Source organism: Janthinobacterium sp. TND4EL3 (assembly GCF_900156175.1).
Classification (GTDB): Bacteria; Pseudomonadota; Gammaproteobacteria; order Burkholderiales; family Burkholderiaceae_D; genus Janthinobacterium.
In genome coordinates this window covers 225,319-282,989 of sequence record NZ_FTMV01000002.1, presented here as the reverse complement: position 1 = coordinate 282,989, position 57,671 = coordinate 225,319, and the positions used below count along the sequence as shown (strand labels likewise).

At 63.5% G+C, this 57,671-nt stretch carries 50 protein-coding genes and 1 tRNA gene (1 of these 51 running past the window's edge); 15 read left to right on the top strand and 36 right to left on the bottom strand.

Features of this window, described 5'->3' with window-relative positions:
- Positions 1-27: 27 nt before the first annotated feature.
- The 8 genes from hutI to BXA07_RS04910 form a co-directional block, all read right to left on the bottom strand.
- Positions 28-1,254: an imidazolonepropionase gene (hutI, locus tag BXA07_RS04945; RefSeq protein WP_076566176.1), complete on the bottom strand. Its 1,227-nt coding sequence runs from the start codon at positions 1,252-1,254 to the stop codon at positions 28-30.
- A gap of 12 nt (positions 1,255-1,266) precedes the next feature.
- Positions 1,267-1,842 (bottom strand): HutD/Ves family protein, encoded by a 576-nt coding sequence (locus BXA07_RS04940; protein WP_076566175.1) that lies wholly within the window; start codon positions 1,840-1,842, stop codon positions 1,267-1,269.
- On the bottom strand, positions 1,842-3,230 hold the full coding sequence (locus BXA07_RS04935; RefSeq protein WP_076566173.1) for a formimidoylglutamate deiminase: 1,389 nt from the start codon (positions 3,228-3,230) through the stop codon (positions 1,842-1,844). Before BXA07_RS04935 ends, BXA07_RS04940 begins: the two co-directional genes overlap by 1 nt.
- Positions 3,215-4,018: an N-formylglutamate deformylase gene (hutG, locus tag BXA07_RS04930; protein ID WP_076566171.1), complete on the bottom strand. Its 804-nt coding sequence runs from the start codon at positions 4,016-4,018 to the stop codon at positions 3,215-3,217. Before hutG ends, BXA07_RS04935 begins: the two co-directional genes overlap by 16 nt.
- Before the next feature lie 20 nt (positions 4,019-4,038).
- Positions 4,039-5,598 (bottom strand): histidine ammonia-lyase, encoded by a 1,560-nt coding sequence (gene hutH / locus BXA07_RS04925; RefSeq protein WP_076566169.1) that lies wholly within the window; start codon positions 5,596-5,598, stop codon positions 4,039-4,041.
- A 19-nt stretch (positions 5,599-5,617) separates the two neighbouring features.
- On the bottom strand, positions 5,618-7,321 hold the full coding sequence (gene hutU, locus BXA07_RS04920; RefSeq protein WP_076566167.1) for a urocanate hydratase: 1,704 nt from the start codon (positions 7,319-7,321) through the stop codon (positions 5,618-5,620).
- Between the two features lie 106 nt (positions 7,322-7,427).
- The gene (locus BXA07_RS04915; RefSeq protein WP_083708061.1) at positions 7,428-9,101 is read right to left on the bottom strand and encodes an amidohydrolase; all 1,674 of its coding nucleotides are present in this window, start codon (positions 9,099-9,101) and stop codon (positions 7,428-7,430) included.
- A 67-nt stretch (positions 9,102-9,168) separates the two neighbouring features.
- Positions 9,169-9,783: a GNAT family N-acetyltransferase gene (locus BXA07_RS04910; RefSeq protein WP_076566164.1), complete on the bottom strand. Its 615-nt coding sequence runs from the start codon at positions 9,781-9,783 to the stop codon at positions 9,169-9,171.
- A gap of 119 nt (positions 9,784-9,902) precedes the next feature.
- On the opposite strand from BXA07_RS04910, the gene BXA07_RS29970 reads away from it, so the two are divergent.
- From BXA07_RS29970 to BXA07_RS29960, 3 genes are read left to right on the top strand one after another with little or no spacing between them, the layout of a single operon-like run.
- Entirely contained in the window at positions 9,903-10,970 is a 1,068-nt protein-coding gene (locus tag BXA07_RS29970) for a hypothetical protein (protein ID WP_139335434.1), read from the top strand.
- Positions 10,858-11,424: a hypothetical protein gene (locus BXA07_RS29965; RefSeq protein ID WP_139335433.1), complete on the top strand. Its 567-nt coding sequence runs from the start codon at positions 10,858-10,860 to the stop codon at positions 11,422-11,424. Before BXA07_RS29970 ends, BXA07_RS29965 begins: the two co-directional genes overlap by 113 nt.
- Positions 11,425-11,437: 13 nt before the next feature.
- Positions 11,438-11,941, top strand: coding sequence for a hypothetical protein (locus BXA07_RS29960; protein ID WP_139335432.1), 504 nt, complete (start codon positions 11,438-11,440; stop codon positions 11,939-11,941).
- A 42-nt stretch (positions 11,942-11,983) separates the two neighbouring features.
- Here the strand turns inward: BXA07_RS29960 and BXA07_RS04895 are convergent, their stop codons facing one another.
- From BXA07_RS04895 to ada, 3 genes are all read right to left on the bottom strand, one after another.
- Positions 11,984-13,660, bottom strand: a complete 1,677-nt coding sequence (locus BXA07_RS04895) for a mechanosensitive ion channel family protein (protein WP_076566161.1) — start codon at positions 13,658-13,660, stop codon at positions 11,984-11,986.
- Between the two features lie 75 nt (positions 13,661-13,735).
- A complete protein-coding gene (locus tag BXA07_RS04890; protein WP_076566160.1) occupies positions 13,736-14,425 on the bottom strand; it encodes a 2OG-Fe(II) oxygenase in 690 nt (229 codons plus the stop codon).
- Positions 14,422-15,477 carry a bifunctional DNA-binding transcriptional regulator/O6-methylguanine-DNA methyltransferase Ada gene (gene ada, locus BXA07_RS04885; RefSeq protein WP_076566501.1) on the bottom strand — a complete coding sequence of 352 codons (1,056 nt, stop codon included), beginning with the start codon at positions 15,475-15,477 and terminating at the stop codon, positions 14,422-14,424. Before ada ends, BXA07_RS04890 begins: the two co-directional genes overlap by 4 nt.
- Before the next feature lie 180 nt (positions 15,478-15,657).
- On the opposite strand from ada, the gene hutC reads away from it, so the two are divergent.
- From hutC to BXA07_RS04845, 8 genes are all read left to right on the top strand, one after another.
- Entirely contained in the window at positions 15,658-16,377 is a 720-nt protein-coding gene (gene hutC, locus BXA07_RS04880) for a histidine utilization transcriptional repressor HutC (protein ID WP_076566158.1), read from the top strand.
- 323 nt (positions 16,378-16,700) lie between these two features.
- Entirely contained in the window at positions 16,701-20,045 is a 3,345-nt protein-coding gene (locus BXA07_RS04875) for a PAS domain-containing hybrid sensor histidine kinase/response regulator (RefSeq protein WP_244556186.1), read from the top strand.
- Positions 20,046-20,123: 78 nt separating this feature from the next.
- Positions 20,124-20,591 (top strand): response regulator, encoded by a 468-nt coding sequence (locus BXA07_RS04870; protein WP_076566497.1) that lies wholly within the window; start codon positions 20,124-20,126, stop codon positions 20,589-20,591.
- Between the two features lie 285 nt (positions 20,592-20,876).
- Complete coding sequence (trxA, locus tag BXA07_RS04865; RefSeq protein ID WP_071075390.1) at positions 20,877-21,203, top strand: thioredoxin TrxA; 327 nt, start codon at positions 20,877-20,879, stop codon at positions 21,201-21,203.
- Between the two features lie 156 nt (positions 21,204-21,359).
- Entirely contained in the window at positions 21,360-22,622 is a 1,263-nt protein-coding gene (gene rho, locus BXA07_RS04860; RefSeq protein ID WP_010401543.1) for a transcription termination factor Rho, read from the top strand.
- A 276-nt stretch (positions 22,623-22,898) separates the two neighbouring features.
- A complete protein-coding gene (locus BXA07_RS04855) occupies positions 22,899-23,168 on the top strand; it encodes a type B 50S ribosomal protein L31 (RefSeq protein ID WP_076566155.1) in 270 nt (89 codons plus the stop codon).
- A 152-nt stretch (positions 23,169-23,320) separates the two neighbouring features.
- Positions 23,321-25,045, top strand: a complete 1,725-nt coding sequence (locus tag BXA07_RS04850; RefSeq protein WP_076566153.1) for an ArnT family glycosyltransferase — start codon at positions 23,321-23,323, stop codon at positions 25,043-25,045.
- Positions 25,046-25,240: 195 nt separating this feature from the next.
- Complete coding sequence (locus BXA07_RS04845; RefSeq protein WP_076566151.1) at positions 25,241-26,221, top strand: choice-of-anchor A family protein; 981 nt, start codon at positions 25,241-25,243, stop codon at positions 26,219-26,221.
- 80 nt (positions 26,222-26,301) lie between these two features.
- Here BXA07_RS04845 and BXA07_RS04840 read toward each other — a convergent pair whose 3' ends face one another.
- A complete protein-coding gene (locus tag BXA07_RS04840; protein ID WP_076566149.1) occupies positions 26,302-27,981 on the bottom strand; it encodes an AMP-binding protein in 1,680 nt (559 codons plus the stop codon).
- A gap of 243 nt (positions 27,982-28,224) precedes the next feature.
- Between BXA07_RS04840 and BXA07_RS04835 the strand changes: the two genes are divergently transcribed.
- On the top strand, positions 28,225-29,829 hold the full coding sequence (locus BXA07_RS04835; protein ID WP_076566147.1) for a response regulator: 1,605 nt from the start codon (positions 28,225-28,227) through the stop codon (positions 29,827-29,829).
- Between the two features lie 106 nt (positions 29,830-29,935).
- Here BXA07_RS04835 and BXA07_RS04830 read toward each other — a convergent pair whose 3' ends face one another.
- Together BXA07_RS04830 and BXA07_RS04825 are read right to left on the bottom strand one after the other, a co-directional pair.
- Positions 29,936-30,391, bottom strand: a complete 456-nt coding sequence (locus BXA07_RS04830) for a response regulator (RefSeq protein WP_076566144.1) — start codon at positions 30,389-30,391, stop codon at positions 29,936-29,938.
- Positions 30,392-30,400: 9 nt separating this feature from the next.
- A complete protein-coding gene (locus tag BXA07_RS04825) occupies positions 30,401-32,650 on the bottom strand; it encodes an ATP-binding protein (RefSeq protein ID WP_076566142.1) in 2,250 nt (749 codons plus the stop codon).
- Between the two features lie 167 nt (positions 32,651-32,817).
- On the opposite strand from BXA07_RS04825, the gene BXA07_RS04820 reads away from it, so the two are divergent.
- Together BXA07_RS04820 and BXA07_RS04815 are read left to right on the top strand one after the other, a co-directional pair.
- Positions 32,818-35,166, top strand: a complete 2,349-nt coding sequence (locus BXA07_RS04820; RefSeq protein WP_076566495.1) for a DNA polymerase II — start codon at positions 32,818-32,820, stop codon at positions 35,164-35,166.
- A gap of 264 nt (positions 35,167-35,430) precedes the next feature.
- Positions 35,431-36,747 (top strand): enoyl ACP reductase FabMG family protein, encoded by a 1,317-nt coding sequence (locus tag BXA07_RS04815; RefSeq protein ID WP_076566140.1) that lies wholly within the window; start codon positions 35,431-35,433, stop codon positions 36,745-36,747.
- Between the two features lie 67 nt (positions 36,748-36,814).
- Here the strand turns inward: BXA07_RS04815 and BXA07_RS04810 are convergent, their stop codons facing one another.
- Positions 36,815-37,579 (bottom strand): SDR family oxidoreductase, encoded by a 765-nt coding sequence (locus BXA07_RS04810; RefSeq protein ID WP_076566138.1) that lies wholly within the window; start codon positions 37,577-37,579, stop codon positions 36,815-36,817.
- Positions 37,580-37,666: 87 nt separating this feature from the next.
- Positions 37,667-39,637, bottom strand: coding sequence for an APC family permease (locus BXA07_RS04805; protein ID WP_076566136.1), 1,971 nt, complete (start codon positions 39,635-39,637; stop codon positions 37,667-37,669).
- A gap of 147 nt (positions 39,638-39,784) precedes the next feature.
- Here BXA07_RS04805 and BXA07_RS04800 point away from each other — a divergent pair.
- Positions 39,785-39,871: transfer RNA gene (locus tag BXA07_RS04800), tRNA-Leu, on the top strand.
- A gap of 83 nt (positions 39,872-39,954) precedes the next feature.
- On the opposite strand, the gene BXA07_RS04795 is transcribed toward BXA07_RS04800, so the two are convergent.
- From BXA07_RS04795 to BXA07_RS04700, 20 genes are all read right to left on the bottom strand, one after another.
- Complete coding sequence (locus tag BXA07_RS04795; RefSeq protein WP_076566134.1) at positions 39,955-40,239, bottom strand: hypothetical protein; 285 nt, start codon at positions 40,237-40,239, stop codon at positions 39,955-39,957.
- Positions 40,236-40,631, bottom strand: coding sequence for a hypothetical protein (locus BXA07_RS04790; RefSeq protein ID WP_076566132.1), 396 nt, complete (start codon positions 40,629-40,631; stop codon positions 40,236-40,238). The genes BXA07_RS04795 and BXA07_RS04790 overlap by 4 nt, the downstream gene beginning before the upstream one ends.
- Positions 40,628-41,152 (bottom strand): glycoside hydrolase family 19 protein, encoded by a 525-nt coding sequence (locus tag BXA07_RS04785; protein WP_076566130.1) that lies wholly within the window; start codon positions 41,150-41,152, stop codon positions 40,628-40,630. Before BXA07_RS04785 ends, BXA07_RS04790 begins: the two co-directional genes overlap by 4 nt.
- Entirely contained in the window at positions 41,149-41,577 is a 429-nt protein-coding gene (locus BXA07_RS04780; RefSeq protein ID WP_076566128.1) for a hypothetical protein, read from the bottom strand. Before BXA07_RS04780 ends, BXA07_RS04785 begins: the two co-directional genes overlap by 4 nt.
- Before the next feature lie 55 nt (positions 41,578-41,632).
- Positions 41,633-43,939, bottom strand: a complete 2,307-nt coding sequence (locus BXA07_RS04775) for a hypothetical protein (RefSeq protein WP_139335431.1) — start codon at positions 43,937-43,939, stop codon at positions 41,633-41,635.
- 57 nt (positions 43,940-43,996) lie between these two features.
- Positions 43,997-46,189 carry a hypothetical protein gene (locus tag BXA07_RS04770; RefSeq protein ID WP_139335430.1) on the bottom strand — a complete coding sequence of 731 codons (2,193 nt, stop codon included), beginning with the start codon at positions 46,187-46,189 and terminating at the stop codon, positions 43,997-43,999.
- Positions 46,186-47,571, bottom strand: a complete 1,386-nt coding sequence (locus BXA07_RS04765) for a hypothetical protein (protein WP_076566122.1) — start codon at positions 47,569-47,571, stop codon at positions 46,186-46,188. The genes BXA07_RS04770 and BXA07_RS04765 overlap by 4 nt, the downstream gene beginning before the upstream one ends.
- A gap of 17 nt (positions 47,572-47,588) precedes the next feature.
- On the bottom strand, positions 47,589-48,281 hold the full coding sequence (locus BXA07_RS04760) for a hypothetical protein (RefSeq protein WP_076566120.1): 693 nt from the start codon (positions 48,279-48,281) through the stop codon (positions 47,589-47,591).
- The gene (locus BXA07_RS04755; RefSeq protein ID WP_076566118.1) at positions 48,272-48,832 is read right to left on the bottom strand and encodes a hypothetical protein; all 561 of its coding nucleotides are present in this window, start codon (positions 48,830-48,832) and stop codon (positions 48,272-48,274) included. The genes BXA07_RS04760 and BXA07_RS04755 overlap by 10 nt, the downstream gene beginning before the upstream one ends.
- The gene (locus tag BXA07_RS04750; protein ID WP_076566116.1) at positions 48,832-49,170 is read right to left on the bottom strand and encodes a hypothetical protein; all 339 of its coding nucleotides are present in this window, start codon (positions 49,168-49,170) and stop codon (positions 48,832-48,834) included. Before BXA07_RS04750 ends, BXA07_RS04755 begins: the two co-directional genes overlap by 1 nt.
- Positions 49,167-49,538 carry a hypothetical protein gene (locus tag BXA07_RS04745; RefSeq protein ID WP_076566114.1) on the bottom strand — a complete coding sequence of 124 codons (372 nt, stop codon included), beginning with the start codon at positions 49,536-49,538 and terminating at the stop codon, positions 49,167-49,169. The genes BXA07_RS04750 and BXA07_RS04745 overlap by 4 nt, the downstream gene beginning before the upstream one ends.
- On the bottom strand, positions 49,535-49,975 hold the full coding sequence (locus BXA07_RS04740) for a hypothetical protein (RefSeq protein WP_139335429.1): 441 nt from the start codon (positions 49,973-49,975) through the stop codon (positions 49,535-49,537). The genes BXA07_RS04745 and BXA07_RS04740 overlap by 4 nt, the downstream gene beginning before the upstream one ends.
- Entirely contained in the window at positions 49,972-51,387 is a 1,416-nt protein-coding gene (locus BXA07_RS04735) for a packaged DNA stabilization protein (RefSeq protein WP_076566110.1), read from the bottom strand. Before BXA07_RS04735 ends, BXA07_RS04740 begins: the two co-directional genes overlap by 4 nt.
- Positions 51,387-52,043: a hypothetical protein gene (locus BXA07_RS04730; protein ID WP_076566108.1), complete on the bottom strand. Its 657-nt coding sequence runs from the start codon at positions 52,041-52,043 to the stop codon at positions 51,387-51,389. Before BXA07_RS04730 ends, BXA07_RS04735 begins: the two co-directional genes overlap by 1 nt.
- Entirely contained in the window at positions 52,043-52,315 is a 273-nt protein-coding gene (locus BXA07_RS04725) for a hypothetical protein (RefSeq protein WP_076566106.1), read from the bottom strand. Before BXA07_RS04725 ends, BXA07_RS04730 begins: the two co-directional genes overlap by 1 nt.
- Positions 52,316-52,397: 82 nt before the next feature.
- Complete coding sequence (locus BXA07_RS04720) at positions 52,398-53,387, bottom strand: N4-gp56 family major capsid protein (RefSeq protein ID WP_076566104.1); 990 nt, start codon at positions 53,385-53,387, stop codon at positions 52,398-52,400.
- 20 nt (positions 53,388-53,407) lie between these two features.
- Entirely contained in the window at positions 53,408-54,187 is a 780-nt protein-coding gene (locus BXA07_RS04715; RefSeq protein ID WP_076566102.1) for a hypothetical protein, read from the bottom strand.
- A gap of 44 nt (positions 54,188-54,231) precedes the next feature.
- A complete protein-coding gene (locus BXA07_RS04710) occupies positions 54,232-54,477 on the bottom strand; it encodes a hypothetical protein (protein ID WP_212592271.1) in 246 nt (81 codons plus the stop codon).
- 8 nt (positions 54,478-54,485) lie between these two features.
- Complete coding sequence (locus BXA07_RS04705; RefSeq protein WP_076566098.1) at positions 54,486-56,711, bottom strand: portal protein; 2,226 nt, start codon at positions 56,709-56,711, stop codon at positions 54,486-54,488.
- A gap of 11 nt (positions 56,712-56,722) precedes the next feature.
- Positions 56,723-57,671 carry the 3' portion of a terminase large subunit domain-containing protein gene (locus tag BXA07_RS04700; protein WP_083708037.1) on the bottom strand. The gene runs 518 nt beyond the window's last position, so the window shows 949 of its 1,467 coding nt (coding positions 519-1,467); the start codon falls outside the window, past its right edge; it ends in the stop codon at positions 56,723-56,725.

Here is a 57,671-nt window from a genome sequence, read left to right as displayed (position 1 = left end):
ACGCACGCGGCGCTCCAGGGCGGATGATCAATCCGGCAAGCTTACCACCGGCGCGCGCCAGACACCGCCATGCACCACGCCCGCGCACGGGTTCAGGCCCAGCGCATACGCCAGGTCGGCCGGGCGCGCGATGCGCCACAGGGCGAAATCGGCGCGTTTCCCCACCGCCAGGCTGCCCGTTTCATGCTGCAAACCCAGCGCGCGCGCCGCGTGGCACGTAACACCGGCCAGCGCTTCCTGCGGCGTCAGGCGCCACAGCGTGCACGCCATGTTCATCGCCAGCAGCAAGGACGTCATGGGCGACGTGCCCGGATTGCAATCGGTGGACACGGCCATCGGCACGCCCGCCGCGCGCAAATCTGAGATGGGAGGTTGCTGTACTTCGCGCAAAAAATAATACGCGCCCGGCAGCAGCACGGCCACCGTGCCGTGTTTTGCCATGGCCGCGATGCCCTCGTCCGACAAGAATTCCAGGTGGTCGGCCGACAGACCAGCATACCGCGCCACCAGCGCCGCGCCGCCCAGGTCCGACAGCTGCTCCGCATGCAGTTTGACGGGCAAACCCAAGCCTTGCGCCGCGTCAAACATGCGCTGCGTTTGCGCCGGCGTAAAGCCGATGCGCTCGCAAAAGGCGTCGACGGCGTCAACCAGGCCATCGCCGGCCAGCTTGGGCAGCATCTGCGCGCACAGCAGGTCGATATACGCATCGGCCTGTCCTGCGTATTCGGGCGGCAGCGCGTGCGCGCCGAGGAAGGTGGTGCGCACGGATACGGGTAGCTGTTCGCCTATCCTGCGCGCCACGCGCAGCATCTTCGCCTCGCTGTCCGCATCGAGGCCGTAGCCGGACTTGATCTCCAGCGTCGTCACGCCCTCGGCCAGCAGCGCCAGCACGCGGGGCAGGCTTTGCCGCAGCAGTTCGTCGTCGCTGGCCGCGCGCGTGGCGCGCACGGTGGACATGATGCCGCCGCCGGCGCGGCTGATGTCTTCATAGCTGGCGCCATTGAGGCGCGCCTCGAATTCGTCGCTGCGGTTACCCGCGTGGACGATATGCGTATGGCAGTCGATCAGGCCCGGCGTCAGCCAGCAGCCCTGGCCGTCGTGCAGCACCGCGCCGCTGGCCGGCAGCTCGTCGCCGGGGCCGATCCAGGCGATGCGGCCATCCTTGACGGCGATGGCCGCGTCCAGCAGTTCGCCATAGCCGTGCTCCATGGTGGCCAGGTGGACGTTGTGGATGACCAGGTCCCAGTCTTGCATTGTCTTTCCTTCCTAGATGAACAGGTCGACGCGCAGCACGGCCGTGCGCTGCAAGGCGTCGAGCCGCCATTCCTGCGCATCGTCGGCGTCCAGCAGCAGCGCGTCATGGCGGGCCAGTGCGAACTGCTGGTCGCTTGAGCGCGCCAGCACGGCACCCTCGCCGGCGACAAACAGCAGGGTCGTCGTGCTGCGCCGCAGCAGCCTGCCCGGCGCCGTGATTTTTTCCAGTTGGTGGCGGCAGCGCTCGCGCCGCGTCATCACGTTGAAATCCGTCGTCGGCCCCTTGACCTGCGCCACGACGGCCGCTTCGCCGGGAAACCACAGCATCGGCTGCGCCGCGCTCAACACCACCTTGCGCGCGCCCTCAAACGTCAGCTGCACGCTGTCGCCATCGACCAGCATCAGGCTGCGGTCGATGCCGGGAAAGCTGGAAAACGGCCCGCTGGCCGTGATCGTCGCCAGGCTGATGCGCCAGTCAAAATCGTCGAAACCGGCGTCCGGGGGAGAAATGGCGATTTCCGTCGTGCTGCCGCCGCCATTTTTCCACGGCGCGGCGCGCAGGTATTCCTGTGGAATGAAGGTCGCCATCAGAGCGCCCTCAGTTGCGCCAGGGTGCGCCGGTAGGCGGTGGCGATGGCCTCCTGCGCCACGTGGCGCCCATCGCGCACCTGCCACCGGCCGCCGCACAGCACGTCGCGCACCAGATTGTCGTTGCCGCAAAAGAGAAAACTGCCCAGCACATCGGCGATGGCCGCGCCGCACAGGTTCACGTGCGCGTCGTCGAGCACCAGCAAGTCGGCGCGGCTGCCTGGCGCCAAAGCACCGAGCTTGCGCCCGGACGCCTGTGCCCCGCCCCGCATGGCCGCCTGCCACAGATAGTCGCCCACATGGCGCTGCTGCGGCGTGGTGGCCACATTGCGCTGCTGGCGCTGCAGGCGCTGGCCGTATTCGAGCCAGCGCAACTCTTCCACGGGCGACTGCGACACGTGGCTGTCGCTGCCGACGCCGAAACGCCCGCCGGCGGCGATGAATTCGGCCAGCGGGAACAGGCCGTCGCCCAGGTTCGCCTCCGTCGTCGGGCACAGGCCCGCCACGGCGCCGCTGGCCGCCATCCGCGCCACTTCGTCAGGCTCCACGTGCGTGGCGTGCACGAGGCACCAGCGCGCATCGACGTCGACCTGATCGTACAGATACTGCACCGGGCGCCGGCCGCTGTAGTCGAGGCACTGGCGCACCTCGCCCTGCTGCTCGGCGATGTGGATGTGGATGGGGCGATCCGCGGGCAGCGCTTGCGCCACTTCGCGGATCTGCGCCACGCCGGCGGCGCGCAGCGAATGGGGCGCAAAGCCCACTTCCACCTGCCCGCCGCGCTGCGGCGCCAGCGCCTCGACGATGCGCAAGACATCGTCCGCCCCCGTGCGGAAACGCGCCTGCTCGGGCTTGAGGGGCTGCTCGCCGAAGCCCGCATGGCTGTACAGCACGGGCAGCATGGTCATGCCGATGCCGCTGATGCGCGCCGCCGTCAGTACCCGTTCAGCCGTTTCGGCGGGACGCGCATACAGGTCGCCAGCCGCATCGCGCTGCAGGTAGTGGAATTCGCAGACGGACGTGTAGCCATGGCGCAGGCATTCGGCAAACAGCTGCGCGGCGATGGCCTCCATCTGCTCCGGCGTGATGTGGCGCGCGAAACGGTACATCAGCTCACGCCAGGTCCAGAAGCTGTCCGGCGCATCGCCAGCGCCATCGCCGGCGACTTCCGTCATGCCGCCCAGCGCCCGCTGGAAGGCATGCGAATGCAGGTTAACCATGCCGGGCAAGACATATTCGGCCACTTCCGCGCCTGACGGCGGCGTGGCGCCCTCCTTGACGTGCGTCAAGTCGCCGGCCGCATCCCATTCCAGCAGCACGTCGCGGCGCCAGCCTTGCGGCAGCAGCGCGTGGCGCGCGAACAGACAGGTACTCAACGCGCCACCCATGCGACGGCCGCTTCCATCATCCGGCGCAGCAGCGGCTGCACCCGGGCCGCCAGGTCGGGCCGGTAGCCGAATGGCGCCGATTCGTCCATGCCAGGTTCATTCATGTACAGGCACTGGCACATCTCGAGCTGGATCGCATGCACGCGCTTGTCCGGCTGGCCGTAATGGCGCGTGATATGCCCGCCCTTGAAGCGGCCGTTGAGCGCCACGGTAAACTGTTCCTGCGCGCGCGCGATGTCCACCACGGCGGACGTCAGGCCCGCATCGCAGCTGGCGCCATCGGCCGTGCCGAAGTTCAGGTCGGGCAGCTTGCCGTCAAAGAAGCGCGGCACATGCGAGGCGATGGAATGGGCATCCCACAGCACCACGGCGCCATGCACGCGCAGCAGCCGGTCCAGTTCCGCGCGCAGCTGCGCATGATACGGCGCCCAGTAGCGCTGCAAGCGGCGCTGCACGTCGGCCGCATCCGGTTCCTTGCCGGCCAGGTACAGCGGTTCGCGGTGGAAGGTATCGTTGGGCAGCAAGCCCGTCGTATCCTGGCCCGGGTACAGATTCGTGTCTTCCTGCGGGCGGTTCAGGTCGACGGTGTAGCGCGACCAGCGCGCCGACAGCACCGACGCGTCCATCTCCTGCAAAAAGCCATACAGCTCGCGCAAATGCCAGTCCGTGTCGGCCTTGATCAAGGCCCGCGGCGTCATGCGCGCGGCGATATCGTCCGGTATGTCGGTGCCCACATGGGGCATCGACACGAGCAGCGGGATGCTGCCTTCGTTGAAGCGGAAATCCATGCCTGTCTCCTTGCTCCCGCTTAAGCGTACAGCGGGGCGAACAAATTCTTGCAGGTGCTGCTCAATTCGCCCTGCAGCACCATCTGCTTGGCCGCTTCGATGTCGGGCGCAAAGAAGCGGTCGGCGTCGAAGAACGGCACCTTCTGGCGCAGCTGGTGATGCACGTGCTCCAGGTGCGGCGAGGTTTTCAGCGGACGGTGGAAATCGATGCCCTGCGCGGCGGCCAGCAGCTCGATGCCGACGATGACGGCCGTGTTGTGCGCCATGTCGTCCAGGCGGCGCCCGGCGAACGTGGCCATGCTCACGTGGTCTTCCTGGTTGGCGGACGTGGGCAGGCTGTCGACGCTGGCCGGGTGCGCCAGCGACTTGTTTTCCGACGCCAGCGCGGCGGCCGTCACGTGGGCGATCATGAAGCCGGAATTGACGCCCGGGTCGCGCACGAGGAAGGGCGGCAGGCCCGAGAGCGTGGCGTCGATCAGCAGGGCGATGCGGCGCTCGGCCAGCGCGCCGATTTCGGCAATCGCCAGCGCCAGCGTGTCAGCGGCAAACGCCACCGGCTCGGCATGGAAGTTCCCGCCCGAGACGATCTCCGCCTGCCCGTTGGGACCATCCTGGAAGATCAGCGGATTGTCCGTGACGGCATTGGCTTCGATCAGCAGGGTACGGCCCGCATTGCCGATCAGATCGAGGCAGGCGCCCATGACTTGCGGCTGGCAGCGCAGGCTGTACGGGTCCTGCACGCGCTCGTCGCCTTCCAGATGCGAGGCGCGGATGGCGCTGTTGGCCACCAGCTGGCGGTACATCTGCGCGGCCAGGATCTGCCCCGGCTGCCCGCGCACGGCGTGCACGCGCGCGTCGAACGGCGCGTCGCTGCCCTTGGCCGCGTCGAGCGACAGCGCGCCCGTGACCATGGCCGCTTCCAGCAGGCGTTCGGCCATGAACAGGCCATGCAGCGCCAGTGCGTTCGACACTTGCGTGCCGTTGATCAGGGCCAGGCCCTCTTTCGCCGCCAGCACGACGGGCGCGATGCCTGCCTGCGCCAGCGCCTCGGGCGCCGGCATCAATTCGCCGTTGACGCGCACGTCGCCCACGCCCAGCATGGCCAGGGTCATGTGCGACAGGGGCGCCAGGTCGCCCGAGGCGCCGACGGAGCCCTTGGCGGGAATGGCCGGCATGATGCCCGCGTTGTACAGGGCGATCAGGGTATCGACGATCAGCGGGCGCACGCCGGAAAAGCCGCGCGCCAGGCTGCCGATCTTCATCAGCATGATCAGGCGCACGACGGCGTCCGACAGCAGTTCTCCCGTGCCGACGGAGTGCGACAGGATCAGGTTGCGCTGCAACTGCTCGAGTTTTTCATCGGGGATGCGCGTCTTGGCGAGCAGGCCGAAGCCCGTGTTGATGCCGTAGGCCGCATCGCCCTTGGCGACGATGGCCTGCACGGCGGCGGCCGACGCCTCGATGACGGGATAGGCCTCGGCGGCGAGGATCAGTTTCGCGGGTGCGGCCCAGACGGCGCGCAGGTCGCCCAGGGTCATCGCGCCCGGCTTCAGGGTCCAACTTTTGGCATGCTGTGTCATAGTCATTCGCATCAAGGTCTCAAGGAAGCATGGGAAGAATCAGGCCGTTGCGCTTGGCGCAGGCGGCCGCCGTTTCATAGCCGGCATCGGCATGGCGCATGACGCCCGAGCCGCTGTCGTTGACCAGCACCCGGGCCAGGCGTTTCGCCGCGCTGTCCGTGCCGTCGGCCACGATGACCATGCCCGCATGCTGAGAATACCCCATTCCCACGCCGCCGCCATGGTGCAGCGAGACCCAGGTGGCGCCGCCGGCCGTGTTCAGCATGGCGTTGAGCAGCGGCCAGTCGGAGACGGCGTCCGTGCCGTCCTTCATGCTTTCCGTCTCGCGGTTCGGGCTGGCGACGGAACCCGTGTCCAGGTGGTCGCGGCCGATGACGATGGGCGCCTTCAGTTCGCCCGTGCGCACCATCTCGTTGAAGGCCAGGCCGGCGATGTGGCGCTCGCCCAGCCCCAGCCAGCAGATGCGCGCCGGCAGGCCCTGGAAGGCGATGCGCTCGCGCGCCATGTCCAGCCAGTGGTGCACCTGCTTGTGGTGCGGGAACAGCTCCTTGATCTTCGCATCCGTTTTATAGATGTCTTCCGGGTCGCCCGACAGGGCCACCCAGCGGAACGGCCCCCGCCCTTCGCAAAATTGCGGGCGGATGTAGGCGGGCACGAAACCGGGGAAGTCGAAGGCATTTTGCACGCCCTGGTCGAACGCCACCTGGCGGATGTTGTTGCCGTAATCGACGGTATGCACGCCCATGGCGTGGAAATCGAGCATGGCCTGCACGTGGGCGGCGCAGGAATCGGCGGCGGCCACCGTCAGGCGCGCGTGGCGCTGCGGGTCCTGCTGCGCCGCCTTCCAGTCCGACACGCTCCAGCCGCGCGGCAAATAGCCGTTGACCAGGTCGTGCGCGGACGTCTGGTCCGTCACCAGGTCCGGCACCAGGCCGCCCGCCTTGGCGCGGCGCACCAGTTCCGGCAGCACTTCGGCCGCGTTGCCCAGCAGGCCAATCGAAATGGCTTCCTTGCGCTCCGTATGGTATTTGACCAGCGTCAAAGCTTCGTCCAGGCTGGCGGCCTGCTTGTCCAGATAGCGCGTGCGCAGGCGGAAATCGATGCTGCTTTGCTGGCATTCGATGTTGAGCGAGACGGCGCCGGCCATGGTGGCGGCCAGCGGCTGCGCGCCGCCCATGCCGCCCAGGCCCGCCGTCAGGATCCAGCGCCCGGCCCAGTCGCCGCCGAAATGCTGGCGGCCCGCCTCGGCGAAGGTTTCATACGTGCCCTGCACGATGCCCTGCGTACCGATGTAGATCCAGCTGCCGGCCGTCATCTGGCCGTACATGAACAGGCCCTGGCGATCGAGTTCGTTGAAGTGTTCCCAGTTCGCCCATTTCGGCACCAGGTTGGAGTTCGCGATCAGCACGCGCGGCGCATCCGCGTGGGTCCGGAACACGCCCACCGGCTTGCCGGACTGGATCAGGAGAGTCTGGTCGTCTTCCAGTTCGCGCAGCGAGGCGAGGATCTGGTCGAAGCAGGCCCAGTTGCGGGCGGCGCGGCCGATGCCGCCGTAGACGACCAGGTGCTGCGGATTTTCCGCCACTTCCGGGTCCAGGTTGTTTTGCAACATGCGGTAGGCCGCCTCGGCCTGCCAACTCTTGCAAGCCATGACCGTGCCGCGCGGGGCGCGGATGGTACGGCTGGCATCAAAGCGTGGATCGGTGTCCATTGTGCTGTTCATGCTGTCTCCTCGTAGGGTGCGAGCGGACATGCGTGGTCCGCTCTGGTACTCCCAGCATAGGTTGTCTATACAACCAAGTCAACAGGTTTTTGCAGCTGTCAAATCCTTACTTTTTCTCGAACACGCGCTTGCCCGCCACCCACGTCTGCAGCACCTGCGTCTTGCCGATGGCGGCTGGTGACACCTTGAACAGGTCCTGGTCGACGACGATGAAATCCGCCCATTTGCCCGCTTCCAGCGTGCCGATGACCTTTTCCTGGTGAGCCGCCCAGGCCGCGTCGAGGGTGAAGCAGCGCAGCGCCTCGGTGACTGTCATGGCTTGCTGCGGATACCAGCCGCCGGCCGGAAACCCCTCGCTGTTTTGCCGCGTGACGGCCGCGTGGATGCCCTCGAACGGGTTCGGCGACTCGATGGGGAAGTCCGAGCCGCAGGCGATGCGCGAACCCTGCTTGAGGAAGGTGCGCCACGCATACGCGCCCTTGATGCGCTCGTGACCCACGCGCTGCTCCGCCATGTTCTGGTCGGACGTGGCGTGCGTCGGCTGCATCGACGGCACGATGCCCAGACTCTTGAAACGGGGGATGTCGGACAACTGCACCACCTGCGCGTGCTCCATGCGGTGGCGCAGGCCCACGCTATGGTATTGCGCGATCAAGGCTTCATAGCCGTCGAGAATTTGATGGTTGCCCGCGTCGCCGATGGCGTGCACGTTCACCTGGTAGCCGGCGCGCATGGCTTTTTCCATCTTCGCGCGCATGGCGTCGTCCTTGTAGAACAGCAGGCCGCGGGTAGAAGGATCGTCGCTGTACGGCGCCAGCAGGGCCGCGCCGCGGCTGCCCAGGGCGCCGTCGGACAGCAGTTTGACGGCGCGCAAGGCGTACATGTCGCGCGCATAGCTTTTTAATGGGCCGCTTTTTGACAATGCGTCGAAGTCTTCCGTCGTGTCGGCAATCATGCCGTACACGCGCACCGTCAGCTTGCCGTGGTCCGCATAGTCGCGGAACAGCCGGTCCTGCATCTGGCCGATGCCCGCATCGTGCACGCTGGTCAGGCCCACTTGCGACAGCTGCGCCAGCGCGCCATCGAGGGCGGCGCGGTTTTCCACGTCGCCGGGCTTGGGCAGCACGGCATCCATCAAGTCCATGGCATTATCGACCAGCACGCCGGTGGCGTTGCCGTCCGCATCGCGTTCTATCTTGCCGCCGGCCGGATCCGGCGTGGCGCGCGTGATGCCGGCCAGCGCCAGCGCGCGGCTGTTGGCCCAGCCCGCGTGGCCGTCGACGCGGCGCAGCCACACGGGCCGCGCGCTTTCCGCTGCATCGAGTTCCGCGGCCGTGGGAAAGCGTCCCAGCTTCCAGATTTCCTGGTTCCAGCCGCTGCCGACGATCCAGTTGCGCTGCGGATGCGCGCGGGCGAAGTCGCCCACGGCCTGCACGGCGGCCGGCAGCGACGACGAACCGTACAGCATCACGCCGCTGGCGATCGTCCCGAGGCCGAACACGTGGCCATGCGCGTCGATCAGGCCCGGCAGCACGGTCTTGCCCTGCACGTCGACGTGCAGGGCGCCCTTGGCCGCCTTGCGTTTCACCTGCGCAGCGCTGCCGACGGCGAGCAGCTTGCCAGCGTCGTCAAACGCCAGCGCCGTGAAACGCACTACCTTGCCGTGCGCGTCGAGCGTGTAGCCGTTGGCATTGTCGATGACGGTATCGGCGTGAGCGTGGCCAAGGGCGCCCAGGCAGGCGAGCGTGAGCAGGGTACGGCGCAAGGGCAAGGTCGGCATTTCCATCTCCAGGTCTTTTAATAAATGAGTGAAAAGACGAGTGTATAGAAATTGGCAAAATGGTCAATCAGGCAGCGTGCGGCGGCCTTACCATCAGCCAGTAATCGCAGCCCGTGACGGCTTCCGCGTAGCGTCCCGCCACCGCGAAGCCCAGGCGGCCGTAGAACGGCAGGCTGCGCTCGTTGTACGTCTCCAGGAAGCACGCGGCCCCCGCCGCATCGACGGCCGCCAGGCCCGGCGCCAGCACGGATGTGCCCAGTCCCCGCCCCTGCGCGTCCGGCGCGATGCCGGCGATCGACAGATACCACGCGTCCTGCAGGGCATGCGGCGCCAGCGCGTGCTCCATGTTCCCGACGATGGCCGAAAAGTGTGCAAAGCCGCGCTCCCCCAGCAGCGCGCGTAAGGCGTCCTCGCGCTGCGCGTAGGCGGCCTGGCGCAGCGCCGCCGGCGTATCCGTCGTCCAGATGGCGGCGCCATTGCCCCCGTCATCAGCCAGGTCGACGCGCCCCGCCTGCTCGCCCTCGGTCAGCGCCAGCGCAAAATACGCTTCCAGCATGGCCAGCCGCGCCGTTTCGTCGTCGCCGCAGGCCACCGTGACGGCGCGGTAAAACGGGTCGCCGATCAGGGCGGCGGCCAGGCTGCGGGCGGTGCGGGAGGCTTCGGTGTGGGATGGGCTGGACATGGGATCTCTTTCTGTTCATGAAAACGCCCGGCATCTTAACGCAAGCGCCCAGGCCTTGCGCCGAGTCAATACCTCCCCGCCGCCGCTGGCCTACGCTGGCGTTTTATCGCGGAGGTTCCATGGCCAGGCACCATGTCATCAGCACCACCGCTTGCGACGTGTTCTTCAAGCTTGTGGCCCATCAAAAGAAAAGCCTGGGCGCGCGCTTCGACAGCATGATCGTCACCTTCAGCGCCGACGGCCAGCCCGTGCTGGGCGCCACCCTGCGCAACGCGACTAGCGGCTGCGAACTGCACCGCCTGGCCGGCCAGCCCGACGAATGCTGGTGCTGCGGCTACGACGAGCAGCTGGAATTCGTCTCGCAAAACAAGGTGCCGCTGGCGCACGCCGACTACCGGCTCACCTTGAGCAATGGCGAAACGTGGACGGGGACGACGGATGCGAAGGGACGCACGGGGCGCGTGGCCAGCAAGCGGGAAGAGCAAATCACGACGGTGGAATTTTTCCCACAAGAAGACAGCCTTCCCTGCCGCTCTGCTGCACCAGACCCAGTGGCTTCGACGGCGATCATAGTGGAGCTACAAGACGTAAAAACGACCGACAAGGATCTCGATACATCAGTAAAACAGGTAAAAATCGATAGCATGGCTCGCCCGCTTACCCAGGGTGAAATAGACATGGCATGGATGATTTTCGAGGATGCCGTCGACTATAGCAAAGTCAAAATTCACAAGAGGCCTTATCTATGGCTGTTCCAACCAAAAAACACTGCCATGACACCCAATGGGGAAATGTACTTTCATGAGTCGAGATTTCTGGACGATTTTTCTAGTACTGATAGGATCCGGCGCCGTTGGTTCATTCACGAAATGGTCCATGTTTGGCAGTATCAACAGAGATACCCGGTGGCAATGCGGGGCGCATTCAGAATTGGGTTGGACTATAACTATGAGCTCAGCCACACAAAAAGACTAGCTGACTACAACATGGAAGCACAAGGGGATCTACTGGCTGACTACTATGCGTTAAAGTATTTGAAGCATCCTCCAACGATGCAACAGGAGCAATATGCCAATGACCAAGCACTATACGAAGAAGTACTCAGTGACTTTTTCACAGACAGAAAAAGCGAAAAAAATTTACCTGGCGGCAATATCGAGCGTACTCCTCTCGTCGATATCCCTTGAAGTATCCGCAAGATCGCGCATCGCCGACGCAGAAGTAAGTTCGGTTGACGGCGTACCGTGTTTCACAATCTCGCAGAAGGAAGAAAGTCGCAACGGCCAGCCACTCCTGGGAGCACTCAGCATTTCAGACCTGTCAGAAAAGCCCGTCGTTGGTGTGTGGAGTTTTTATATGACTGGTGGAAAAAAAGTACCGCTCTCGTCAAAAAGCTGCCTTCGGTATGGTGACCTTCCCCAAGGAGCGAACGGCATGCCCGCCCCTGAACTGCAAACAGGACGGGTCTACAGCATTTTCCTCAATGGAAGACCAAATGATACTGCAGACCCTACCTATGGCTACATGGGAAAGTTTTGCATAGTAGCCACGGCCACTGGTGAACGAAAAATCATCGCCATTGGCAGCGACACGCCAGCGTGGAAACAGGATAGTTGCCCGGAGCATTCGCTCATCAGATAGTGCAAGGATCGCCATGCCATATCGTCACACACTGTTATTCCTGCTTGCCGCCTTGACGAGCATGGATGCATCGGCGTGGTCGCGCATGGGCACAGCCGCCATCATGACGGAGGCGGGCCTTCCCTGCTTCAAGATTGCCAGCGAAGAGGAACGCTCAAGGGGACCAGTCAGCCTGAAGATGCTGACGATCAGCACAGCTGGGCCGAATGGCTGGAACAACGTATGGACGGTCATGTTTCCCAATGCCTCGTTTGGCGATCCCAGCTATCGTCTGCCAAACAAGGGATGTGTGCGCTATGGCAAGGCCCCCGAGGGGGCCGAGAGCAGCGATGCCGCGCCGCTGGTGGCAGGAAAAGTGTATGGCGTATCCTTCCTGGGAAGGCCGACCTCCGCGTCCGATCCCACTTCGCGCTACTCGGCAGATTTCTGCCTGCTCGCGGCACCCGCCGGGGGATTCCAGGTGATTCAGCTGACAAATGGCAAGAATACCTGCGCTCCCGAGGAAAAACCAAGATAGCGCGTGCCATTGCATCCGTCACGCACAGACCACGCCTCGCGTTCAAGACTTGGGGGGGACCACCTCAATCGATTCCTCCCCCCGCTTCGCCGGCGCCCTGAACCATTCACCGGGCGGCACCACGTGCGATTCCTTCGGGTCGTCGATGTAGTGCGGCGAGGTGATCTGCACGTCGAATTCGTTGAAGACGTCGATGATATTCTGGTGCAAGCGGTTCAGCACTTCGGCGCGCTGGCGGGGGACTTCGGCGCTGGCGTAGGCGACAAGGCGGTATTGCACGTAGTAATCCTGCAGGGCCAGCTGCATCACGTACGGTTTCGGCGTGGTCGACAGTTCCGTCGTGCGCGACGCGGCCAGTTCCAGCATGGCGTGCACCTGCCGCCATGGCGTGGCGTAGCCGATGGTGACGGTGGAGTCGAGCACGAAGCCGCCGCCGGGCTGGGCGCGCGAATAATTCTTGGTCGTTTGCGACATCACCCAGGCGTTCGGCAACGCAACTTCCTCGCCCAGGCCCGTGCGCAGGCGCGTCTCGAACATGCCCAACTCGACCACCGTGCCCTCGCTGTCGCCCACGCGCACATATTCGCCCTTGCGCAGGGCGCGCGTGTACATGAGGATCAGGCCGCTGGCGCCCTGGCCCACGATGCTCGACGCGCCGATCGACACCATCAGACCCACCAGCACGGACAGGCCCTGGAAGGCGGCCGTGTGCGAACCGGGCAGGTAGGGGTACGCCATGGCCAGCGCGAACAGCCAGATCACCACGCTGGCGATGCGGCGCGTGGGCAGGGCCGTGTCCTTGTCGAGCCAGCCGATCTGCAATTCGCCGCTTTCCACGCGCTTGAACAGCGAAGCGGCCGTGGCGGCGATCAGGCGCGCGATGGCGAAGATCACGCACACCAGCACCAGCCCCGGCAAGGCGCCGATGATGGCGTGGAAGACGTCGGCCGCCACGTCGAACAGGTAGCCGCTCAGGCTTTCGCCCCACGAGCGCGTGTACGGCAGGCGGCCCAGCACGAAGGCCGCCCACAGATAGGTGGCCATCAGGCGCAAGCCCCACAGCACGGCGCTCAGCAACTGGTAGGCGAAGGCGATGTAGTGCTCGGCATCGAGCACGCGCACGTTTTTCAGGCGCACGTCGCGCAGGCGCGAGGCCAGCAGGATGCCGCTGCGGCGCTTGGCCCAGCGGTACAAACGCGTCAGCCCCATCCACACGAGCCAGAACACGAGGGTGGCGGCCGCGCACACGGCGGCGGCGATGGCCAGATAGCGCCAGCTGCTCTGCTCGCGATAGTCAAACACGGCCTTGCTCAGCTCCTCGGCCGCCGTTTTCGCCACGCTTTCCGTCGTGTCGCCGGCCAGCTGGTTGACATCGCCAGGCACGACGACGAACAGCTGCACGCCGTCGAGCAACACCTGCGTGCCTTCGGGAATCATGCGCGTGCTTGCCTGCAAGGGGCCGTTCTTGGCCAGCACGCCTTCCAGGCGGCGCTGCGCACCGATGGCCCGCTCATCGGGCGGATAGCCGGCCAGCGCGGCGCGGAAGACGAATACCTTGCGATTGGCGAACATCAGTGGCGCCGTCTTGACGGCCGCGGCATGCGCGGGCGCCATGGCGCTCGCAGCTTCCGCAACGAGCGAGGAAGCGCCCTCGTCCGCGTGGGCTGCGGGCAGCAGGAAGATCGTCAACAGGCATAACAGGCGGAGCAACGCGGACATGGCAGGAATGAAAGAGTGACAAGGAGTAGCCATCATGCCATGTAATTGCGGAAACTCAAGCGCCGCACCTACCGTTCAGCTCGCATCATGGAAAATGATGCCCAGGGTGTGGCGCAAGCCCGAGCGCAGGCGCGACACGCCATGGCGCATGTTGACGCGGTAACTGCCGCGCGTGCCGTTGACGGGGCGTTGCGCGACGGGAAAGACCACGGCGTCGCCTTGCGCCAGCGGCACCACCTCGGCGCGCGACTGCATGCGCGGGCGCTGCTCCGTCAGCACGAACTCGCCGCCCGTGAAATCATCTTGCGGGCGCGACAGCAGCACGGCCAGCTGCAGCGGAAACACGTGCTCGCCATACAGGTCCTGGTGCAGGCAGTTGTAATCGTCCTTGCGGTAGCGCAAGAGCAAGGGCGTGGGCCGCGTCTGGCCAGCCGCATGGCAGCGCGCGAGGAAATCGGCGTGGCTGGAGGGAAAGCGGCTATCGAGGCCCATGCTGGCGTGCCAGCGGTTGGCAATCGCCGCCAGCGGCCCGTACAGCTGTTCGCGCAAGGCGGCCACCACATCGGGCAGCGGATAGGCCCAGTACTGGTACTCGCCCTGGCCAAAGCCATGGCGCTGCATCACCACCCTGCTGCGAAAGCGCGACGCCTCGTCATACTGCGCCGCCAGCGCCCCGCACTGCGCAGGATTGAGCAAGCGCGGCACAACGGCGCAGCCGTATTGATTCAGATCATCCTCGATCTGCCGCCAGTCCAGCGCCATCATGCCTTCCCTTCGCGTTCGAGCAGCGCCTGCTTGCGTTCCACGCCCCAGCGGTAGCCGGACAGCGCGCCATCGTTGCGCACGACCCGGTGGCAGGGAATGGCGACGGCCAGCGCGTTCGCGGCGCAGGCGCCCGCCACGGCCCGCGCCCCGTTCGGCGCGCCAATGCGACGGGCCAGCTCGGCGTAGCTGACGGTGCTGCCGGCGGGAATCTCGCGCAAGGCTTGCCACACGCGCTGCTGGAACACGGTGCCGCGCACGTCTAGCGGCAAGTCCAGGCCGATCGCGGGCGCCTCGACCAGTCCCACCACCTGCGCCACCGTCCGTTCGTAGTCCGCTTCGGCGCCGCGCAGCTCGGCTTGCGGAAAGCGGTCCTGCAAGTCGCGCAGCAGCACTTCCGGATCATCGTCGATCAGAATGGCGCAGATGCCCTTGTCCGTGCTGGCCACGAGGATGGCGCCCAGCGAGCAGGCGCCAATGGCAAAGCGGATCACGGCGCCGCTGCCGCCGGCGCGGAATGCGCCCGGCGTCATGCCCAGCAAGCCCGGCGTGGCGGCGTACAGGCGGCCGCTGGAATTGAAGCCGGCCGCATACAACGTTTCCGTGACGTTCGCCGCGCCCTGCAAGCCGGCCTTCAGGCGTTCGCCGCGCCGCGCCGCCGCATAGGCCTTCGGCGTGATGCCCGTGTGCGCCTTGAAGACGCGGTGAAAGTGAAAGCGGCTCATGCCGGCCGCCCTGGCAAGGCTGTCGAGATCCGGCAGCGCATCGCTGGCGTCGATCAGGCGGCAGATGTCGGCCACGATGGCCGCCTGGCGCTGGGCCAGCGGCGGCAAGTTCGGCTGGCAACGCAGGCAGGGGCGGAAACCGGCCGCCTCCGCCTGCTCGCACGTGGCGTGGAAAGCCACGTTGCGGCGCAAGGCGGGACGCGCCGCGCAGGAGGGGCGGCAATACACGCCCGTCGTGCGCACCGAGTAATAGAAGACGCCGTCGGCGTCGGGCGCGCGCCGCTGCAGGGCATCCCAGCGTTCATCGTCAGTCAGGTAAGCGTGTTCCATGGCGAACTCCGTGCAGGTCAATAGTATGTCGCCAGCATAGCCAGTGCCGGCCGGCGCCACACTCCGGCGCTTGCTTTTGAATTCAAAAAAGGCTGGCGGCGCCCGCCTTGCTCGGTGCTAAAATCGGCCATCGCGCCTCCAGCCGGCGGCGCGCCCTGCCCGCGCCCCGGAGAAAACGCATTGGACGATCACAATACCCAGGAAAATACGCCCATTTTCCAGCGCATCAAGGATTTTCTGCTGGCCGGCATCGCTGCCGGGCGCTGGAAGGAAGGCGACGTAATTCCCTCCGAGCAAGCCCTGGTGAAGCAGTTCGGCGTCTCGCGCATGACGGTCAACCGCGCCGTGCGCGAGCTGACGAGCGAACAAATACTGACGCGGCGCCAGGGTTCCGGCACCTATGTGGCGCAGCAAAAATACCAGGCGACCTTGTTGGAAATCAAGAGTATCGCCGATGAAGTGCGCGCGCGCGGGCATATCCACCGCAGCAGCCTGCAATTGCTGGAACGCACCAAGGCCACCGATTTACTGGGCAAGCAATTCGGCCTGGCCGCCGAGCACCCGCTGTTCCACTCGCTGATCGTGCATTTCGAAAACGGCGTGCCGATCCAGGTGGAAGACCGCTGGGTCAACCCCGAGTGCGCGCCCGACTACATGACGCAGGATTTTTCCAGCATCACGCCGAACGAATACCTGATGGCCGCCGCGCCCCTGCAAGGCGCCACCTACAGCATCGAGGCGCTGTCGGCGCCGCGCGACATCGCCGAAATGCTGGCCATCGACACCAAGCAGCCTTGCCTGGTGCTGCGCCGCCAGACGCGCTCGGGCGGCAGGATCGCCTCGATCGCCACCATGTGGCATCCAGGACACCGCTATCAGTTCGCCGGCAGCTTTAGCTGAGAGCCGCTGAAAAACCGGCTGATTCAATAGCACGATTTCACGCAAACTTTCTCACGAATTCTCACCGGATCGCAGAAAAAACAGCCATTTCGGGGCAAAAAAAATCCCGTTTTGGCCGTTTCTGAACTTAACTACTCCGACTAAATATTCGATGCTATAGTTGCCGCCAGAAAGCGCCGCAGGCGTTTGTTCGCGCGCGCGTCATGTACTGCCAGCCTAGTCCAATCACGCCCCAGAAAGGGATGCATTTGTCGTATTGCCGCCACACGAGTTCCAGCGCACCACGCCCCCGGCGCCGTGCGTTGCGCAGGCTCGCGCGTACGATGCTCGCGGCCGGCATTCCCCTGTCCCTGCCGGTGCTGGCGCAGGCGGCCGTGCCGGCGGCGGCGCATGTGCTGCTGTGGCCGTATGCAGCGGCCAGCGCCACGGCCCTGGCGGGATGGGCGTGCTGGCAAGCGTGGCGCCTGCGGCGGCAATTGCATGGCGCGCAAGCGCCAGCGGACAACGTTGCCGGAGCGCATGCGCCGCAAGCCTTGCGTGGCGCGGCCATGGCCGCCTGGACCTGGCAGCGCCAGTCCGACCAGCTGCTGTTTTCTTCCCTGTACCAGGACATGCTGGGCGATAGGCAAGCCCGGCTTGAACACACGCTGGCCGACTGGCTGGCCGAAGTACACCGCGACGACCGCGCGCGCCTGAGCCTGGCGTTTCGCCAGCATTTCGACGGCCAGGCGCCGGGCACCTTCAACTGCGAATTCCGCCTGCGCCACAGCGACGGCCACTGGCGCTGGCTGCTGGCGCGCGGCGCCGTGCTGACGCGCGCTTCCGATGGCGCCGCCACCCAGGCCAGCGGCATCGTCTGCGATATCAGCGAGCGCAAGCTGGACGAGGAATCGCGCATGCGCTCCATGCTCGAAGCGGCGCCCGAAGCCATGCTGGTGGCCGATGTGGATGGCAAGGTGCATTACGCCAACCAGATCGGCGCGCGCTGCTTCGGCTACCCGCTGGCCGAACTGATGGGCATGTCGCTGGAGCAACTGGTGCCGGAAAGCACGGACAGCCACTCGGCCGGCGACCCGCAAGCGCGGCACAGCCTGCCCGGCAGGGTGATGATGGCGCGCCGCCGCGACGGCACGCACTTTCCCGCCAAGGTCAGCCTGTCACCGCTGCGCATGGCCGGGCAAGTGTTTTCCATCGTCTCGCTGCGCGACATGACGCAGCGCCAGCGCGCCGAGGAAGCCCTGCACGCCAGCTCGGAACGCTACCGCCTCATCGTGCAGACGGCGGCCGAGGGCATCTGGATGACGGATGCGGACGGCAAGACCACTTTCGTCAACCCGAAGATGGCGCACATGCTGGGCTACACGGTGCAGGAAATGCTGAACCGTCCCATGCTCGACTTCATGGACCGCGACAGCCAGCTGCTGATGCAGCGGCGCCTGGCCAGCCACGGCAGCCTGGCCAGCCAGCCGGACCAGGTCGACTTCCGCTTCTTCCGCAAGGACTTGTCCAGCCTGTGGGGCTTGCTGTCGAGCACCAGCATCCAGTCGGAGAACGGTGAACCGGGCGGCACGCTGGCGATGATTACCGACATCACGGAGCGGCGCCAGGCGTCGATCGCCCTGTCGAACTCGAGCCAGCGCATGGCCTCCGTGTTCGGCGCCGTCACCAACGGCCTGGTGGTGCAGGACAGCCACGGCCATATCCTGGAAAGCAATGCCGCCGCCGAGCGCATGCTGGCCGCCAGTCCGGCCGGCAACAGCCTGTGGCAAGCCATCCGCGAAGACGGTTCCGCCTTCGACCAGCGCAGCCATCCCGTGCACATCACCCTGTCGACCGGTGTCGCCATGCGCGACGTGCTGATGGGCGTGCAGCAGCCCGACGGCAGCCTGTCGTGGCTGTCCGTAAATACCGAGGCCATCCGCGATGAATACGGCAAGGTGGGCATGGTGGTGGCCAGCCTGACGGACATCACGTATCACAAGCGCAGCGAGAGCGCCTTGCGCGAGCTCAATGAGCATCTGGAAGAGCGCGTGGCGCAGCGCACGGAGCAGCTGGACCAGGCCAAGCAGGTGGCCGAAGAGGCGAGCCTGGCGAAGGGACAATTCCTGGCCAACATGAGCCATGAAATCCGCACGCCGATGAATGGCGTGATCGGCATGGCCTATCTGGCCCTGAAAACGGACCTGGAACCGCGCCAGCGCGATTACCTGGAAAAAATCCGCTTTGCCGGCGAACACTTGCTGGGCATCATCGACGACATCCTCGACATCTCGAAGATCGAGGCGGGCAAGCTGGAAATCGAGCGCGTCAACTTCAGTTTCGACCATGTCGTGCAAACGCTGATGACGGTGGTGGCGCCGCGCGCCGCCGGCAAGAACCTGGAACTGCTGTTTGAAATCGATCCGCAATTGCCGGCCGTGCTCGTGGGCGACCCGCTGCGCTTGGGGCAAGTGCTGATCAACTACGCCAATAACGCCATCAAGTTCAGCGAACAGGGCAGCATCACCGTGAAAGTGCACAAGGTGGTGGCGGACGCCAGGCACTGCCTGGTGCGCTTTGAAGTGTGCGACCACGGCATCGGCCTGTCGCAGGACGAAATGAGCAAGCTGTTCCAGTCCTTCCAGCAAGCCGATACCTCCACCACGCGCGAGTACGGCGGCACGGGCCTGGGCCTGGCCATCTGCAAGCAGCTGGCCCAGCTGATGGGCGGCGACGTGGGCGTCGACAGCCGCCCGGGCGCCGGCAGCACCTTCTGGTTCACGGCCAACCTGGGTATTTCCGACCAGGCGGCGCCGGCCATGCTCGACAGCATGGTGCAGACGGCGGCCGCCATGCGCGCCAGCGCCGACGCGGCCCTGGTGATGCGCACGCTCAAGCATGCGCGCATCCTGCTGGTGGAAGACAACACATTCAATCAGCAGGTGGCGCTGGAATTGCTGGAGGAGGCGGGCGCCTCCGTGTGCCTGGCCAACAATGGCGAGGAAGCGCTCGATTTGCTGCGCCAGACACAGTTCGACTGCGTGCTGATGGACGTGCAGATGCCGCTGATGGATGGCTTGCAGGCCACGCGCCACATCCGCGCCGACCCGCAGCTGGCCCATTTGCGCGTGCTGGCCATGACGGCCACGGCCACCAGCGAAGACCGCGTGCGCTGCCTGGACGCGGGCATGGACGATTTCATTTCCAAGCCCATCCAGCCGGCCATGATGTACCAGACCATCGCCAGCTGGCTGCCGGCGCGCGACACGCCGCCGCCTCCGGCGCGCACCCGCGCCGCGCCCGCCTTCAAGACGACGCTGGCCGGCGACCCGCAGGTGATCGACCTGTCCATCCTGGCAAAGTTACTGGGCTACAACCCGCAAAAGGTGCGCAAATTCGCCTTCAAGTTCCTGCAGACGACGCAGGATGGCTTTGCCGACATCGACGCGGCCCTGGCGCGCGGCGACGTAGGCCAGGTACGCGAACTGGGCCACCGCATCAAGTCGTCGGCGCGCACGGTGGGTGCGCTGGGCCTGGCCGAACTGTGCCACAGCCTGGAAACCCTGCCCCCAGGCAAGCCGGCCGAGGAAGCCGAGCAGGCGCGGCGCATCGTCACGCGCCTGTGGCCGCTGCTCGAACAGATTACCGAAGAAATCATGAACAACACCAGCTTTGCCAATGACGACTAGCCATCGCCAGCGCGTTGCGGCAAGGCACCGGCATCAACCACGATGCCGCATACAAACCAGGAACAGAAGGACATCACGATGAATAATGTATCTAATCCACATACTGAGGCCCAGGCCCAGGACGAAGCGGGCCTGGCGCCCCTGCGCGTGCTGCTGCTCGACGACGACGTCTTCATGCTCGACGTGCTCAGCGACATGCTGGAACAGCTGGGGCAATTCGACATCCGCTGCGAATCGCACAGCGAACAGGCGCTGGCGACCCTGAAGCAGCATCAGCCCGACCTGCTCATCTGCGACCTGTCCATGCCCGACATCGACGGCATCGAATTTTTGCGCATGGCAGCCGACAACGGCTTCCGCGGCGGCGTCGTGCTGCTGTCCGGCCTGCATTCGGCCGTGCGCCTGGCCGCCGAGCGCCTGGCCGTGGCCAATGGCCTGTATATATTAGGCACCTTCCGCAAGCCGATGGAGAGCGCGGAATTGCAGCTCATGGTGAACATGCAACTGCAGCACACGGCGCGCCTGTCGAGCGCGCAAGCGCGATAAGGGCCACCGGCAGGGCTGCAGGCCAGCAGGCATGCGGCTTTGCCGCCCTGCCGGCGTGCGCGCGGTCGATCTGCCTCAAGTTTTTCTGCAATAATCGCCACGCTTTGAAAAAATGGGTTATTATTTCAGCCATCCCCGCCTGCATACCTCTGGTCGCACCTTCCAAGAACATTGAAGTCGTGCCCATTGCACCCATCTGCTAGCTGCATTCCAGGAAGCATGGATGGCGAACCAGCGTATGGTTAATTCCAGGCATTATTGATCCCACCCTCATTTGAGGAAAATATGAGCGAAAATATCAAACACATTAGCGATGCATCTTTTGAAGCAGACGTCCTGAAATCCGACTTGCCCGTCCTGGTGGACTTCTGGGCGGAGTGGTGCGGTCCCTGCAAGGCCATCGCACCGATCCTGGAAGAAGTCGCCAAGGAGTACGCTGGCCGCATCGTGATCGCCAAGATGGACGTGGACGCCAACCAGGCAGTGCCTGCCAAGTTCGGCATCCGCGGCATTCCGACCCTGATCCTGTTCAAGGATGGCGTCGCGGCAGCGCAAAAAGTGGGCGCCATGGCCAAGGGCCAGTTGACCGCTTTCGTCGACAGCAACATTTAATGTATGATAGGCAGCGCTGCGCCCGCAGCGCCGCCTGATTGGATAGACCGGGAAGCGGCTTTCGTACCATTCGTGCACAAGCTTCCCCAATAATTAATCAACGCCACGCAGTCCCCTCCCCTACCTTTACATCCCGTCTCGGGACACTCAACACATATGCATTTATCCGAACTAAAGGCCTTACACGTATCCGCCCTGCTTGAGATGGCGATCGGTCTTGACATTGACAACGCAGCCCGCTTGCGCAAACAGGAGCTGATGTTCGCTATCCTGAAAAAACGCGCCAAGTCCGGCGAACAGATTTTCGGCGACGGCGCCCTGGAAGTGCTGCCTGACGGCTTCGGCTTCCTGCGCTCGCCTGACGCCAGCTACATGGCGTCCACCGACGACATTTACATCTCCCCTTCGCAAATCCGCCGCTTCAATCTGCACACCGGCGATTCGATCGAGGGCGAGGTACGGACCCCGAAAGATGGCGAACGCTATTTCGCACTGGTCAAAGTAGACAAGGTCAACGGCGAATCGCCGGAAGCCTCGAAGCACCGCATCCTGTTTGAAAACCTGACGCCGCTGCACCCGAACGAGCCGCTGCGCCTGGAACGTGAAATGAATGGCCAGGAAAACATCACCGGCCGCATCATCGACCTGATCGCCCCGATCGGCAAGGGCCAGCGCGGCCTGCTGGTGGCGTCGCCGAAATCCGGCAAGTCCGTGATCCTGCAGCACATCGCGCATGCGATCACGGCCAACCACCCGGACATCACCCTGATCGTGCTGCTGATCGACGAACGCCCGGAAGAAGTTACCGAAATGCAACGCTCCGTGCGCGGCGAAGTCGTCGCCTCGACCTTCGACGAGCCGGCCACGCGCCACGTGCAAGTAGCCGAGATGGTGCTGGAAAAAGCCAAGCGCCTGGTCGAAATGAAAAAAGACGTGGTGATCCTGCTCGACTCGATCACCCGCCTGGCGCGCGCCTACAACACCGTCATCCCTGCCTCCGGCAAGGTGCTGACCGGCGGTGTCGACGCGAACGCGCTGCAGCGTCCAAAACGCTTCTTCGGCGCCGCGCGCAATATCGAAGAAGGCGGCTCGCTGACCATCATCGCCACGGCGCTGATCGAAACGGGTTCGCGCATGGATGACGTGATCTTTGAGGAATTCAAGGGTACCGGCAACATGGAAGTGCATCTGGAACGCCGTTTGGCCGAGAAACGTGTCTATCCGGCAATTAACCTGAACAAATCGGGGACCCGCCGCGAAGAACTGCTGATCAAGCCGAACGAACTGCAAAAGATCTGGATTTTGCGCAAGTTGCTGTACTCGATGGACGAGATCGAGGCGATGGAGTTCATTCTCGACAAGATGAAGGCGACCAAAAACAACGCCGAATTCTTCGACATGATGCGTAGAGGCGGCTAAAACCTACTGCGCGGCCGCATTTGCGATCTCCGTTGCTCACTGTACTAAAGTACAGTTCCGCTACTCAATCGCAACTGTGGCCTGCTCGCTACGGTTTTATCTCGCCTCTCACGTAGGTGCAAGCCGCTTTCGAGCGGCTTTTTTATTGCCTGCGATGGGAAAGCGCTATATAATCGACGGTTGCATTATTTTAACCCTGGCAAGTGATCGGCAATCGGGTCAAGAAGCAGGACGACCGACGAAGTGCTGTTTGGCTACCAAACTAGAGAGAAGACCATGAAAGTCGATACCCATCCAGATTACCGCGAAGTTGTTTTCCACGATCTGTCGTGCGATTTCAAATTCGTTACCCGTTCGACCATCCAAACCCGCGAAAAAATCACCCTCGACGGTAAAGAATACCCGCTGGTGAAGATCGAGGTTTCGGCTGAATCGCACCCATTCTTCACGGGCAAGCACAAAATCGTCGATACCGCTGGTCGCGTCGAGAAGTTCCGTCAGAAGTTCGGTTCCGTTGGTTCGAAGACCGCAGTCGCAGCAGGCTGATTTTTGCCGCTATGCGGCAAAGAAGGGCAGCTTCGGCTACCAGAGAAAGGCAGCTTCGGCTGCCTTTTTTGTCTTTGGCCGCTTTACTTTATACTCGCGCATACCTGACGCCATTCGCCGCGTCCTTACCACTATTCTGATACCGACTATCGATGAAGCCAGTCCGCCTTCCCGCCGCCGCCACACTCGCGCTGCCACGATGGGCCTTGTTTGCGCTCGGCCTGCTGTACATCCTGCCTGGCCTGATCGGCCGCGAACCGTGGAAAAACGATGACGCCGCCAGTTTCGGCATCATGTGGACCATGGCCCATGGCGGCCTGAACGACTGGCTGTGGCCTAATGTCGCCGGCCTGTCGCTGCCCGACGAGGGTCCGCTGGCCTTCTGGCTGGGCGCCATCGCCATCAAGCTGTTCGGCTGGATCGATGGCGACGTGTTTGGCGCGCGCATGTCGACCATCGGCATTTTCGTCGTCAGCACCCTGTCCGTCTGGTACACCGCCTTCAACCTGGGCCGCCGCAATGACGCCCAGCCGCTGCGCCTGGCCTTCGGCGGCCAGCCCGAACCCGACGATTTCGGCCGCACCCTGGCCGATGCCGCCGTGCTCATCTACCTGGGCTGCCTGGGCCTGCTGCAGCATAGCCACGACATCACGGCCGAGGCCCTGTACGTCTCCCTGATGGCCTACCTGCTGTACCGCGCCGTGCGCTACGTGGAAGGCCCGTCCGTGCGCAACGCTGCCCTGCTGGGCCTGGCGCTGGGCGGCCTGACCCTCACGCGCGGCTGGATCACGCCGGCGGCGCTGAGCATTGCCATGCTGCTGTGCAGCGTCTTCCTGCGCCTGCCGCTGCTGCGCAGCGCGCGCCACCTGGTGCTGGCCGTGCTCGTTGCCGTGGCACTGACCCTGGTCTGGCTGCTGCCCGGCGAACTGCTGCAACCGTACGGCCATTCGCCGCTGCAAGCGTGGATGGAGTGGAATTACCGCCAGTTCAGCCCACCCAGCGTGAAAAGCCTGCAATATTTCTTCCGCATCGGCATCTGGTTCTTCTGGCCCGCCTGGCCATTCGCCGCCTGGGCCGTGTATGCCTGGCGCCGCCAGCACCACGTGCTGCACATCGTCGTGCCCCTGACCTTCGTCGCCATGCTGGCCATCCTCAGCCTGTGCCACCCCGATCCCGAGCCGAGCCAGCTGCTGCCCCTGCTGCCGCCGCTGGCCGTGATGGCCGCTTTTGGCCTCCTGACCATGAAGCGGGGCGCCATCAACGCCATCGACTGGTTCTCCGTGATGGTGCTGACCATTTGCGCCCTCGTGCTGTGGCTGTTCTGGTTCGCGATCCTGACGGGCTGGCCGCCGCAGCAGGCCCACAATGCACTCAAGCTCTTGCCTGGATTCAAGCCCGAACTGGACCTGCTGGCCTTCTTCGTCGCCGCCGGCGCCACGGCCGGCTGGATCGCCCTGGTGCACTGGCGCATCTCGCGCCAGCCTGCCGTGCTGTGGCGCGCCGTGGTGCTGTCATCCGGCGGCCTGATCCTGATCTGGGTCCTGATCATGACCCTGTTTCTGCCGCCGCTGAACTACAGCAAGAGCTACGCCAGCGTGGCGCACCAGATTTCCGTTAACTTGCCTCCTGGCAGCAAATGCATCAACAGCAACGTCGGCGCCGCCCAGCGCGCCTCGTTCGCCTATTACGGCCATCTGCCGTTTGCGAAAGTGGGCGAGCAGCAGTGCGACGTGTTCTTGTTGCAAGACAGCATCAAAATCCCGGACAGCCGGGAACAGTTGCCCGAACATCATGGCGCGGACTGGATCAAGCTGTGGGAGGGCCGTCGCCCCACGGATAACGTGGAGCGTTTCCGCCTGTATCAGCGCATCAGGTAAGCAAGATAAACCGGGTTCGCCCGGTTTTTTCTTGTCCGTAAGACAAGCTATGAAACGGGAAAAAAGTTGCATTTAAATATATTTAATTACCTAAAATGAACTAAAATTGTTTTTTAGATTATAATGGCACGCTGCGCGATGGCGGTGTCTTGCTTTCCCGCCCGATTCGTCCCCTAATTCACCACGAGATTGTCCATGAAACGATTTGCCACACGTACCTTGCCGCTCATTAGCGCCGCCCTGTTCGCCCTCTCCTTCAGCGCCTCGGCGCAAGCGACCGTGATCGACCTCGGTGTCGCCAACGGCTATTCTGCCTTTATCTTCGGCAACATCGGCAGCAGCGGCACCAGCGGCTTCACCAGCGTCGGCGGCAGCCTGGCCGCAGGCGGTAATATCTACCTGGACAACTACAACGTCGGCACGAGCAAGAAGCCAGGCAGCGCCAGCAACGCCATCGTCGCAGGCGGCAACCTGAACACGGGCTGGGGCACGCTCGGCGGTTCGGCCGTGTATGGCGTCAGCAATCCCAACGCTACGCTGACGGCGCCACAATGGTTTCCAAAAGACAACATTAGCAAAGGCAATGCCTCCACCCTGAACTTTGCGGCAACCCAGCAACAATTGACGACCCTGTCTGGCGATGTGGCCAAGCTGCAATCGAACGGTACCGTGATTTCGCAATACGGCAACATGACCCTGGTAGGCAACGCCAACGCCGATGTGAACATCTTCAACATCGATGCGTCGAATCTGCACAACCTGACGCTGGACGTCAGCTCGCTGAAGAAAACGGCCAGCATCATCATCAACGGTACGGCCACCAACATCATCATGAGCGGCGGCTTCGAAAACTTCGGCGCCTTCGCCGACCGCACCTTGTTCAACTTTGCCAATGCGACCACCACCAACCTGAACAACGTTGGCATCAATGGCAGCATCCTCGCGCCGCACAGCGCGTTCTCTGGTTCGGGCAGCATGAACGGCACCCTGGTCGCCAATTCCGTCAGCTCGATCAATGGCGGCCACGTCTCGATGGGCGGCTCCGGCTTCAACACCGTGAGCGTGTCGGCCGTGCCGGAACCAGGCACCTACGCCATGCTGCTGGCCGGCCTGGGCTTGCTGGCCTTCATGCGCCGCCGCACGCCAGCGCGCGCACCGCAAGCCGCGGTGGCCTAAGCTTTACGCCACATCAATAAAAAACACCGGGCCGCGCAAGCGTCCCGGTGTTTTTTTATGCCAGGCAGAAAAGATGGTGCTTACTGGGCGCCGAGTCCCAGGTCGTTGGCCACTTGCTGGCGCAGCAGATACTTCTGGATCTTGCCCGTCACCGTCATCGGAAATTCCTCGACGAAGCGCACGTAGCGGGGAATCTTGTAATAGGCGATCTGCCCGTCGCAAAAGGCGCGGATGTCCTCGCTGGTGGCCTGCGTGCCCGGACGCAGGATGATGCAGGCACACAGTTCTTCGCCATACTTGGCGTCCGGCACGCCCACGCATTGCACGTCGAGCACGCTCGGGTGGCGGTACAGGAATTCCTCGACCTCGCGCGGATAGATGTTTTCGCCGCCACGGATGACCATATCCTTCGAGCGGCCCACGATGCTGCAAAAACCGTTGTCGTCGATGACGGCCAGGTCGCCCGTGTGCATCCAGCGCGCCGTGTCGATGGCTTCCGCCGTCTTTTCAGGGTCGCCCCAGTAGCCCTGCATCACGGAATAGCCGCGCGTGAGCAATTCGCCCTTCTCGCCGCGCGGCACGATGCGGCCTTCCGCATCGACGATTTTCACTTCCAGGTGCGGGTGGACCCGGCCGATGGACGACACGCGCATTTCGCGCGGGTCTTCGATCGCCGTCTGGAAGCTGACGGGCGACGTTTCCGTCATGCCATATGCAATCGTGATTTCCGCCATGTGCATCAATTCGATGACCCTCGTCATGACTTCCATCGGGCATGGCGAGCCCGCCATGATGCCGGTGCGCAAGTTCGACAGGTCGTATTGCTTGAAATCAGGATGGTCGAGGATGGCGATGAACATGGTGGGCACGCCATGCAAGCCCGTGCAGCGCTCGGCCTGCACCGTTTCCAGCACGGCCTTCGGGTCGAAGCCTTCGCCGGGAAACACCATGGCCGTGCCATGGGTGACGCAGGCCAGGTTGCCCAGCACCATGCCGAAGCAGTGGTACAGGGGCACGGGGATGCACAGCCGGTCCTGCTGCGTCAGGCGCATGGCTTCACCGATGAAAAAGCCGTTGTTCAGGATATTGTGATGCGTCAAGGTGGCGCCTTTCGGCGCGCCCGTGGTGCCGGACGTGAACTGGATGTTGACGGCATCGTCAAACTGCAAGGTGGCGCTCACTTCGGCCAGCTGCGCCAGGTCGGCGTCCGTGATGCCGTCCATCAGGGCGTCGAAGTTGTGCATGCCCGGCGTGGCGGCCGCGCCCAGGCGGATGACGTGGCGCAATTGCGGCAGGCGCGGCGACTGCAGGGCACCGGCGCGCGCACGGGCGATTTCCGGCACGACGTCCTGCACGATGGCCAGGTAGTCGCTGGACTTGAAGCTGGGCGACAGGATCAGCGCGCTGCACTGCACCTTGTCGAGCACGTATTCGAGTTCCGAACGGCGGTAGGCGGGGTTGATGTTGACCATGATCAAACCGGCTTTCGCCGTGGCGAACTGGGTCAGCACCCATTCGGCGCAGTTCTGCGACCAGATGCCGACCCGGTCGCCCGGCTGCAGGCCCAGCTTCAGCAGGCCGGCGGCCAGGCGGTGCACGCGCTGCTGGAATTCCAGATACGTCCAGCGCACGTTCTGGTGCGCCACGATCAGGGCGTCGTGCTGGCCGTAGCGGGCGGCAACGCCGTCCAGATAGGCGCCGATGGTTTCGCCGATCAACGGCGTCTCGTGGGCGCCGTGTACATAACTCATTGCTTGCATGCTGTCTCCAGGGTGATAGGCGCGACGCGCTCTTGTTGTGATCAATGATGATGAAAATTATAGCCGCTTACGGCCCGGGCCTGCGCCGCTGATCGCATGCCGCCCGGGCGCACCGGTATGTGCGCTTCTTCACCAACGGCAGCGCACGGCAGCATTAGTTGCCACGGCAACCATTCAAGCTCCTGTAGAATATTTTTGCACCAGCATGGCACGCCGGACGCCTCCCTACACTCTGACCAGTTTATGACCCAAGAATCACCGTGTGTTTCCGTTTTACTCATCGATGATGAAGCCATCGCGCTCGATTTCATTGCCTACGGCCTCGAGCGCGAACACGATGTCAGCCTGCGCTATGACGCCCGTTCGGAGCATGCCGTGCGCCTGGCGCGCGAGGTGGCCGCCACCATCGTGCTGGTCGACCTGCGCATGCCGGGCGCGGATGGCTTCGACGTCATCCGCATGCTGCGCGCCGATCCCGCCACCGAACACATCCCCGTGGTCCTGCTGTCGTCCGAAGACGACCCATCGATCAAGGTGGCCGCATTTGCCAGCGGCGCCAACGACTACCTGGTGAAATGGCCGGACCCGCGCGAGCTGCTGGCGCGCGTGCGCTATCACAGCGCGGCCTACGTTGCGCGCCAGCAACGCGACGCCGCCTTCATTTCGCTGCGCCTGAGCCAGGAAGAACTGGCCGTCAGCCAGTCCGCCCTGCACCAGGCGCAAAAGATGGAAGCCATCGGCCAGCTGACGGGCGGCGTCGCCCACGACTTCAACAATGTGCTGCAGATCATCGGCGGCAATCTGCAGCTGATCAAGCTGCTGGGCGGCGTCAGCGACAAGGCCATGAACCGCATCGACATCGCCCTGGCCGGCGTCGAGCGGGGCGCCAAGCTGTCGGCCCACCTGCTGGCCTTTGCGCGTCGCCAGCCGCTGCAGGCGCAGCTGGTCAATCCCGGGCAGGTGCTGCACGACATGGGCGACATGATCCGCCGCCTGCTCGATCCCCGCGCCACCATCGTCACCGATATCGAGGCGGGGCTGTGGAGCACCATGGTCGACGCCAACCAGCTCAACAATGTGCTGCTGAACCTGGCCATCAATGCCCGCGACGCCATGGCGGCGGGCGGCACGCTCACCATCCGCGCGCACAACATGCCGGCCGGCTCCCTGCCGCTGTCGGAAGTGGGCAATGAAAACTATGTCATGCTGGAAATTACCGATACGGGCGTGGGCATGGAGGCGGCCGTGCTGGAACGGGCCTTCGAGCCCTTCTTCACCACCAAGCCCACGGGCCAGGGCACGGGGCTGGGACTGAGCATGGCGTATGGCTTCGTCAAGCAGTCGGGCGGCGAGATCCTCCTCAAGAGCACGCCGGGCGTGGGCACCAGCGTGAAGATCTTCCTGCGGCGCAGCGACGCCACGGCACCGCCCCCCGAGGAAGTCGCGGCCGTGCCGCTCAGCCGCGGCGTGGAAACCATCCTCGTCGTCGAGGATGAAGAGGAAGTGCGGCGTTCGACGGTGGAACTGCTGTCGGCGCTGGGCTACCGCGTCCTGCAGGCGGCCCATGCGGGCAGCGCCCTGAGCCTGGTCCATTCGGGCATGCCGATCGACCTGGTATTTACCGATGTCATCATGCCAGGCGAAATCAGCAGCCTGCAGCTGAGCGAAGCCGTGCGCCAGCACTTGCCCGACACGCAAATCCTGTTTACCTCCGGCTACGCGGAAGGAGTACTGGCCCATGAAGGCCGCCTCGATCCCGGCGTCAACCTGCTGCAGAAGCCGTACACGCCGGACGTGCTCAGCGCGCGCATCCGGCATTTATTGCGCCGCCGCAAGCGCACCGCCTAGGTAGTTGAAAACAATGAAAAATTACCCAGGACCAGGCGCCTTGCCGAAGGCAGTACGCATGGTATGACGAGGCAAGGCAACGCCGCCATGGGCGTTTTCTCAGCCGCTATTGGGGGCGCACATAGCGGTGAGACCCGGGCGGCGGTTCGTTAAGGACCGCCCAGAAAATCCCCAGGTCGGCGATGGCGCGCACGAACTCCTCGAAATCGACGGGCTTGACGACATAGGCGTTCACGCCCAGTTCGTAGCTGCGCAGCAAGTCCTGCTCTTCCTTCGACGAAGTCAGCATCACCACGGGGATGCTGCGCAGCGCCTGCGTGCTGCGGATTTCCTTCAACACTTCCAGTCCATCGACTTTCGGCAGCTTCAGGTCCAGCAGCACGACGGCCGGATTGCCCGCCTCGCGCTGCGCGAACTGTGCCCGGCACAGCAGGTAATCGAGTGCTTCGGCGCCGTCGCGGGCGATGATCACTTCATTGGCCAGCTGGCTCTTGGCCAGGGCGATCAGGGTCAGTTCCAGGTCGTGCGGATTATCTTCCACCAATAGAATGGGTTTCAACATAGGCTAGCCTTACAAAACGATGTCTTTGGGAATGCTGAACGAAAAAGTGGCGCCCGCGCCCGGCGCCGATGCGGCCCACACGCGTCCGCCGTGGCGCTCGATGATGCGGCGCACATTGGCCAGGCCGATGCCCGTGCCGGGGAAGTCTTCCATGCGGTGCAGGCGCTGGAAGACGCCGAATAATTTGTGCACATACTCCATATTGAAGCCGGCGCCGTTGTCGGCCACGTGGAACACCACTTCGTGCGGCTGCTCGGTGGCCGTCACGGCGATGCGGGCAATTTCCTTCTGGCCCGTGAACTTGACGGCGTTCGACAGCAGGTTGTACAGCGCCAGCTGCAGGAAGGTGGGGTCGGCATGCACTTGCGGCAAGGCGCCGATCTCCCATTCCACCTGGCGTTCGCGGATATCGAGCGCCAGCTTCTGGATGCAGCCCTGCACCAGCTCGCGCATGTTCACGGGGCACGGGTGCAGCGAAGCGCGGCCCATCTGCGAAAAACTCAACAGGTCGTCCACCAGCTTGCCCGCCAGGCGCGCCGAATCCTTGATGTTTTTCAGGAAACGTCGGCGTTTTTCCACGTCTTCCACGCCGGCCGTGTCCATCAGCAGGTCGGAAAAGCCCACGATATGGCGCAGGGGCGCGCGCAAGTCGTGCGAGACGGAATACGAAAACGCTTCCAGTTCCTTGTTGGCGCGCCCCAGCTCCTCGGCCAGTTCGGCCATCTGCTCGGCGCGCTCAAGCACGATGCCCAGCAAGGCGCCGCGAAACTCGGCAGCCAGTTCGATTTCGCCGTCATGCCAGGGCGCGCTGATGCCATGGATGGTTTCGCGCCAGGTGGCAAAGCTCAGGCGCGGCGTCAATTGCCCCACGCCCTCCTTGTCCTGCGGCTTGCCGGCCCAGTCTATCGTGTGCACGACTTCGGGCCGGAACCACAGCAGATAATGGGGGTGGATGCGCGAAATCGACATCGCCAGCAAGCCGCTGGCATTGCGCGTGCAGGCGGCAGCGGGTGGGAAATCGCGGCTCAGCTGGTCGGTGTGGAATACGCCGTCGTGCCCGCGCGCGCCCAGCCACTGCACCAGGGCGCGGATTGCGTCATCGGCCGGCACGTCGCCATGGCCGAGTATGCGCTCGTCCAGCACGATGGCGGCGCCGCTGGCGCGGGCAAAGCGCAGCAGCTCGGGAAAGACGTGACTGAGGTTATCGGCAAAATCGCCCTGCTGCGTCAGCCCGGCCAGCATGCTGACCATGGTGCGGCGCACTTCCAGCCGGAATTCCAGCTCGCCCGCATCCGTGCGCGTGGCGATGCACAGCGAGAGGATCTGTCCCAGCTGCTCGCAGACGGCGCGCTGCTCGAACGCGACCGGCATCGGCGTTTCATTGTGGCAAGAGATCAAGCCCCACAGCTGCCCCTTGACCATCAGCGACACGGACATCGACGCCAGGGTGCCCATGTTGCGCATGTATTGCAGATGAATCGGGGAAACACTGCGCAAGGCGGCGAACGACAGGTCGCTGGGCGCGCCCGTCAGCGGATGCTGCTGCGGTACCAGGCGCGCCGGCGTGTAGTTGGCGTCCTGGATCAGGCGTATGCGGTTGAGCATGTACAGTTCGCGCGCCTGGCGCGGGATGTCCGAGGCGGGAAAGCGCTGGCCCAGGTAGGAGGCGTAGCCCGCTTCCCGGCTCTCCGCCAGCACGTGGCCATGGCCTTCGCGGTCGAACTGGTACACCATCACGCGGCCAAAGCCCGTCACTTCGCGGATTTGCTGTGCGGCAAGGGCGCTCATCTCGACGATATCCTGCACATCATTGATTTTCAGCAGGAAGTGGCCCACTTTCGGATACAGGTGGCGGAAGTCGGGCGGCGCCGCGCGGCCCGCCGCTTCGAACTCCAGCAGCAATAACTGGTCACAGACATGGGCCAGCACGTCGAAATGGCGGCCGTTGGCGAGGCACACCGTGCCCAGGTAGCTGGGCTGCATGCCGGGCCCGCCGGCGGCCAGTTCCGGCGCCAGCTGCGCCGCCGCCGGCGCGCCGATGACGGCGGCCAGCTCCTGTCCCAGCGCCTGCGCGGCAGGCATGCCGGCCAGCTGCGCCAGGTTGTCGCTCGCCTGCAGGACGGTGCGCGCGCCCTCCTGCGGCAGGGCCAGCAGGAAGCCATGGGGCTGGATGCTGCCGGGAATGCGGATCGGTTCCTGCTCGCAAGACGACAGGTTCAGGTGCTGCGGGGCGGTAGCGGCTGGCATCATAGTGGTCATGTCGGCAACGCGGGCCGGTCTGGCGGTAAAAGGAAACGATTCTACTAGAGGCAGATAGCTGGTGCCGCACCGCATGCTGCGCGGCCGGCATATCCAGGCCCGCCTGTTTGCATTACCATGCAGCACCGTCCGCCGACGGACGTCAATTGATTATCAACAAGGGCAGCATGCATCCACTCGAACAAGGCTTTATTTTGACCCGCCACTGGCGCGACACGCGCGATGGCACGGAGGTCGATTTATGGCTGGCAACGGATGCAGGCCCCCGCCACGTGCGCCTGCCCGTGCAGACGGCCGTCGCCTTCATTCCCATGGAGCAGCGAGAGCAGGCGGAACGGCTGCTGCGCGGCGAGCGCCATGCGGAGCTGCGCCCCCTGTCGCTGTGCGATTTTCACCACCGCCCCGTGCTGGGGCTGTACTGCAAGCAATACCGGCACCTGCTGAAGCTGGAAAAACAGCTGCGCGCCCACGGCGTCGACGTGTACGAGGCCGACATCCGCCCGCCCGAGCGCTACCTGATGGAGCGTTTCATTACGGCGCCGGTCGCGTTCAGCGGGGATACGGCGCAGGAGGTGCAGTTGAAACCGGCGCCCGGCTACCGGCCAGGCTTGAAACTGGCATCGCTCGATATCGAGACGACAGCGCATGGCGAACTGTATTCGCTGGCCCTGGAAGGCTGCGGCCAGCGCCAGGTCTACATGCTGGGGCCGCCAAACGGCGGCGATGAGGCCCTGGACTTCGACCTCGAATACTGCGACACGCGCGCGCAGATCCTCGAACGCCTGAACACGTGGATGGAGCGGCACGACCCGGACGCCATCATCGGCTGGAACCTGGTGCAGTTCGACTTGCGCGTGCTCAAGGAACATGCCGAGCGTTATCAAGTGCCCTTGCGGCTGGGACGCGGCGGCGCCGTGATGGAGTGGCGCGAGCACGGCGGCAAGCAGGAACACTATTTTGCCGCCGCGGCGGGCCGCCTGATCATCGACGGCATCGAAGCGCTCCGGTCGGCGACGTGGAATTTTTCCTCGTTCAGCCTGGAAAACGTGGCGCAGACGCTCTTGGGCGAAGGCAAGTCCATCGACAATCCCTACCAGCGCATGGCCGAGATCGACCGGCGTTTCCGTGAGGATAAACCCGCGCTGGCCCGCTACAACCTCAAGGATTGCGAGCTGGTCACGCGCATCTTCGCGAAAACCGAGCTGCTGACCTTTTTGCTGGAACGGGCCAGCGTCACGGGGCTGGCGGCCGACCGCAGCGGCGGTTCCGTGGCCGCCTTCGAACATTTGTATCTGCCGCTGATGCACCGGCAGGGCTACGTGGCGCCCAACCTGGGCGACGTTTCCGGCGACAACAGCCCGGGCGGCTTCGTCATGGATTCCCAGTCGGGCCTGTACGACTCCGTGCTCGTGCTCGACTATAAAAGCCTGTACCCGTCCATCATCCGCACTTTCCTGATCGACCCCGTGGGCCTGGTGGTGGGCACCAGCGGCGATGAGGCCGATACCGTGCCCGGCTACCGGGGCGCACAGTTTTCACGGGTCAAACATTGCCTGCCGGCCATCGTGGAACAGGTGTGGCAGGGGCGCGAAGCGGCCAAGCGCGAACGCAACGCACCGCTGTCGCAAGCGCTGAAGATCATCATGAACGCGTTCTACGGCGTGCTGGGGTCCAGCGGCTGCCGCTTTTTCGACCCGCGCCTGGCCTCGTCGATCACCCTGCGCGGCCACGACATCATGCACCGCACGCGCGAACTGATCACGGAACAGGGCTACGAGGTCATCTATGGCGACACGGACTCCACGTTTGTATGGCTGAAAACGGCGCATACGGATGAAGAAGCGGGCAAGATCGGCCGCGCCCTGGTGGCGCACGTGAATGCCTGGTGGGAACGCCACCTGCGCGAGGAATTCGGCCTGGACAATGCGCTGGAGCTGGAATTCGAGACGCATTACCGGCGTTTCCTCATGCCCACCATCCGCGGCTCGGAAGAAGGCAGCAAGAAGCGCTACGCGGGCCTCGTGGGCAAGCCGGACGGCAGCGAGGAGATGGTCTACAAGGGGCTGGAAACCGTGCGCAGCGACTGGACGCCGCTGGCGCAGCAATTCCAGCAAGAGCTGTACCGGCGCATCTTCCAGCGCGCCGCCTACCAGGACTATGTGCGCGACTACGTGGCGCGCACGGTGCGCGGCGAATGCGACGCTTTATTGGTCTACCGCAAGCGTTTGCGCCGCCCGCTCGACGATTACCAGCGCAACGTGCCGCCCCATGTGCGCGCGGCGCGCACGGCCGACGCCTACAACCTGGCGCAGGGGCGGCCGCTGCAATACCAGAACGGCGGCTGGATCAGCTATGTGATCACGGTGGCGGGGCCGGAGCCGCTGGAAACGCAGCGCTCGCCCATCGACTACCAGCATTACCTGACGCGCCAGCTGCAGCCCGTGGCCGACGCGATACTGCCCTTCCTGGGCGACGATTTTTCGCGCCTCGTGTCCGGCCAGCAGGACTTGTTTTAGGTCAATTTTGCTGACCGGCATGACCAAGCTGAGGTAATATCGGCGCCTGCCGGGCCAGTCCGCGGGCGCAGCGCGCCGCGGCAGCGTAAAATACGCCATGGCGAAAGAATAAGAGCTCCACCGCAGAAGAAGATGCCATTCCAGACGAGAATCGTTCGCAACAGGATTTTCCCGGTTGGAATGGCGCATAATTTACAACTATGTTGAACCTGCAGGCAGCGCGTTTAGCCGTCTGCCCTGCTAATTTTTGAATGAATTGACACCATGACCGAGATCACGTCCCTGAGAGACATCCCGCAAAAAAATATCTTCCGCAAGGGCGACACCTTTGTGCTGTTCGGCGAGCTGTTCGGCCGCGGCTATGTGAATGGCTTGCTGGACGAAGCGCGCAAGGCGGGCATGAACATCGTCGGCATGACGGTCGGCCGCCGCGATGAAAACATGGCGCTGCGTCCATTGAACGCGGAAGAGCTGGCGGAAGCCGAAGCCAACCTGGGCGGGCGCATCATCAACGTGCCGCTGATGGCCGGTTTCGACCTCGACGCCCCGGCCGGCGAACCGACGCCGACGGCCCTGCTGGCCGACATGACGCTGAAAAGCTGGCAGGAAGACAAGCTGGACTGGGCGCAGATCGAACGCTGCCGCGAAGCCGGCATCGCCCGCTTCACTGCCTCCGTGGCGAAAGCCATGGCCGAACTGGACAGCCTGATTCCTGACGGCAGCAACGTGTATTTCGCCCACACCATGGCCGGCGGCATTCCGAAAGTCAAAGTCTTCCTGGCCATTGCCAACCGCATCTACAAGGGCCGCGGCGAGCGCTTCATGTCTTCGCGCGCCCTGCTCGACAGCGACCTGGGCAAGCTGATCCTGATGAACTTCGACGAAGTCACGGCCAACACCCTGCAGCACCTGATCGACGGCAGCGCCGCCATCCGCGCGCGCATCGAGCAAACGGGCGGCCAGGTGCGCTACAGCGCCTACGGCTACCACGGCACCGAGATCTTGATCGACGGCAAATACCAGTGGCAAACGTATAGCAACTACACGCAAGGCCTGGCCAAGATGCGCCTGGAAAACGTGGCCAAGGCCGCGTGGGAAAAAGGCATCAAGGCGACCGTCTTCAACTGCCCGGAAATCCGCACGAATTCGTCCGACATTTTCGTCGGCGTGGAACTGTCGCTGTTCCCCCTGCTCGACGCGCTGAAAAAAGAAGGCGGCGGCGCCTGGGCCGACGAGCAGTGGAAGATCTGCCAGGGCTTGCTGGAAGACGGCGTTTCGCTGCAGGACTTGCTCGACCGCATCGCCGCCTACAACGGCGACGCCACCAGCGTGCAGTTCCGCAACTTCGCCGCCTGGCCGATGGACAACACGCCGGAACTGGCCGACGTCATGATCGGCACCTCGGATGACATCACCAAGCTGCACAAGGACCGCAAGGAACTGATCACCGACCACCTGAGCTCGCTGGTGCTGGAAGGCACGGGCCCGCTGATGTTCCACGCCATGTCCGAGCCGCAAGCGCCCGTCGTCTGGCTGAACCACGACATCATCGCGCGCCAGCTGAACTCGGTTCACAACTGAGCTTGATCTAGCGCAAACCACCGACGGCCCGGCTCATCCCCGGGCCGTCGGCGTTTCTGCGCAAGCTTTACGCGCGCGCGATGGACACGCCGCCGTCGGCCAGCAGCGCCGTGCCGGTGGTGAAACTCGATGCATCGGACGCCAGGTACAGCGCCGAGCGGGCGATCTCGTCCGGCGTGGCCAGGCGCTTCAAGGCATGCAAGCCCGCCACGAAGGCCTGCGCCTCGGGCGTAGCGGCCACTGCCCGCCCCATGGGCGTATCGGTGCCGCCCGGCAGCAGGGCATTTACGCGGATGCCGGCCGCGCCGTACTCGGCCGCCAGGGCCTTCGTCAGGCCGATCACGCCCGCCTTGCTGGCCGCATACGCGGCCATGCCGGGCATGCCTACCGTATGGCCGACGAAGGTCGACGTAAAGATCAGCGAGCCGCCGCCGCGCGCCGCCATGGCCGGCAGCTGATATTTGGCCGCCAGGAAGGCACTGGTGAGATTCGTATCGACCGCCGCTTGCCAGTCTTCCAGGGCAAGTTCCGGTGTGGGCCCCATGGGTCCCAGGGTGCCCGCATTATTAAAAGCGATATCGAGGCCGCCGAAACGTTGCAGCGCCAGTTCCACGGCGCCGCGGGCGCAGGCCGCATCGGCCACGTCGCCCACGCAGGCGACGGCCTGCGCGCCGCCTTGCGCCAACTGCGCCACCAGCGCCTCGAGTTCCTGCCGCCGGCGTGCCACCAGCACCAGCCGCGCGCCCTCGCGGGCGAACAGGCGCGCCGCCGCATGGCCGATGCCCGAGCTGGCGCCCGTGATGATGGCGACCTTATTTTCCAGTTGCAACATTTGCTTCCCCTTCAAGTGATTGAAAGGGAAAAGATAGGCCGGCAAGCCGGGCGCGGCACTCCGCTTCTTGCGCTGGAATCGGCGCCGTCAGACTTTCATCGGCAATATCACCATCTGCAATCCTTCCAGGTGCAGCCGCCGCTGCACGGCCAGCGAGGCCTGGTTGTGCAGCACGCGCGTAAACCAGTTATCGGTGGTAAAAATCAGCTTGCTGGTGAAAAAGATGCAGTTAGGAAATTCCTCATTGATGGCTTCGCACAGCTTGGTGATTTCATCGACGGCGTCCGTGCCGAAGCCCAGGTAGGACGACGAAGCCATGCCGTGGCTGTGGCAAAAGTCGACGAAGAATTCCAGCGTGTCCGCCGCTTCCTGGCGCATCTGCGCCATCGCCCCTTCGCCGCCGTAGGCGTGCGAATCGACGGTGCGCGCGTTGACGAACAGAAAATTCTTGAAGTGGCCGGGGAACATGCGCTGCACCCACAGCAGCGCGTGCAGGCCGCCGCCGCGCGAGGTGCCGACGATGAACACGGCCGTCTGCGCGTCCGGCTGCGGCTCGATGGGCACGATGGGGTCCACGTTCGCGCCGAAGGGCTGGTGCGCGAAGACTTCGTCGACTTCGAGGATGGCCTGCTTGGTGCGCCGGTAATGGCGGCGGATGGCGATGCACAGGGCCGCGATGGCGGCGATGATCAGCACCGCGGCCCAGCCGCCGTGCATGAAGCGCTCGACCAGCAGAATGGCCAGGATGCCGGCGCAAATGACGAAGCCGAGCAGCGACAGCAGCAGGCGGCGCAGCCAGTGCGTGCCCGGCGTGCGGTTGCGCAGCCAGTACAGGCACAGGCCGAACAGGGAAATGGCAAACGTGAGGAAGACGGAGATCGAGTACAGCACGACCAGCAAGGTCACGCTGCCGCCCGTCCAGAACAGGATGGCCAGCGCCGCCAGGCCCATGACGACGATGCCGTTCTGCGTGACGAGGCGCGTCGACAGGTAGCGGAACTTGTGCGGCACCCAGGAATCGGCCGCCATATTCGACAGCACCGACGGGCCGCCCAGGAAACCCGTGTTGGCGGCGACGAACAGCAGGCCCGCCTCGAAGGCCAGCACGATCACCAGCAGCGCCTGGTTGAGCATTTCGCCGCCCAGGCCCATGCTGGCGATGATGGTTTTGAAGGTGGACGCGTTCAAGGTCTCGCCCGGCGTCGGCGTGGCGTTCCACAGCAGGTACAGCAGGATGATGCCGCCCGCCGTGAACGCCAGCGACAGGGCCATGTAGAGCATGGTGATCTTGCCGGTGCGCACCCTCGGTTCGGCCAGCAGGTTGACGTTGTTCGACACGGCTTCCAGGCCCGTATAGGTGCCGCCGCCTTGCGAATACGCAAGCAGCAGCATGCCGGCCACGCCGGCCCAGCCGATGCTGCCGGCCAGCGCCTGCGTTTCCGCCATGGTCACGGGCAGCAATTCGGGCAAGTGCGACGAGTGCGCGACGACGCCGTAGACGATCAGCACCAGGTGCGTGATGACGAAACCGATGAAGATGGGCAGCAGGATCTGGATCGCCTCCTTGAGCCCGCGCAAATTCATGATGATCAGCAAGCCGATGAAGCACATCTCGGCCCACAATTTATAGGGCTGGAACCCCAGCGGCAGGAACGAGGCCAGCGCGTCGACGCCGGAAGCGATGGAAATGGCGATCGTCAGCACGTAGTCGAGGATCAGCGCGCAGCCGGAAATGAGGCCCAGGTACGGTCCCACCAGCTTGGTGGCCACGCGGTAGCCGCCGCCGCCCGTGGGAAACAGCTCGATCACCTGGTTGTAGGCCAGCGCGATGATGAAGACGGTGACGGCCGTGGCCAGCGCCAGGTACAGGCCCAGGTGGGCATGCGGCCCCAGCGCGCGGAAGGTTTCTTCCGGCCCATATGCCGACGAAGACAGGCCATCGGCGCCCAGCCCCACCCACGCCAGGAAAGCCACCAGCGCCATCGAATGGCGCGTCTCGGCCTTCATCGGATCGAGCGGCTTGCCGAGGATAATTTCGCGTATCTTCTTGTATTTCATGCGTCTGGCCGGCATGCAGCGCCAGCATCGGGCCGGCAATACCGCCGATGATACCCGCAAACAAGCGACGCCGAACGTTATGCAAAACACACGTCAAGCAAAAAACTTGCCGGATTGTGACAAATCAGTGATAATGCGTCTCGCGTTGCCGGGATGGCGGAATAGGTAGACGCACGGGACTCAAAATCCCGCGCTGGAAACAGCGTGCCGGTTCGATTCCGGCTCCCGGCACCACTAAACATGCGGCTCTCATACTTGAGGGCCGTTTTGTTTTGTTCCGCAATTCTATGCATGTTCCGCAAAATTATCGAACTTGACTAACTGCAACCGGCAATAATCGCCCGCAGACCCTCTTCATATTTCCGGCCACGCAGCCAGTCCCGCGCTAGTGCCAGGACGATCTCGCCATCCAATGTTGACGGCGTCAGTTTGTCGAACTCATAGTCTGGTCGCGGTATTTGCACCTTTACACATGGTGTAAAGACGGGAATTTCGACGCGCACGGGCGCCGGTGGCGCGCTGGCGCAGCCGGCCAGCAGCACGGCAAATGAAATTGCGAGATTTCGAAATTTCGATTTATCGCAAGTTTTGCCGTTTTTCATCGCACGCCTTCCAGCATCTGCCTGACGGCCGGCATGGCCTCGGCGCAGGTCGTGGCGCGCACACCGGCCAGCTGCGCCTGCGCCGCACTGTACTTTCTGCCGGCGGCTGCTGCGGCGGCCTGCGCTGCCTCGCCGCGCTGCATGGCCAGCAGCGTCGCCTTGGCCATGCCGTCGATGGCCAGGTTCTGCTCGGCGATCGATGCGCGCAGCGCAGCGCTGGCGCCCCGCTCTACCACCAGGGCGGCGCGTGCCACATCGCGGTCGCCGGCCGCTACCCACCAGCCAGTGCCGGCGGCGCCGGTCGCCACCAGCAGCACGGCGGCCAGCACGACGGTCGCTAATTTCCAGATGCCGCTGACGGCGGCGCCGGCCAAGGCCGTGACAGCGCTCACGCCAGCACTCGCTGCGCCGTCTTGAAATACGCCAGGCGCTCGGCCAGGCCATTGGTGCCGCCGTTGACACGCCGCGTCACCGCCACCTGGTCGCCAGCATCAGCCAGTGCATTCAAGCCGCGCGACTGCCAGAACCAGCCGGCCGAGCGGCAAGCGTTGGCCGTCTGCTCGAGCAGATCAGGCTTGGCCAGCAGGTCGAGGCCCAGCGCTTTGCCGCAGGCGGCATAGTTGCTGCGCCCGGTCACCTGGATCAGGCCACGCCCACGGAATCGCGCGCCGTCGCCAGGCTGCACGTTGCCCAGATCCTTGCGGCCCTCGTAGGCCGCGCCGCTGGCCAGCTCGCGTACATACACCAGCTGGCCGGATTCGTGCGCCAGCTGGGCCAGGAACGACGCCTGGCGCGCCGGCGTGTTGATGCCGAACTCAGCCATGGCCGCATTCAGCGCAGGCAGGAACGTCACGGCCCTGGCGCGCGCCAGCGGCATGATGGCCTGCAGCTGGGCCAGCGTGACGGCGCTCATTGTCCACCTCGCACGTCGCGCACGATCACTGCGGCATCGTGGACCAGCTCGCCGATGTCCTTGTCCTTGCGCTTGTCGAGCCAACGCACGCAGGCGCCCAACACCCACCATGCGGGCAGCCCAGCCGCCACCATCAGCGGCGCAGCGATAAACAGGAAGCCGAGTGCTGGCTCGCTGTCATACAGCACCGCCACCTCCTTGGCGTTTTCGAATAGCGATGGCCACCAGGAGCGCACGGCCACCACCAGCGCCGGGCCCAGCACGATGGAAGAAATGATCGTCACGAAGAAGCGCGCGAACGCCTCCTTTTTAGTCTTTGGCCACATAAACATGAATCCCAGTGAGGTTGCGGCAGCGCCGGCGAGAACCGGGATGCCGAAAATTTTGATCAGTGCACCGCCAGCGGCGGTTGTTTCGATGGCCATGAATGCCTTTCAGGTGGTAAAAAAGAAAAACCCGCCGAAGCGGGTTGGTGGTGGATCAGGTAAGACGCCAGGCATCGGTGAGCATCAGCGCCGCCTGCAGCAATTGCCGCGTTTCGTTATCGGAAATTGCCCGGCTGTAGACGAATGGAAAGCCGCGCGTGGTGTTCGAGCTGCGGAACCGCACGATGGTGTCCCACGTCAGCGCGCCATTGGCGGGCACGCCGGCCACGGTGACGCCGGTCTGGATAAGGCCGGTGCGCAAATTGACGATATCGACCTTGATCGACACGGCCGACACGTAGCGGCCGATCACCAGTTGCGCATCGTAGGGGCTCGCCACGGGAACAAAGGCATTCGCGCCACCAACAATGCAGACGCCCGCACCGCCGCCAGAGTCATAGACGGCAATGCGCATGCCAAGCTCGCCGCCAAAGTTGGTCTTGCTTTCCTCTACGGAGCCGACCGTAGTAGCACGCAAGAAACAGCCGAAGGTGGCCTCAGCCGGCGCCGTGTAAGCGGCTGAGGTAGCCGTAAAGGTCTTCATGGTGGTGGCGTTTTGCAGCACGCCCAGCAGGCCGTCGTCCATCCACAGGTCGCGCCGCTCGAGCGTCGCGGAACTGATCAAGGGGGCACCACCCAGCACCAGATTCCTGCCATTGCTCGACGGGATGTCGCGCAGGTTCCACCCACCCAACAGGCCGCCGACATTGAGCAGCGATCGCTCAAATTCCCGGATTTTCGAGGTGTCAATGCCGCGCTTGATGGTGCCATATCCTGCTGCGCCGTTGTTGTTCCAGGCTGAGGCGGCGTTATTGACGCGCGTATTGATGATGTCGACCACCTGACTATCGGTCGTGGTGGAGTAAGACAGTGCCAGGTCGGGCAAGCCTGGCGGATTGATGTCGAAAACACAGTCGTCGACCGTCAGCCGCGGCGCGCGGTAAGCATGGTTCTGGTCCAGCGAAAAGTGCGGTAGCTGGGTCCCGCACGTGAACGTCGAATTCTTGAAAATCAAGTCGCCGTTCAAGCGCCAACGCACGAAGTCCTGGATGCTGGTAACGGTAAATGGGGTGCAGCGAAAGCCGGAAATGACGATCTGCTCCCGAAATGGAGAAGTGTCAGAGCACGCTGCTGACGCAATGAATACCTCGCCCGGCTGGCCCTCTTCGGAATAGCCGGCGGTAATGTCCCAGCGATTAAGTTTTTTGTGGTTCTTGCCGTCGGTCTGGCCGAAATAAATGTTCACCGGCGCATCGGCCACCTGCAGGCTCTGGATGGTGCCGCTGCCCTGCTCGATATGCACACCAATCGAACTGTTGTGATACGCGGCCACCCGCCCGAAGGCCATGGCCAGCGTATTCTCGCCGGTAACAACGATGCCGCGCACGCAGTCCGATGCGTAGAGGTCCTGCACATACCAGTCATCGAGCTGATGGCCCAGGTCGGAGCCGATCAGGATGCCGACATTGCAGTTGGCCACGTAAATCTTGCCGATATTGCAGTGGATTGAAATGTTCGCAGCATCGGCGTCAAACGACACCCCCGCCTGCACAAAGGTGGTATTGCCGATCAAGAAAATATCATCAATGCGCGACTGCGAAATGCCCTTGAAGTGCAGGGCATTTTTTGCCTGGGTAAAACCGCTGGCATCGATGTACTGGCCGTTGAACTGGAAGGTGCAGCGCGGCTTGTTGAAAAACTCAATCGTATCGGTGATTTTATAGGAGTTGCCAAAGGGCACATAGAACGTTTTCCCGGTGGTAAGATCGGCCGCCGCTGCCTTCCATGCCGCCGTCGAGTCGGCGGCGCCGGTCGGGTCAGCGCCGCCGGCGTACTTCGGATCGCACACATTGACGATACCGTAGTAGAGGAAATCGAGCTGCTCCTGCACAGTTTTGCCGTTGCTCGATCCAATCATGGAAGCGCCGTTCGTGTGATCGAGATCCTGCCGCAACGAATCCACAATCGACTGCGAGCTCTCGACATTGTCGACATCGTAGATTGTGTTGCCTGCTGCATCCTTCAAAATGACCCGATACGCGCCGGCGCCATACATCAGCACCTCACCACGGGCGTTTGCCACGGTTGGATTGGTATTGGCGATGGTCAGTGCCGTATCCTGGTACGTGGTCTTCGGCGTCAGCGTGCCGGCCGCGTACGTGTAAATCTTGCCGCCGATGAGCGGGTTCCAGTTTGCATCCTGAAACAGCTGCTTGGGCTGCGGTAATAGGCTTCCTGCCATGATGGTTCCTGACGAGTTGGTGGGATTGAGCCTGGCCATCGCCGGTGCCGTTACGCCGGCGGCCAGGGCGGCGGCAAGCATGTTGCGGCGCGCTTTGTTTGCTGGGCCTGAATCGCTCATTACAACCTCCGTCATCAATTGAACGGCGATTGTAATGGCTGGTGGGGTTGCGGGGTGCTACGGTGTTTGCAGCACTGGTACCGGCGGCGCAAACAGCTTATTGGCCGCCTGCGCGCCACTGACGCCGCCAAGGGCGCCGACGCGCGTCGACAGTTGCAAGTTTTTATCGTTGATGCGCTGCACCAGATTGACCAGGGAGTTCATCTGCTGCTCGGCTTCAGGACCGCGCATTAGCATGATCCGGCCCATCTGGTCGCGTACGCGCTCTGGCGTGGCCACACGGTTCCATGCATTTTTGGCTGAGCCAACGGCACTGAGCAGATTGCCGCCCTTGGCCGAGCCGAGCGCATGGGCGGCGTCGTTCATCGCCGACAAGTCCAGGTCGCCCATGCCTGACTGGCGCTCAGCGGTCTGCGAGCCCTGGCCGATCCGCTGGATGCCCTTCATTTGCCCTTCACGTGCCACATCAGCAGCGAACTCACGGTAGGCCCGGTCGCTGCCGAAAATGACGCGCAGCTTTTCCTGCATCGACGGGTTTTTCCACATGTTCATTATTTCGGTCTGCCCGGACTGCGATCCCAACTTGTCGCGTAGTCCCTCGAAGGCGCCAATACGGAAGGCTTGCTGCTCCCCTTCGCTCATATCGCGCACCACCGCCCTGATGGCGCCGCCCTTTTGCTGAATTGCTTTCTCGCCGGCCTTGGCTGCATCCATCAAATCCGAGGGTTTTGAGTAAGCGTTACGAGCCGCCTGGTACAGCGATTGGCCAGTCTTTGTATCGGTTGTGACCTTGTCTAGTTCGTTCACCAGCTTGGTGCGCAGGTTGGTAACCTCTCGGCCAAAGGAGGTTACAGTGCCATCGCTTTTCAGGGCGGATGAAGATTTCAGCAGATCGTCCAGGCCCTGTTTAATATGGTCGAGGTCTCCCATCTTCCACTTACTGACCTGATTGGTCAGGCCATTGACCGCTGGCGCCGCAACATCGAGGGAAAAAGGCTGCTGAGCGGCGGTGGCAATATCTCGAGCCATTTTTACGGCTTTTAGTTGGTCGGCCGCCTTGACGATCTCTTGCAGGTTACTCGATGGCACCACTTCCACCTGGCGTAGCTGCGAGTACAGCGGTGTTGCGTCCGCGCTGCGGCGCTTGGTCAAGGCAGCAATTGTCGATTCCATACGCTGGCCCTGCGTGTCGAGCGCGCTTTCAGCATCGGCCCGCAGGCGCGCGCCGGACGTGGCAGTGCGCTGATGCTGCAGGTTCGCCACGGCCTGCTTGGTGCGCCCTGGCAAGGTGGCTAGCACGTCGAGCAATGCGGATGAATTGCGGCCGCCAGCGTCGGCCAGCACGGCGGTATTATCGCCCAGGCGGTTGAAACGCTTGGCGATCTGCAGCACGGGATTGATCGCCCCGCTGGTAAATAAGTCGCCAGTCGCGTCGCGCGCGAAGGCTTGTGCGATTTTTTGGCGCGCGTACTCGGCAGCAGCTGTTTCTGATACGCGCTGCTTGACGTTACCGGCGACGGCGCCCAGCATGCCAGTGACGGGCGAGGCAATGCCGCCAAAGGCAGCGCTGGTGGCTGCACCTTTTGCGCTATCCGCGAGTGTGCCGCCGATGGTATCCGCATTCGAGTGTGTTGCACCAAGTACGCCACCATATGCAGCGCCGACCCCGGCCGCCTGCGCCGCACGCAGCGTCCAGCCGATGAACTTCGTCCCAGCGCCAGTGGCGCCCGTCGCCTTTGCCAGTGAGTTGACGCCTTTAAGCGCGGCGCCGCCCAAGGGAAGTGTCGCGAGGATTTCGCCCCCCACCTCGCCAGTGGCCGCTAGAAGCGGATTGCGTTCCTTGTAGGGTGCGAGTTCCTCCGTCATTTTGGCGCGGCCGGCATCGGCGTCATTCACCAGCCAGGTGCCGGCGCGGCTCAGGGCCGATTTTTTTGGTTTGTTCCCAGCCACCTGGTCGGACATCGATGGCGCGGTGCCGCCGACTGCATCGCCGAGGAACTCGTACCACTTGCCTAGGCCGCGCTGCGCACCCAGCGCCAGGCCGCCAACACCCTTGCCCAGGCCGCCAGCAAGGGTGATAGCGCCGTCGACAATGCCGCCACCATCGCTGTCGACAGGCGCTGCTGTAGGTGCCGGCTTATCTGCCGGCATGGCCTGAATGTAAGCCGCCAGTTTCTTGGCGCCTTCGGCGTCGCCAGCTTTGTCGGCATTGCGCAGCGCGATGTACAGCTCGTCGCGAGTAGCCATCATTTTCCTCCATATTTCTTGAGCAATGCATCGATGTCAGATGGCGCGCTGCCGGCGGGTGGTGCTACAGGGTTGGGAGCAGCGGCGGCTTCCTTCTTGTAATTAAAGCGGGTTTTCGCATCCTTGCGACCGGTCGACAATTCGTACTGCTGTTCCAGATTGTCTTTTTGTGCGGACATCAGATGCAGATAGCCTACGATCACACCCTTCAGCTGCTTAGTGGTTTTGGCGTTGTCAAGCAAGTGCGACAGCTCCTGCCGCTCTTCCACCCCGCCGCCGCCGGCCACAATCGATTTCAGCACCTCTTTCGCGACGATGCCTTTTACAGCATCAAAATTCGTCGGCGCCGTGCTGCCGGTGTTTTGCGCCACAAGGTTGGATATCTTGTTGGCCAGCGGTACATTGCCGTTACCCAGTGCATCGACCAATTGATCCAGTTGCGACAAGTGGTCGGTTGCGGTCGAAAAGGAGCGAATCGAATTGCCAGGTGTGCCGGTGGAGAAATCACGCATCGCCTTTTGCTTCGCGTCGTATTCTGTCGCGTCGAAATTAGGGTATTTCGCGTTCACCCGGTCCATCAGGTTGGCAATCTTCGGATTGCGAAGCGCGTAGCCGGTCGGCGCCTTCATGCGGCCTTGCCCGATAGCATCGACCGATGACTCGGAAAGGTCGGAAGGTGCATTGCCTTCTTCCTTGCTCCTGTCGAAGACCAGCCGTTCGCGTGCCGTGTGTGCGCTGCTGTCGGCGGAATACTTGGCTGTTTTGGCGGACAAACGGGCATTCGCGTCAGGCGTGGTCATCTCGATCAGCTTGTCACCACCCAGCGCCGCCTGCATCTTCCACTTTTCCAAGCCTGCTGCATCGCTCGGGATGCGCGCGATCGCCTGGTCGATCGTCGTGCCGGATGCCCCCACGATGTCTTTCAGACGCGGATCGTTGTACATCGATTGTAGCCAGCCGGCGGCCGTCTCGCGGTCATTGACTAAGCCGATGGCGTCTTTGTGCTGCTGCGCCGCCAAGTTCATAACCTTAGCCTGTGTTTCAGACGTCTGTGCGCCAAGGTGCAGCGTGTCGGCCTGGACCTTACTGATATCGGCCGTGGCCTTCTGGCGCTCCTGAAACTGCTTGCCATAGGCCAGGCCGCTCTTGCCGTATCCCTGGGCGGCCAGGCCGCGAACGACGTCTTCGCCGCTCTTGCCATCGGCCAACAGCTGCGAAAGTGAATTTTCGCCGGCGCGCTCGCGTTGGTTATCGGCGAAGCTGATATCGGCAAGGCGGTTCTGGTTGCGCACCTGCTGCAGCTGGGCCAGCTTATTCTGCGTGTCGATCGGGTTGTCGAGCTGCACGCTGCGGCCCTGCAGGATGATGCTGGGGTCAAGTGCCATGTTTTATCGCTCCTTCATCACGGCGAGTAGCCGGTGCCGTAGTAGTTGAAATTATCCGTCTGGTTTGTGGCGCCTTCAGAAACGCCGCTGCTGCGGCTGCCGTTGAGCAAGCTGTTCTGGTTGTACCAGTTCAGGCCCTGACTCAGGCCATTGGTCAGCGCGTTTCCGCCGGCCACGTAGCCCGAGGCGCGCGCGTTGCCGGCGGCAAGTTGGTTCTGTGCCACACCAGAGGCCGTATTTAGCCCGGATGAAGTATTCACGTTCGATGCTGTCTGGCCGATGCCGGCAATCGACGCCAGCCGGTTCCTTTCGGTGGCGTCGCGGTTGAAAGCCTCGCCGTACTTGGTGCTGGCGTAATCGTTGTTGTACTGGCTGGCCGCCTTCAGTGCGGCGCCCGACAGGAGGCCGCCGCGCGCCGCCGCGCTGTTGGTCACGCCCTTCATGCCTTCGGTCAGGCCGAACTGGTAGCCCGGCTCGTTCTGCAAATCGGCACCGGTAAAGTTCGGCATGGCGGCCAACTTGTTGAGAGCCGTCACGCCGGCGTCGTAGAACGGCTTGTTGTCGTCGCGCGACTGGTTGTACATTGCCCATTGCGTGTCATTGGCCTGATTGGCCGCTGAGGTTTGCGCCTTGGCCGCCTTGTTTGCAGAAGAGATGTTGGAAGCCACTCCAACCGCCGCAATGCCGGCCCCTACCCATGCTACGGACATAATGCCTCCCGCTTGTCAATAAAAGCACCGGCCAGCTGCTCATGGCTTTCGCAGGCGATTTCCGCCTCGATCAGGGTGATGTCCGTCTGGTCGGTGCGGAAAACGTTAATAAAAATAGTATCCTCGTGCGCGTATCCAACCTTTTGCAGGCCGGCGGGCGAGGTTTGCGTATGGCCAGCGCGCACGCGCTGATAGCCGGTTTCGGTCATAACTGAGATATCGCCCATGGCCACGATGTTGACGCAGGCCTTGCGGTGGATCTTACCCACTAGGATCGTGCCCTTCTTGATGAACAGCTTGCGCGTGTAGAAGCCGTCCAGAACGATATGCTCGACCGGCATCTCGACATGCTGCCCCGGTTGCGACAGCAGCTGATCCTTCAGCGCCGTGATCTGGGCCCGCACCACCAGCGGATCAGGGTCGATCTGGAACACGATCTCGCCAGCGGCATCGAGGGCGATCAGGTCAAGCGGCTGGCGTCCGCCTGCGTAGAGGTCAAGCGGGCGATAGTTCGGCACGGCCACCGGGTACTTTTCCTCGACATGCGGCATCAGGTCACCTCGCGGCCGGAAGCGCGGATTGTGATCGCTGCAGCTGCGTTCGGCAGCGTGCTGATAAAGCCGTCGGCGTCGAGGATATGGCCGACGATCTCTGGGAACGTGTAGGTCTCGCCAACTGCCAACGCTTTGGTCTTCACGATTAGGTTCTGGTTCCCGGCAGCATCGGCCGCCGTTACTAGGTTGACCGACAGCGTGGCCGCCGCGGCGCTGATGTTGGTGGCGGTGAATTTATCGATGATGGTGCGGGTGGCCAGTGGCGCGGTGTATTGCGTGGTTTGCGTGGCCTCGGCCTGCTTCGAGGGAATTAGGGTTTTTGCGGTGACGCTCATGGCAAGGGTCCTTGTTTGACTTCGTTGATCTCGGCGCGCGCCACGGCCAGCTGCTCGGCCAGGCTGCGCACTTCGGTTTGTAGCGATTCGACCAGGGCGGCCATGATGGCCAGCGGCGCTTGGTCGTCCTGCGCCTGAGGCGCTGCCGGCGCCGGTGCTTGCCAATCGGTCGGGTCCATCGGCATGCTGGGCAGCTGCATGCTGCCCATAGCCAGTTCCATCTCATCGGCCTGGTCGGCTACCTGCGGCAGCGTGTGGCCACCTTCCTCGGCGCCGACCTGGCGAATGAAATGGGTCAGTGCGTTGACCGTGACGCGGTCCATGCCCAACGCGTACAGCGCGGCCTCGTTCAGGCGGACGATGCTCATGCGTTGTCGCTCCAGTTGGCCTTGACAAGCCGCTTGGACATGCCGTACTCGAACAGCTGGTTGGTACCATAGTCGTGGCATACCAATTGCTTGCCCGCCATGCCATAGTTTCTCCGCTTGAAATCGCACAAGAAGATAGGCATCATTTCAGGGTAATCTTTGTCGCTGGCAGGCCTGGTGCGGCGCATTACCAGCACCGATCCATTTGGGCTGATCGCCACGCATTCGGCAAACCAGCGGCGCAAGGGCGTATCCTTCACCCTCTGCCACGTCTCCCACTCGACGACGTTTTGAAAGACGCCGGCGCGCTCTTCGACCTTCAAAACGCAATCCGGCATGAGATTGCTGGTCCACACTGCGCGCGACATGCCCGTATAGAGCAGTTCATCGCACATCAAATTGAAAACCTCTTTATGCATCGGTGGATGCTGACTCATGACGTACCTGCCTTCAGGTCGAGGAACGCGCCTTGCAGCACGATCTTGGCGTTGGTGGTGGTCGACACTTCGAACACGCGATCGCGACCACTGCCCAGCCGGTTGAAATCGGGCTTGTTGCGGTATTCGCCCACCTTGCCCAGCGACTTGGTCAGCGTAGACGACCAGCTGTTGCCGCCATCGTCGGACCAGCGCATCCATATTTTCGGATCCGGCTCGTCATCGCTGGCCACGCCGGCTTCCATGTCGAGCGTCAGCTTGCTGAAGAACTGGCGCACGCCGCTGGTAGTCAGGTGCTGGAAGCTCTTGATGCGACGGATCGGCGCGCCGTTGTCGGTGTAGGTGTCCAGGTCGAGCTCGTAGATATTGCCGTTCTCCCAGTCGCCCACCAGGTGCTTGCGCTTGTAGAGCACGTGGCAGTTGTCGCGCACGCGGTCCAGCTGGTTGCGCTCGTCGCGGTAGGCGCGCTCATGCCACAGGCCGGTGGCCGAATCGAACGCCCAGGTCGTTTTGGCGGTCGGGAAGCTCAGCACATAGAAACTGTGGCCGCCTTGCTGGTAGCTATAAGCCTGGGCATCGTCGATACGACCGTATTTGCGCATTTCTTCTTCCAGCGCGTGCGTGCTGATGCGGCCAGGCTGGTAGCCGTTGGCGCGCCACACCATGCCGTCACCGCGCTCGTCGCTGCCCAGCCAGAACAGCGAGTTATCCATCTTGCAGACCGAATTGGCCGCAGCGCAGCCCATTTCCATCGTCGCACCGCTGATGCGCTCGAACGGGAAGGTGGCGGCGGCGGCGCCGAAAACCTCGATCGACTCGGTGCCGAAGAACCAGATCTCGTTGTGGTCCTTGATCTGGCGCAGCAGCACGTCCGGGACCGACTCGGCGCTGGCGAAGTCGAGCGCGTCAAGCGTCAGGTCGAGCGCGCCGGTGATATAGAACTGCTGCGTGCCGGGCTTGTTGAAGATCAGGAAGCCATTCAGCACTTCCACGTAGTTGGCACCGTACCAGCCGGCGCCACTCATCGCGCCCACCACCAGACTGGTCAGGTTGACGGTAGGCGCGGTGGTGGTGCCGTCGACGAACACGGCGGATATGCCGTTGTCGGCCGCGCTGACCTGGCCACTGGTCGAGCCCAGGCCCGCCATGCGCGTCCAGGCGCTGGCGGTGTAGCGGTACAATTCGCCGCCGCGCGCGGCGTACAGGTCGCCGTTGCTGGTCTGGTACAGACAGCGCACGCCGCCGCTGCCAGGCACGGTCGACCACAGCTTGCGCCCTGGCGTGCCGTAGAACGTGGTGGGCGCGGTGGCGTCTGGCACGTTCGTTTCCGGGTACATGTTCACGCAGCGCTGGGCATTGGCCAGCAGCGAGCGCGCGGTGTACGACGCGGACGTCAGCAGCACGCGCGCCATCAGCCGCGCACTCCAAAGCTGATCGGCGCGCTTTCGGTGGCGTAGGCCAGGGCCAGCGTGCGGCGACCTAGAAAGCGGCGCTCGATATCCTGGCGGTCGGTAATGTTCACACCGAACTTGATCGATACGTCGTTCGCCACCCACAGGCCTAGCAGGCCCATCCAGGACTGCGCAACGTCTGGCGTGCTGCCCAGGGCGGCATCGATGCCGATGGCTTGGTAGGTCAGCGACAGTACTGGATCGGTGGCGGGTACCGGCCACAGGTAGCCAATGCCATTTGGCGCGATATAGATGCGCTGCGGGCGGTGCGCCACATCGTCACGCTGGCAGATAGCATCATAGGCCGCCTTCGCGATCACCAACAGATCGGCCTTGGCGCCGTCAAGCGCGCAGGTCACCACCGGCACGCCGAAATAGTCGGCTGGCATGGCCACTTGCGCCGGCGTGGCCGGGTTCCAAGTCAGGGCCGTCGGCGCCGACGTGATCTTCGGCCAGGACAGGCCGTGGATCGGCAGTTCCTTGATGATGTTCTGCAGCGCGTTCATGCACACGCTGTAGTCATCGGCCGCTGCCGTCTGGCCGGCGCCGATCACGCCGACGATCTGCAGGGCGTCGGTAATGACGTCCTGCGCCGTCAGGGTCCAGGTGGTGGACATTATGCAGGCGAAGCGCTGAAGGCGAAGCGGGGAATGCGCACCTGACGCTCGGTACCGTCTTCGGCCTTGATGGTGGTGTCAACCACGGCGTGCTTCAGGCATTCCACATACGCTTCGGAAATGGTCACTTCCTTGTCGCGCTGGATCAGGATCTGCTTGAAGTTGTGCACCAGCGGCACGTCGCCCTTGTCGGTGGCGTCCTCGCCGCTGTAGATGGTGACCTTGAACATTTTCGGCGCCAGGGCCGGTTTCTCTTTTTCGATGGTGGACATGGCATTGCTCCATAAAAAATGCCCGCTCTCGATAGCGGGCATTCTGGGGTGGGACTGGTTGCAGCGGCGCTGCAGCCGGGTATTACAACGACGCGGCCGATTCCAGGCGGATCATCCAGCTGTCGTTCAGGATCTTGGTGGTGGTGGTCGCCTTCCAGCCCACGGTCGAGCGCTGCTCCAGCGGGTCGGCGGTACCGGCCGAGCCCAGCGCCTTGACGTAGGTCGACATGGCATTACCCGACAGTGGGCAGACGCCGTACGAGTTGTCGGCCAGGATCAGCGTCACGTAGACGTCGAAGTTGGTGCCGTTGTTCTTGTACAGCGCCGTGCCAGCCGCGCCGGCGCCGGCGAAAATCTTGCAGTTGGTCGACGAGATGAAGCGGATGTTCTTGTACGCGCCGATCTCATCTTCCAGCACGCCTTCCTGGCTGCCGTAGTCGGACACCGAGCGGTAGCCGGCGATCTGTTCCAGGTCGAATTCGACGTCGGGGTGCACCAGGGCGATGAAGGCCTTGCGCACCGAGCCCGTGCCCACCTTGTCGGTCGGCATCACGCCTTCCTTGATGAACTTGGCGTTCTGCACCTTCAGGTAGCGGATGGCCTTGTCCAGGTCGGATGCCGAAATCTTGACAGCAACGGTGACGCGCGAGGCCACGCCGTTGGCATAGGCCACGTTGGTGCCGGCCACCATCACGTCGCGGCGCGCCTGGTCGATAGTGGTGCCTGCCTGGTCGCCCAGCACGTCGGTCGCTTCGGTCACCACCGCGTCCTGGTTGGTCATCGAGACCATGTCGGACAGGGTGATGAAGTCGCCGTACTGGGCCAGCGTAGCGGTCAGGTCGGTCACGGCCAGGCTGGAACCGGCGGGCGTGACGCCCTCGGTCAGCGGCGTCGAGGCCACGGCCAGCTGCGAGTAGCGGCGGAACTTGATTTGGTTGCCGTTGCGGGTGGCGATCGGGCGCTTTTGGCCGTAGCGGCCGTGCACTTCGGCCGGCTGCGCGCGGGCCAGCAGGTTGCGGTCATAAAACGCCTGGACGCCTGGTGGCACCTGAGTGATGGTGGTAGTAGCCATATCGTGAAACTCCTATTGGGTTAATAGCCTTTGACGCGCTTTACCTCTTTGGCAAAATCCGCGTCGCTCATGTTTTGAATGCGCTGGACCGCTTCCAGATCGGGGTTGGCGACGGTGCGTGCTGCGCCGCTGCTGGCCCCTGGAACGCCCATCGCCGACTTTTCCGCCTGCTTGGCCGCCTCGATGGCAAACCGCTTGCCCACCTGGCGTTCGGCGAACGCTACTTTTTCTGCTGTGATCTCACGAATCACGGCCAGCGGGTCGCCCCAGGCCTCACCCATGGCATCGCGCTTGGCCACCAGCGCCGCTTCCAGCTCGGGATCGATGGTGGTATCGAAGATGCCCGGGTGGGCCGCCGCCACGATCGATTGCCAGTCCTGCTGCTGGCGTTGCGCCTGCTGCGCTGGCGCCGGATCGCTGGTCACGTACTTGATGGCCTCGGCCAGTTCCGGGTTTTCTTCCAGAATGGCCGGGCGGCTGGCCTCACGCTGCGCCTGCTGGCGTTCGCGCTCGATCTCGGCCAGGCGCTGGCTGTTCTTGGTGCCCCATGCCTGGGTGTCCTTCAGCGCCTTTTCAGTCTTTACCAGCCGGGTGCGCAGCTCTTCCAGGGTTTCTACAGCGGGCGGCTCGGTGCCGGCCGGGGCCGGGGCAGCCGCTGCTGGCGTTTGGGCCGTCTCGCCAGCTGCCGGGCTGAGCGTGACTTCGGTAGTGGTGCCGGTCGTGCCGGCGGCCGCCGCGTCAAGTTGGGCTGCTGCTGCATCGTAGTCCCTCTGGTATTGCTGCTGGGGTGTGAGATCCATTCATTGCTCCTTGCTGGGTCCGCTGGATGGCGGATAGTCCGTTGTTAAGCCGCGTCCGGGTCGGATAGTGCGGCGGTGATGTGGTCGCGCTCTTGCTGCAGCGCGGCCGGTAAGTCAACCAGATCACGCAGCACCTTGATGGCGCCGCGCGTCTGCTCATTGTTCTCGCCGATCAGTTGCGCGGTCTTGGAGTCGATGCGCGCCTGGATCTCCTGCACCAGGTGCGGCCAGCAGCCGTGGAGTGCGGCCAGTGCGGCGTTCAGGTAGTCCAGGCGCGCTTGCGCTGTCATGTCGCTGCTCATTGGGCGGCCTCAGGCGTAAAAAAACCGCCATCTGGCGGTGCGTTGAGGTCGGGTGGTTGCATTGGCATGCCTTGCGGGTCGCCGTCCATGGCGGCCGGGTCGAGAGCGGGAGCCGCCTCGGGCGCTTCAGGCATGACTGGCTGGCCTGGCTGTTCCCGCTCTTCGCCGGGTGGCATGCCTTCCATATCTGGCACGGCAGGCGCGGGCGCTGGTGTGGCGTCAGGTTGCGGCGCTGCGGCGGCCTGCTGCTGCTCGACAATCAGCTCGATGCCGAATTCCCGCGCCAGTACCTGCGCAAGCTGGGCGGGCATGGTCGGCAGGATCAGCTTCAAGCGGTCGGTCTCGGCACGGTAGCGGTCCAGCAGCAGCTTCTGGCTGTCCACTTCCTTGCTGTCGCTCAGGTCGTTGTATTTCTCGCCAATCTCCTTGAGCGATGCTTCCAGCATCTGCACATGCTGATCGGTCTGCTCCATCTTCTGCTTGACCTGTGGCGGCACCTTGTCACCGTCCTCTTCCTTCAGGATCGGGCTTTCCTTGCCGATTTCCATGCAATGCCAGGTCTGCTCGAGCAGCTCGCGCGCGTCGATCAGTGCGGCTGTGGCCGGGTTGCCCATGGTCCAGTCGGCGAAGGCGCGCAGCTTGTTGATCAGGATTTCTTTCTGCATGAAGCTGGCCGTGCCGGTGGCCTGCCAGTCCATGAACGACGTCTTGCCGAAGCGCTTGATCTCGGCCCATGCCTGCGCTGCCTCGTCGCCATGGATTTTCTGGACGGTTTCAACCTCCAGGTACTTCAGGTTCCAGTTGATGATGCTCTCGATGATAGGCTCGATCCAGTTGGCGTCGATGTTCTGGATCACTTCCTTGATCGGCAGGGACGAAGCAGACATGATCATGCTGATGCCGGCCGCCGTCTTGTTCAGGTTGCGCGAGTCGTCACCTTGGGTGTACTTGGTGATACCGGTATCGTCGTCGCTGAACTGCTCGGACATGCGGATCACGTCGAGCCAGCCGCCGGTAATGTCTTCTTCCTTGTGGTCGATGATGGCGCTCGCGCGCTCATCGGCGGACAGGCCTGCCTTCATCTGGAACACCTTGCCCGGGTACTTCTTGAAGTCCTCGGTCGGCAGAAACTTGCTACGGTCAACGCTCTTGGTGCCCAGCAGGGCCATGCCCTTGCCTTCCATGAACAAGCGGAAAGCCGCGTTCACGGTCTTCTGGTGCGCGGCGTTGTTGTCGGCCACACCCACGCCCCAAATCTCATGGTCGACTTCCTCATAGCAGCACGACAGCGCAGGTGTCTTGTCGCCGTACGGGCTTTCGCTGACCTTTACCACCACGCCGCCGGCCATGATGACGATCACGTTGATCATCTCGCCGGTGTCAATATCGCTGGCGTTCGGGTCGGTAGCATGCATCGAGCTGCGCGGCACCTTGCCGAAGAAGCGCGCCACCTTGATGCGACCATTCTTGTTCCAGAATTCCACATTGCCACGCATCTGGCCGGCGATCTCGGAACCCGTCTCGCTGCCGTTGTTGCTCGCCCCTTGCAGCGCCTGCGTGATGTTGCGGTACGACTTGTCAGCACGCCAGGCGGCGACGGTATGCGGGCTTTCCATCGTCACCCAGAAGATGCCCAGGCCGTCGCAGATGTTGCGCGCTTCCGGGTCGGGGTAGGCGTCCAGCGTGCTACCCAGCTCGAAGTACGGGAAATCGTACTCGTATTTCTGTTCCTTGATCTGAGTGTAGCCCATGGCGTTGTCCGCCGTGGTCTCGGTCAGCGTTTCCTTGCGCACGAACGGCCCATACACGAAGCCGGTGCCATAGGTGGCCAGCGTGTTCACGCCGGTCTTGATCATCTGGCGAAACTTCATGCGCTCCAGCTGCTCGGTGACGATGTCCTCGACCACGTCGGCGAACTTGGCCAGCGTCTCGTTGGTCGGGTTCGTATCGAACGGCAGCTCGCCGTTGCCGAATAGGGCATCGTTGATCTTGGCGCGGCTGGCGCGCACCTTGTTACGGGTCGAGCCGATGAACAGGCCTGCGGCCTTCTTGGCGCGCGCGGCGCCCGTGCCGCCGGTGTCGTCGGCGCGCGGGATGCGCATCACGTCCTGGTAGCACTCCAACAGCTTGAGCTCCTGCGGCTTGCGCGCACGCTCCCACTCCATCAGACGCTCTTCCAGCAGGTTGCCGAGGGCGCTGGTGGATTGGACTGCTTCGGTCATGGGTAGGTGCCTTAAAAGTAAAAGCCGTTGGAATCCGGCATCTGTTGCTCGATTTCGACGGAGAATTCCGCCTCTTTCCTGCTGATGCCGTAGCGGCGCATCATCCAGGCGTAACGCGTGGCCGCCATCAAGTCATCGGCTAGCTTGACGACCTTGCCGTCCTTGCGGTGGTACATGCGAAACTCTTCGAACCATTCCGTCAGGTGGCTGAAGACCTTGAACTTCTTCAGCTGCATGCGCTGCAGCATGTCCTGCAAGCCCGCCTCGACGCCGTTGGTACCATCGGGGAAGGTGGCGCGTTCGGGCATCATATGCAGGCCGGTCTTCTTGTATTGGGCGGCCAACTGCTCGCCGCTGCCCTTGTCGTGCTGCAAGCCGTCGTGCGGCCATGCGATCGGCAGCCACTTCGGCCATTCCTTCAGCGACAGCGAGAACATTTGCGGCGTTTGTTCTTTCTGGCGGTGGCAGTCCGTGACGTAAATGGTGTCAGTGTCCTTGTCCCACGCCAATCGAACGCCGGCGCTTGGGTGGTCCCAGCCGAAGTCCATGCCGCCGTTCTGTGACCAGTGCGCCGGAATCGGAAACGCTTCGATCTTCAGCGACTCTTCGTCGATCGGGAAGATGCGGCCGCTGCCGAGCGTTGGAATGCCCTTGGTGCGTGCGTCGCGCTCGTGCGACGGATAACTGGCGATGATTGCCTCACGCTGTTCCGGCGTGTAGTGCTCGGCGTCGTGGATCGTCATCGTTGTCACATGCGTGCCGGGCGACTTGTCCAGCAGGAAGCGCTTGACCACCGTCGACATGCCTTGCAGCGGTGTGAAGGTCATCAGCAGCATGCCGTTGGTGGCATTGGTGCGCGTCAGGCCTTCGAGGTAAATGTCTTCCGGTGGCTCTTCGTCGGGCCAGAAGAAATCCAGCGTCTCGCCCTGGAACTTCTCGCGGCCCTGGTCATACGACTTG

Coding starts and splice junctions, on each gene's coding strand:
- BXA07_RS29960 (WP_139335432.1), top strand. CDS start 11,438: ATGCCATATCGTCACACACTGTTATTCCTGCTTGCCGCCTTGACGAGC.
- hutI (WP_076566176.1), bottom strand. CDS start 1,254: ATGCAAGACTGGGACCTGGTCATCCACAACGTCCACCTGGCCACCATG.
- BXA07_RS04935 (WP_076566173.1), bottom strand. CDS start 3,230: ATGGGTGGCGCGTTGAGTACCTGTCTGTTCGCGCGCCACGCGCTGCTG.
- BXA07_RS04780 (WP_076566128.1), bottom strand. CDS start 41,577: ATGGCCATCGAAACAACCGCCGCTGGCGGTGCACTGATCAAAATTTTC.
- BXA07_RS04785 (WP_076566130.1), bottom strand. CDS start 41,152: ATGAGCGCCGTCACGCTGGCCCAGCTGCAGGCCATCATGCCGCTGGCG.
- BXA07_RS29965 (WP_139335433.1), top strand. CDS start 10,858: ATGACCAAGCACTATACGAAGAAGTACTCAGTGACTTTTTCACAGACA.
- BXA07_RS04875 (WP_244556186.1), top strand. CDS start 16,701: ATGCTCGCGGCCGGCATTCCCCTGTCCCTGCCGGTGCTGGCGCAGGCG.
- BXA07_RS04795 (WP_076566134.1), bottom strand. CDS start 40,239: ATGAAAAACGGCAAAACTTGCGATAAATCGAAATTTCGAAATCTCGCA.
- BXA07_RS04835 (WP_076566147.1), top strand. CDS start 28,225: ATGACCCAAGAATCACCGTGTGTTTCCGTTTTACTCATCGATGATGAA.
- BXA07_RS04745 (WP_076566114.1), bottom strand. CDS start 49,538: ATGAGCATCGTCCGCCTGAACGAGGCCGCGCTGTACGCGTTGGGCATG.
- hutG (WP_076566171.1), bottom strand. CDS start 4,018: ATGGATTTCCGCTTCAACGAAGGCAGCATCCCGCTGCTCGTGTCGATG.
- BXA07_RS04735 (WP_076566110.1), bottom strand. CDS start 51,387: ATGGCGCGCGTGCTGCTGACGTCCGCGTCGTACACCGCGCGCTCGCTG.
- BXA07_RS04940 (WP_076566175.1), bottom strand. CDS start 1,842: ATGGCGACCTTCATTCCACAGGAATACCTGCGCGCCGCGCCGTGGAAA.
- hutU (WP_076566167.1), bottom strand. CDS start 7,321: ATGAACAGCACAATGGACACCGATCCACGCTTTGATGCCAGCCGTACC.
- ada (WP_076566501.1), bottom strand. CDS start 15,477: ATGGAACACGCTTACCTGACTGACGATGAACGCTGGGATGCCCTGCAG.
- BXA07_RS04815 (WP_076566140.1), top strand. CDS start 35,431: ATGACCGAGATCACGTCCCTGAGAGACATCCCGCAAAAAAATATCTTC.
- rho (WP_010401543.1), top strand. CDS start 21,360: ATGCATTTATCCGAACTAAAGGCCTTACACGTATCCGCCCTGCTTGAG.
- BXA07_RS04820 (WP_076566495.1), top strand. CDS start 32,818: ATGCATCCACTCGAACAAGGCTTTATTTTGACCCGCCACTGGCGCGAC.
- BXA07_RS04740 (WP_139335429.1), bottom strand. CDS start 49,975: ATGAGTCAGCATCCACCGATGCATAAAGAGGTTTTCAATTTGATGTGC.
- BXA07_RS04805 (WP_076566136.1), bottom strand. CDS start 39,637: ATGAAATACAAGAAGATACGCGAAATTATCCTCGGCAAGCCGCTCGAT.
- BXA07_RS04730 (WP_076566108.1), bottom strand. CDS start 52,043: ATGTCCACCACCTGGACCCTGACGGCGCAGGACGTCATTACCGACGCC.
- BXA07_RS04910 (WP_076566164.1), bottom strand. CDS start 9,783: ATGTCCAGCCCATCCCACACCGAAGCCTCCCGCACCGCCCGCAGCCTG.
- BXA07_RS04755 (WP_076566118.1), bottom strand. CDS start 48,832: ATGCCGCATGTCGAGGAAAAGTACCCGGTGGCCGTGCCGAACTATCGC.
- BXA07_RS04830 (WP_076566144.1), bottom strand. CDS start 30,391: ATGTTGAAACCCATTCTATTGGTGGAAGATAATCCGCACGACCTGGAA.
- BXA07_RS04715 (WP_076566102.1), bottom strand. CDS start 54,187: ATGGATCTCACACCCCAGCAGCAATACCAGAGGGACTACGATGCAGCA.
- BXA07_RS04845 (WP_076566151.1), top strand. CDS start 25,241: ATGAAACGATTTGCCACACGTACCTTGCCGCTCATTAGCGCCGCCCTG.
- BXA07_RS29970 (WP_139335434.1), top strand. CDS start 9,903: ATGGCCAGGCACCATGTCATCAGCACCACCGCTTGCGACGTGTTCTTC.
- BXA07_RS04775 (WP_139335431.1), bottom strand. CDS start 43,939: ATGAGCGATTCAGGCCCAGCAAACAAAGCGCGCCGCAACATGCTTGCC.
- BXA07_RS04825 (WP_076566142.1), bottom strand. CDS start 32,650: ATGACCACTATGATGCCAGCCGCTACCGCCCCGCAGCACCTGAACCTG.
- BXA07_RS04710 (WP_212592271.1), bottom strand. CDS start 54,477: ATGACAGCGCAAGCGCGCCTGGACTACCTGAACGCCGCACTGGCCGCA.
- BXA07_RS04720 (WP_076566104.1), bottom strand. CDS start 53,387: ATGGCTACTACCACCATCACTCAGGTGCCACCAGGCGTCCAGGCGTTT.
- BXA07_RS04850 (WP_076566153.1), top strand. CDS start 23,321: ATGAAGCCAGTCCGCCTTCCCGCCGCCGCCACACTCGCGCTGCCACGA.
- BXA07_RS04725 (WP_076566106.1), bottom strand. CDS start 52,315: ATGTCCACCATCGAAAAAGAGAAACCGGCCCTGGCGCCGAAAATGTTC.
- trxA (WP_071075390.1), top strand. CDS start 20,877: ATGAGCGAAAATATCAAACACATTAGCGATGCATCTTTTGAAGCAGAC.
- BXA07_RS04705 (WP_076566098.1), bottom strand. CDS start 56,711: ATGACCGAAGCAGTCCAATCCACCAGCGCCCTCGGCAACCTGCTGGAA.
- BXA07_RS04855 (WP_076566155.1), top strand. CDS start 22,899: ATGAAAGTCGATACCCATCCAGATTACCGCGAAGTTGTTTTCCACGAT.
- BXA07_RS04750 (WP_076566116.1), bottom strand. CDS start 49,170: ATGAGCGTCACCGCAAAAACCCTAATTCCCTCGAAGCAGGCCGAGGCC.
- hutH (WP_076566169.1), bottom strand. CDS start 5,598: ATGACACAGCATGCCAAAAGTTGGACCCTGAAGCCGGGCGCGATGACC.
- BXA07_RS04840 (WP_076566149.1), bottom strand. CDS start 27,981: ATGCAAGCAATGAGTTATGTACACGGCGCCCACGAGACGCCGTTGATC.
- BXA07_RS04765 (WP_076566122.1), bottom strand. CDS start 47,571: ATGGCACTTGACCCCAGCATCATCCTGCAGGGCCGCAGCGTGCAGCTC.
- BXA07_RS04895 (WP_076566161.1), bottom strand. CDS start 13,660: ATGTCCGCGTTGCTCCGCCTGTTATGCCTGTTGACGATCTTCCTGCTG.
- BXA07_RS04870 (WP_076566497.1), top strand. CDS start 20,124: ATGAATAATGTATCTAATCCACATACTGAGGCCCAGGCCCAGGACGAA.
- BXA07_RS04915 (WP_083708061.1), bottom strand. CDS start 9,101: ATGCCGACCTTGCCCTTGCGCCGTACCCTGCTCACGCTCGCCTGCCTG.
- BXA07_RS04810 (WP_076566138.1), bottom strand. CDS start 37,579: ATGTTGCAACTGGAAAATAAGGTCGCCATCATCACGGGCGCCAGCTCG.
- BXA07_RS04890 (WP_076566160.1), bottom strand. CDS start 14,425: ATGATGGCGCTGGACTGGCGGCAGATCGAGGATGATCTGAATCAATAC.
- BXA07_RS04760 (WP_076566120.1), bottom strand. CDS start 48,281: ATGTCCGTAGCATGGGTAGGGGCCGGCATTGCGGCGGTTGGAGTGGCT.
- BXA07_RS04770 (WP_139335430.1), bottom strand. CDS start 46,189: ATGATGGCTACTCGCGACGAGCTGTACATCGCGCTGCGCAATGCCGAC.